50 protein-coding genes and 1 tRNA gene (2 of these 51 running past the window's edge) are annotated in these 56390 nt (G+C 70.7%); 32 read left to right on the top strand and 19 right to left on the bottom strand.

Annotation, left to right across the window (positions count from 1 at the left end; translation table 11 throughout):
* Together ACWC1K_RS01405 and ACWC1K_RS01410 are read right to left on the bottom strand one after the other, a co-directional pair.
* Window positions 1-657 carry the 5' portion of a hypothetical protein gene (locus ACWC1K_RS01405; RefSeq protein WP_450827792.1) on the bottom strand. The gene continues 6 nt to the left of window position 1, outside the view, so only the first 657 of its 663 coding nucleotides appear in the window; it begins with the start codon at window positions 655-657; the stop codon falls past the left edge of the window.
* A 231-nt stretch (window positions 658-888) separates the two neighbouring features.
* Window positions 889-1062 carry a hypothetical protein gene (locus ACWC1K_RS01410; protein WP_450827794.1) on the bottom strand — a complete coding sequence of 58 codons (174 nt, stop codon included), beginning with the start codon at window positions 1060-1062 and terminating at the stop codon, window positions 889-891.
* A gap of 515 nt (window positions 1063-1577) precedes the next feature.
* Here ACWC1K_RS01410 and ACWC1K_RS01415 point away from each other — a divergent pair.
* The 4 genes from ACWC1K_RS01415 (at window position 1578) to ACWC1K_RS01430 (ending at window position 5527) form a co-directional block, all read left to right on the top strand.
* Window positions 1578-2225 carry a hypothetical protein gene (locus tag ACWC1K_RS01415; protein WP_450827796.1) on the top strand — a complete coding sequence of 216 codons (648 nt, stop codon included), beginning with the start codon at window positions 1578-1580 and terminating at the stop codon, window positions 2223-2225.
* Between the two features lie 31 nt (window positions 2226-2256).
* Window positions 2257-2814 carry a SigE family RNA polymerase sigma factor gene (locus tag ACWC1K_RS01420; RefSeq protein ID WP_450827798.1) on the top strand — a complete coding sequence of 186 codons (558 nt, stop codon included), beginning with the start codon at window positions 2257-2259 and terminating at the stop codon, window positions 2812-2814.
* 284 nt (window positions 2815-3098) lie between these two features.
* A complete protein-coding gene (locus ACWC1K_RS01425; protein ID WP_450827800.1) occupies window positions 3099-3581 on the top strand; it encodes a hypothetical protein in 483 nt (160 codons plus the stop codon).
* 887 nt (window positions 3582-4468) lie between these two features.
* A complete protein-coding gene (locus ACWC1K_RS01430) occupies window positions 4469-5527 on the top strand; it encodes a hypothetical protein (RefSeq protein WP_450827802.1) in 1059 nt (352 codons plus the stop codon).
* Between the two features lie 186 nt (window positions 5528-5713).
* On the opposite strand, the gene ACWC1K_RS01435 is transcribed toward ACWC1K_RS01430, so the two are convergent.
* From ACWC1K_RS01435 to ACWC1K_RS01445, 3 genes are all read right to left on the bottom strand, one after another.
* Window positions 5714-5787 (bottom strand) — tRNA-Pro (locus tag ACWC1K_RS01435).
* Window positions 5788-5829: 42 nt separating this feature from the next.
* On the bottom strand, window positions 5830-6615 hold the full coding sequence (locus ACWC1K_RS01440; protein ID WP_450827804.1) for a Pr6Pr family membrane protein: 786 nt from the start codon (window positions 6613-6615) through the stop codon (window positions 5830-5832).
* Between the two features lie 54 nt (window positions 6616-6669).
* Entirely contained in the window at window positions 6670-7596 is a 927-nt protein-coding gene (locus ACWC1K_RS01445; RefSeq protein ID WP_450827806.1) for a metallophosphoesterase, read from the bottom strand.
* A gap of 119 nt (window positions 7597-7715) precedes the next feature.
* Between ACWC1K_RS01445 and ACWC1K_RS01450 the strand changes: the two genes are divergently transcribed.
* Window positions 7716-8183, top strand: a complete 468-nt coding sequence (locus tag ACWC1K_RS01450) for a GatB/YqeY domain-containing protein (protein WP_450827808.1) — start codon at window positions 7716-7718, stop codon at window positions 8181-8183.
* 66 nt (window positions 8184-8249) lie between these two features.
* Here ACWC1K_RS01450 and ACWC1K_RS01455 read toward each other — a convergent pair whose 3' ends face one another.
* Window positions 8250-10511, bottom strand: coding sequence for a transglycosylase domain-containing protein (locus ACWC1K_RS01455; RefSeq protein WP_450827810.1), 2262 nt, complete (start codon window positions 10509-10511; stop codon window positions 8250-8252).
* Between the two features lie 408 nt (window positions 10512-10919).
* On the opposite strand from ACWC1K_RS01455, the gene wblA reads away from it, so the two are divergent.
* Entirely contained in the window at window positions 10920-11258 is a 339-nt protein-coding gene (gene wblA / locus ACWC1K_RS01460; RefSeq protein WP_185124443.1) for a transcriptional regulator WblA, read from the top strand.
* A gap of 14 nt (window positions 11259-11272) precedes the next feature.
* Here the strand turns inward: wblA and ACWC1K_RS01465 are convergent, their stop codons facing one another.
* Complete coding sequence (locus tag ACWC1K_RS01465; protein WP_450827812.1) at window positions 11273-12640, bottom strand: ArsA family ATPase; 1368 nt, start codon at window positions 12638-12640, stop codon at window positions 11273-11275.
* A gap of 58 nt (window positions 12641-12698) precedes the next feature.
* Window positions 12699-13676, bottom strand: coding sequence for an ArsA family ATPase (locus ACWC1K_RS01470; protein ID WP_351472401.1), 978 nt, complete (start codon window positions 13674-13676; stop codon window positions 12699-12701).
* A gap of 95 nt (window positions 13677-13771) precedes the next feature.
* On the opposite strand from ACWC1K_RS01470, the gene ACWC1K_RS01475 reads away from it, so the two are divergent.
* From ACWC1K_RS01475 to ACWC1K_RS01490, 4 genes are all read left to right on the top strand, one after another.
* Window positions 13772-13930, top strand: coding sequence for a DUF4177 domain-containing protein (locus ACWC1K_RS01475; protein ID WP_003967454.1), 159 nt, complete (start codon window positions 13772-13774; stop codon window positions 13928-13930).
* Window positions 13927-14391 carry a RidA family protein gene (locus ACWC1K_RS01480; protein ID WP_450827814.1) on the top strand — a complete coding sequence of 155 codons (465 nt, stop codon included), beginning with the start codon at window positions 13927-13929 and terminating at the stop codon, window positions 14389-14391. The genes ACWC1K_RS01475 and ACWC1K_RS01480 overlap by 4 nt, the downstream gene beginning before the upstream one ends.
* Window positions 14392-14450: 59 nt before the next feature.
* Window positions 14451-15344 carry an NUDIX hydrolase gene (locus ACWC1K_RS01485; RefSeq protein ID WP_450827816.1) on the top strand — a complete coding sequence of 298 codons (894 nt, stop codon included), beginning with the start codon at window positions 14451-14453 and terminating at the stop codon, window positions 15342-15344.
* Between the two features lie 163 nt (window positions 15345-15507).
* The gene (locus tag ACWC1K_RS01490; protein ID WP_450827818.1) at window positions 15508-16338 is read left to right on the top strand and encodes an MBL fold metallo-hydrolase; all 831 of its coding nucleotides are present in this window, start codon (window positions 15508-15510) and stop codon (window positions 16336-16338) included.
* Here the strand turns inward: ACWC1K_RS01490 and ACWC1K_RS01495 are convergent.
* On the bottom strand, window positions 16335-17156 hold the full coding sequence (locus tag ACWC1K_RS01495) for a nucleotidyltransferase domain-containing protein (RefSeq protein WP_450827820.1): 822 nt from the start codon (window positions 17154-17156) through the stop codon (window positions 16335-16337). The genes ACWC1K_RS01490 and ACWC1K_RS01495 overlap by 4 nt on opposite strands.
* Before the next feature lie 88 nt (window positions 17157-17244).
* Window positions 17245-17919 (bottom strand): Crp/Fnr family transcriptional regulator, encoded by a 675-nt coding sequence (locus ACWC1K_RS01500; protein ID WP_115906767.1) that lies wholly within the window; start codon window positions 17917-17919, stop codon window positions 17245-17247.
* Between the two features lie 354 nt (window positions 17920-18273).
* Here ACWC1K_RS01500 and nth point away from each other — a divergent pair, with 354 nt between their 5' ends.
* From nth to ACWC1K_RS01515, 3 genes are all read left to right on the top strand, one after another.
* Complete coding sequence (nth, locus tag ACWC1K_RS01505) at window positions 18274-19218, top strand: endonuclease III (RefSeq protein ID WP_450828082.1); 945 nt, start codon at window positions 18274-18276, stop codon at window positions 19216-19218.
* 93 nt (window positions 19219-19311) lie between these two features.
* Window positions 19312-20007, top strand: a complete 696-nt coding sequence (locus ACWC1K_RS01510) for an NUDIX hydrolase (protein ID WP_351472382.1) — start codon at window positions 19312-19314, stop codon at window positions 20005-20007.
* Window positions 20008-20126: 119 nt separating this feature from the next.
* Window positions 20127-21326, top strand: coding sequence for a MarP family serine protease (locus ACWC1K_RS01515; RefSeq protein WP_450827822.1), 1200 nt, complete (start codon window positions 20127-20129; stop codon window positions 21324-21326).
* 26 nt (window positions 21327-21352) lie between these two features.
* Here ACWC1K_RS01515 and ACWC1K_RS01520 read toward each other — a convergent pair whose 3' ends face one another.
* The 5 genes from ACWC1K_RS01520 to acs form a co-directional block, all read right to left on the bottom strand.
* Window positions 21353-21535, bottom strand: a complete 183-nt coding sequence (locus ACWC1K_RS01520) for a hypothetical protein (protein WP_450827824.1) — start codon at window positions 21533-21535, stop codon at window positions 21353-21355.
* Window positions 21536-21662: 127 nt separating this feature from the next.
* Window positions 21663-22631, bottom strand: coding sequence for an alpha/beta fold hydrolase (locus tag ACWC1K_RS01525; protein ID WP_450827826.1), 969 nt, complete (start codon window positions 22629-22631; stop codon window positions 21663-21665).
* A complete protein-coding gene (locus tag ACWC1K_RS01530; RefSeq protein ID WP_450827828.1) occupies window positions 22628-23131 on the bottom strand; it encodes a phage holin family protein in 504 nt (167 codons plus the stop codon). Before ACWC1K_RS01530 ends, ACWC1K_RS01525 begins: the two co-directional genes overlap by 4 nt.
* Window positions 23132-23187: 56 nt before the next feature.
* Window positions 23188-24624 carry a Na+/H+ antiporter NhaA gene (gene nhaA / locus ACWC1K_RS01535; RefSeq protein WP_450827830.1) on the bottom strand — a complete coding sequence of 479 codons (1437 nt, stop codon included), beginning with the start codon at window positions 24622-24624 and terminating at the stop codon, window positions 23188-23190.
* A gap of 154 nt (window positions 24625-24778) precedes the next feature.
* The gene (gene acs / locus ACWC1K_RS01540) at window positions 24779-26779 is read right to left on the bottom strand and encodes an acetate--CoA ligase (RefSeq protein WP_450827832.1); all 2001 of its coding nucleotides are present in this window, start codon (window positions 26777-26779) and stop codon (window positions 24779-24781) included.
* A gap of 214 nt (window positions 26780-26993) precedes the next feature.
* On the opposite strand from acs, the gene ACWC1K_RS01545 reads away from it, so the two are divergent.
* Together ACWC1K_RS01545 and ACWC1K_RS01550 are read left to right on the top strand one after the other, a co-directional pair.
* Entirely contained in the window at window positions 26994-27599 is a 606-nt protein-coding gene (locus tag ACWC1K_RS01545; RefSeq protein ID WP_450827834.1) for an RNA polymerase sigma factor, read from the top strand.
* Window positions 27596-28177 carry a hypothetical protein gene (locus ACWC1K_RS01550; protein WP_450827836.1) on the top strand — a complete coding sequence of 194 codons (582 nt, stop codon included), beginning with the start codon at window positions 27596-27598 and terminating at the stop codon, window positions 28175-28177. The genes ACWC1K_RS01545 and ACWC1K_RS01550 overlap by 4 nt, the downstream gene beginning before the upstream one ends.
* 66 nt (window positions 28178-28243) lie before the next feature.
* On the opposite strand, the gene ACWC1K_RS01555 is transcribed toward ACWC1K_RS01550, so the two are convergent.
* Entirely contained in the window at window positions 28244-30661 is a 2418-nt protein-coding gene (locus ACWC1K_RS01555; protein ID WP_450827838.1) for a bifunctional SulP family inorganic anion transporter/carbonic anhydrase, read from the bottom strand.
* A 335-nt stretch (window positions 30662-30996) separates the two neighbouring features.
* On the opposite strand from ACWC1K_RS01555, the gene ACWC1K_RS01560 reads away from it, so the two are divergent.
* Window positions 30997-32268 carry a hypothetical protein gene (locus ACWC1K_RS01560; protein ID WP_450827840.1) on the top strand — a complete coding sequence of 424 codons (1272 nt, stop codon included), beginning with the start codon at window positions 30997-30999 and terminating at the stop codon, window positions 32266-32268.
* Between the two features lie 3 nt (window positions 32269-32271).
* Here ACWC1K_RS01560 and ACWC1K_RS01565 read toward each other — a convergent pair whose 3' ends face one another.
* Complete coding sequence (locus ACWC1K_RS01565; protein WP_450827842.1) at window positions 32272-33252, bottom strand: ATP-binding protein; 981 nt, start codon at window positions 33250-33252, stop codon at window positions 32272-32274.
* 101 nt (window positions 33253-33353) lie between these two features.
* Between ACWC1K_RS01565 and ACWC1K_RS01570 the strand changes: the two genes are divergently transcribed.
* Window positions 33354-34178, top strand: coding sequence for an oxidoreductase (locus tag ACWC1K_RS01570; protein ID WP_450827844.1), 825 nt, complete (start codon window positions 33354-33356; stop codon window positions 34176-34178).
* 379 nt (window positions 34179-34557) lie between these two features.
* Here ACWC1K_RS01570 and ACWC1K_RS01575 read toward each other — a convergent pair whose 3' ends face one another.
* Window positions 34558-35403: an HAD family hydrolase gene (locus ACWC1K_RS01575; RefSeq protein ID WP_351472350.1), complete on the bottom strand. Its 846-nt coding sequence runs from the start codon at window positions 35401-35403 to the stop codon at window positions 34558-34560.
* Window positions 35404-35984: 581 nt separating this feature from the next.
* Here ACWC1K_RS01575 and ssd point away from each other — a divergent pair.
* The 7 genes from ssd to ACWC1K_RS01610 all read left to right on the top strand — a co-directional run bounded on the left by ssd (window position 35985) and on the right by ACWC1K_RS01610 (window position 41348).
* Window positions 35985-37088: a septum site-determining protein Ssd gene (gene ssd / locus ACWC1K_RS01580; RefSeq protein WP_450827846.1), complete on the top strand. Its 1104-nt coding sequence runs from the start codon at window positions 35985-35987 to the stop codon at window positions 37086-37088.
* Window positions 37089-37438: 350 nt separating this feature from the next.
* Window positions 37439-38617: a TadA family conjugal transfer-associated ATPase gene (locus ACWC1K_RS01585; RefSeq protein WP_450828084.1), complete on the top strand. Its 1179-nt coding sequence runs from the start codon at window positions 37439-37441 to the stop codon at window positions 38615-38617.
* Window positions 38610-39470 carry a type II secretion system F family protein gene (locus tag ACWC1K_RS01590; RefSeq protein ID WP_450827848.1) on the top strand — a complete coding sequence of 287 codons (861 nt, stop codon included), beginning with the start codon at window positions 38610-38612 and terminating at the stop codon, window positions 39468-39470. Before ACWC1K_RS01585 ends, ACWC1K_RS01590 begins: the two co-directional genes overlap by 8 nt.
* A complete protein-coding gene (locus ACWC1K_RS01595) occupies window positions 39467-40255 on the top strand; it encodes a type II secretion system F family protein (RefSeq protein ID WP_450827850.1) in 789 nt (262 codons plus the stop codon). The genes ACWC1K_RS01590 and ACWC1K_RS01595 overlap by 4 nt, the downstream gene beginning before the upstream one ends.
* A 79-nt stretch (window positions 40256-40334) precedes the next feature.
* Window positions 40335-40544, top strand: coding sequence for a DUF4244 domain-containing protein (locus ACWC1K_RS01600; RefSeq protein WP_450827852.1), 210 nt, complete (start codon window positions 40335-40337; stop codon window positions 40542-40544).
* On the top strand, window positions 40531-40896 hold the full coding sequence (locus ACWC1K_RS01605; RefSeq protein ID WP_450827854.1) for a TadE family type IV pilus minor pilin: 366 nt from the start codon (window positions 40531-40533) through the stop codon (window positions 40894-40896). Before ACWC1K_RS01600 ends, ACWC1K_RS01605 begins: the two co-directional genes overlap by 14 nt.
* Window positions 40897-40994: 98 nt before the next feature.
* Window positions 40995-41348, top strand: a complete 354-nt coding sequence (locus ACWC1K_RS01610; protein ID WP_450828086.1) for an Rv3654c family TadE-like protein — start codon at window positions 40995-40997, stop codon at window positions 41346-41348.
* Here the strand turns inward: ACWC1K_RS01610 and ACWC1K_RS01615 are convergent.
* Window positions 41233-43686, bottom strand: a complete 2454-nt coding sequence (locus ACWC1K_RS01615; protein WP_450827856.1) for a DEAD/DEAH box helicase — start codon at window positions 43684-43686, stop codon at window positions 41233-41235. The genes ACWC1K_RS01610 and ACWC1K_RS01615 overlap by 116 nt on opposite strands.
* Before the next feature lie 161 nt (window positions 43687-43847).
* On the opposite strand from ACWC1K_RS01615, the gene bldG reads away from it, so the two are divergent.
* The 8 genes from bldG to tmk form a co-directional block, all read left to right on the top strand.
* Complete coding sequence (gene bldG / locus ACWC1K_RS01620) at window positions 43848-44189, top strand: anti-sigma factor antagonist BldG (protein ID WP_003975386.1); 342 nt, start codon at window positions 43848-43850, stop codon at window positions 44187-44189.
* Window positions 44190-44307: 118 nt separating this feature from the next.
* Window positions 44308-44742, top strand: a complete 435-nt coding sequence (locus tag ACWC1K_RS01625; protein WP_450827858.1) for an ATP-binding protein — start codon at window positions 44308-44310, stop codon at window positions 44740-44742.
* Window positions 44743-45038: 296 nt separating this feature from the next.
* Window positions 45039-47444, top strand: coding sequence for a sodium-translocating pyrophosphatase (locus ACWC1K_RS01630; protein WP_450827860.1), 2406 nt, complete (start codon window positions 45039-45041; stop codon window positions 47442-47444).
* Window positions 47445-47636: 192 nt separating this feature from the next.
* Window positions 47637-48230 (top strand): small secreted protein, encoded by a 594-nt coding sequence (locus ACWC1K_RS01635; protein WP_450827862.1) that lies wholly within the window; start codon window positions 47637-47639, stop codon window positions 48228-48230.
* A gap of 43 nt (window positions 48231-48273) precedes the next feature.
* Complete coding sequence (locus ACWC1K_RS01640) at window positions 48274-49809, top strand: DUF7059 domain-containing protein (protein ID WP_450827864.1); 1536 nt, start codon at window positions 48274-48276, stop codon at window positions 49807-49809.
* A gap of 409 nt (window positions 49810-50218) precedes the next feature.
* Complete coding sequence (locus tag ACWC1K_RS01645) at window positions 50219-50416, top strand: hypothetical protein (protein WP_450827866.1); 198 nt, start codon at window positions 50219-50221, stop codon at window positions 50414-50416.
* 249 nt (window positions 50417-50665) lie between these two features.
* Window positions 50666-53500: a type I DNA topoisomerase gene (gene topA / locus ACWC1K_RS01650; protein ID WP_450827868.1), complete on the top strand. Its 2835-nt coding sequence runs from the start codon at window positions 50666-50668 to the stop codon at window positions 53498-53500.
* Between the two features lie 138 nt (window positions 53501-53638).
* Window positions 53639-56390, top strand: the 5' portion of a protein-coding gene (gene tmk / locus ACWC1K_RS01655; protein ID WP_450827870.1) for a dTMP kinase. Its footprint extends 473 nt past the window's final position; 2752 of the gene's 3225 nt are visible here — the first part of the coding sequence; its start codon is at window positions 53639-53641; the stop codon falls past the right edge of the window.

A 56390-nucleotide genomic window follows, 5' to 3' on the forward strand; every position in this document is an offset into this window, starting at 1 on the left:
CTCGGCGGTGCCGTCCTCACCGTCAATCTCGTAGATGCGCTCTTGAAGCCGTTCACCGGCCCAGTCCAGCCCGACGCCCAGGTCAAACCAGTGCCGATCCTTACGGACTTGGGGCGGTGAGAGGTTCACCGCTGCCCAGGAGAACACCCCCAGGAGGATGGAACGCCCGTGCTGCGTTGTGCGCACGGACAACGCGAACGGCGCGGCGAGTGCCGCGCGGGTGACCAACATGACCTGTTCGTCCTCAGAATGTCGACGCCCACCGGTGAGAAACCGGGGCGTTTCAAGGACCTTGACCCACTCGACCACTGCGTCTGCCACCTGGGCGCGCAAGGACTCTTCGATGCCCTGCCGGATGGCGGTCGCAGGATCATCGCCGAGCCAGCCCAGCCAGTGATCAGGATCAGTGAGCTTGCTGAAGTCGTCCTGCGGCACCCCGTGACGGGGATTCTCCTGGTACTCACCGGTCAGCTTCCCGCTGCCGTCCACCAACCACGCGCCTCGGATTGCCTCGGGGGGTACGTAGCCGTTCGGGTCGTCGATGTACGTCGGGTCGATCTCGGCGACGCTGCCACCGGGATTCTCAGCAGCCGCAGCCAGTAGCGCCGGCTCGTTCGGTATGCCCTTACGCCGGTTTCGCGAGCCAAAGCGCCCCACGTTCCCCCCACCACCGTTGCCCGCCCAGTTGACCGCGATTGTGTCGCACCGGTCAGGATCGCAGGAGGGGGGTGACCCGGTGTTTCTCTGTCGGAGTGGCGGGATTTGAACGACACCCGGTCCCGGGCCGAGAGGTGGGCACGCCGCCGGGTGGACTGCGGGTGACCAGGGCTCCGGCGGCCGTTCGCCTACCGGTTGTCGGTGGTCGGTACGAAGACGACCGCCGCCGCTTTACTGCTGCGCCTCGGTGTGCTCGCGGATCGGGGCGGCGACGTCGAGCAGAGCGTAAGCGACAGCTGCCAAGCCCTCTCCGATGGCGTCGGTCTGGCTCTCCTCGCCCGTGCGTTCGGAAGCCCGGTCGGCCCTGCTCTCCGCGTAGTCGCCCCACACGCTCTTGGTGGGCACGCTCACCCCTCCAAAGCCGCCAGTCCGTCCGGTGGCCCTTGCGCCCTCCCCGCCAGAAGATCCAGCGAACCGCCGAAATCCTGGCCAGAGCGTTCGGCGCGGACACGGCCCAAGTGCGGCTCCGTTGCACGGTCCCCGGCAGATTTACAGACCGCTCGGCAGAGTGCGCATGGCCTGGCCATACGGCGGCACGGCGGCCGGACGCCCCATGGATGCCCCACCGCCCGGCAGGCGACCGCAAGGCTGCTTCCCTGGCCGGCCCTGGCACCCGATGGGTCCCAGGCACTGGCGAGCGGGGATGCCGCGAAGCGATGTCGCGCGGCGTGCAACCCGCTGTGAGTGTTTGGGAGTACCTACGGGTGGACGTCCAAGCAGCGGCCACCGCTCCCGGTGGTTGCCGCAGGTCGGCACGCGGGCCCAGCGCGCCGGCCGTCGAGGACCGCCCGGCGTGGCGCCGGGCGGCAGCTTTGAAGGAGAAATGCTCCGTGGCTCTCAGTTTTGCCAGGAAGGCAGCCATGGCGGCCGTCGCAGTCGCCGCGCTCGGAGGGATCTCGTTCGGTGCCTCCGCGAGCGAGGCGGCGTCGGGCCCGGCGGCACACCCGGCGTCAGCACCCGCATCCGTCGTTGCCAAGCGGCCTGCTTCCGCTCACCGGCAGGTGCCGCAGGTGGTCACGCAGGTGATCGGCAGCGGGCGAGTGGACGGCCACCGCTGGTCGGTGGCGCTGGAGTTCCACCGGACACTGCCCAAGGGCTACACCCTGCCCAGACTTCCCGACGGATCCTCGGCACAGGGCACATCCCTGCTGTGCCAGCGCATGTACATCGGCGGCGTCCGCATCGACCACCAAGGCGGCCCCTGGGCCGACTGCCAGCCCGTCACCGGCACGCAGGACCCCCACGCCTCAGGCGAGATGGGCCTGTGGGGCCTGCACGACAAGGGCCTCAGCGGCAGCCGGCTCATGGTCTCCAACCCCGAAGCCGACGTCGCCTACGGTGTCCTCTCCCTCTCCGACGGCACCCACGTCAAAGCCACCACCGTCACCGTCCCCGGCACCACCTACCGCGCCTGGGCCGCACCCATCCCCAACGGACAGACCATCACCGCAGTCGACCAGTACGACACCCACGACAACCGACTCACCCACGACACCAACTGGCGCTGACCAGTCAGACGAAGGACGGGCACCTCCTGCTGTGCAGCCAACTGACCGCAAGGCCGCGGACAGCGGACCGGACTCGGAGTTCACCCGGTTCGTCACCGCCCGTTGGCGGGCCCTGACCCACACCGCGTACCTGCTCACCGGCGACTTCCACGAAGCGGAAGACCTGGTGCAGACGACGCTGGCGAAGGTGTACCCGCACTGGCAGCGGCTGGAACCGGAGGGCGCCGAACACTACGTTCGCCGCGCACTGGTCAACACCAACCGCAGCCGGCACCGCCGCCGCAGGATCACCCACCTCCTTCTCCCATCGCTACCCGACACCGGCCCCGTCCACGACGAGGGGGCCGGTGCCGGAGGCGTGGACGTGTACGACACTCTGGCCCGCGAACTCGCCGACCTGCCCGAGCGGCAGCGAGCGGTCGTGGTGCTGCGCTACTGCGAGGATCTGTCCGTCGAGGAAGTGGCAGACGTCCTCGGCTGCTCGGTCGGCACCGTGAAGAGCCAGGCGTCCCGAGCCCTGGCCAAGCTGCGCAGCCGGTCGACCCTCGCCTGCAACTACCCGCACAGCCGCCCCGCAGAGGCACGATGATTCCAGACCACGGCCAAGAAGACTGGGCACGCGCGGCCTTCGCCCGGTCACGCGAGGCCTACCCCTCGTCCCAGGCCCCCGTCGGCCAGATCCTGACGGCAGCGCGGGCCCGCAGAACCCGACGCCGTGCCGCGGCTGCCGTGCTGAGTGCCGCCTGCGTCCTGGGCCTCGGGCTGATGGCTGCGTTCCTGAAGCCACCGCCTGGTGAAGTCGCACCCGCGCGCCGGCCCTCGCCCGTCGCGAGCTCACCCCGCACCCCGACTCCCGGTACGGTCCGTGCCCGGGTGGCCGAAGGAACGACAGACGGGCACCGCTGGTCGGTGGCGCTGGAGTTCCACCGGACACTGCCCAAGGGCTACACCCTGCCCACACTCCCCGACGGAACAAGAACACAGGCCACATCCTTGCTGTGCCAGCGCATGTACATCGGCGGCGTCCGCATCGACCACCAAGGCGGCCCCTGGGCCGACTGCCAGCCCGTCACCGGCACACAGGACCCCCACGCCTCAGTCGGAATGGGCCTGTGGAGCCTGCACGACAAAGGCCTCAGGGGCAGCCGGCTCATGGTCTCCAACCCCGAAGCCGACGTCGCCTACGGCGTGATCTCCCTCTCCGACGGCACCCAGCTCAAAGCCACCACCGTCACCGTCCCCGGCACCACCTACCGCGCCTGGGCCGCACCCATCCCCAACGGACAGACCATCACCGCAGTCGACCAGTACGACACCCACGACAAGCGACTCACCCACGACACCAATTGGCACTGACCAGCCACTGCCGACAGCTGAAAAGCTGCATTCCAGCGAGTGACGCCGCTGCACGAGGAGGCGCGCGAGGACCCACGCCCGCTACGGAGGCCCGCACAGCGGCGTCGACCAGGGGTTGGACGGTGCCGGTGGTGAACGCCAAGACCCCAGCCCGCCTGCGGCACACCGGGCGGCGGGCCGGAAATCCCGTCAACGCTCCGTCCACACACATCGAGACGGGGCGCTCGACCATGAGACGGCGCAAGGCAGTCCACCTGATCGACCATGAGCACGACGAGGGGCCCGTGTAGCGGCGCCAGGATCCGAACCTGGGAAGGCTGAGCCGGCAGATTTACAGCGGGCTCCGCCCACGCCCGCGACCTGCGCCTCCCAAGTTCGATCGGAGCTCGTTCCGACCGCTGTCGTCGGCTGTTGTGACGGCTGGACAGAGTCGCTTGCGTACTCCTTCGTGCGACGTCGTCGATGTCAGCCATGGATGTCAGTAGCCCTCTGATCCGTAGCTCTATAGCTCTATGCCGATCGGGCGTTGACGGTCATGGCCGTCGTTCCGAAGCCTCGGGGGGATGTTGCCGGTCGGGGACGGCAGCTGTGGTTGCTGGACCGCACCTCACGGTCGAGTGGGAAGCATCCCTGGATGCCCGGCTGGTCATGCCCGACGGCCCCGGTCGCTGTGCTCAACGCCCTCTTGCAGCAGCGTCTGCGAGCGCGTCAGGAGGCGTGACATCGAGATGGTGGATCGCGCTGGACTGCACGGGCCTGGGTACGCAACCGGCCTTTCTGGCTGCCGCTTTCGGTACTACGTGTGGAACAACGACACCGGGTCGGGCATCGTGGGCTTACCGGCATTTCTTACTCATACCGTCGGACTGGCTGGGTAGGGGGAGAGCATGGATGGTGAGGACCGGACGGGCCGCAGCGCCGAGGAACTGGACCGGTTGGCGCGTGGCGTGCTCAGGGCGGCGCGGGATGCGGCCCGTGAGCTGAGGAAGACCCCACCAGACGAGGCCCGGCGTACATGGGCTCTCGGCAAGTTGGCAGGGCGGACTCAGGAGATGCTGGGGCCCGACATGCCCGATGACCCGCCGGTCGGAGTCGAGGCGCAGGAGGAATTCGTCCGTACGGCCCTCGCGCTCGCCGTACACGTGCGAGCGCATAGTTGGGCGGAGGCGGATCTGGGGCTACTCGGCGTGCGGGGACACGCCGAACTACCGCACTCCGGAGAGAGCCTGATGAAGGACGCATTCGACGTCCTCGGGCGGCTGATGCTCCCGGATTCCTCGCCTGAGGGTTGGACCGCCACCCTCGTCACCGACCTGGCTGACGGGGACAAGGCGCTGGAAAATGCGGTCCACGTGGGCAAGTACATCCTGCACCCCACTTTCCTGACGTTCCTCAATGACGCGACCCGTATCACCGGTGAGGCCCTGCACAACATCAATGTCAGCCGCCTTCATGAGCTGACCGACTCCCTGCGGCACTGTGCGGGAGCCGAGGAACTTCTCCACACGCCGACACTTGCCCAGCCCGCAGATACGCCCGAGTCGACACCCAGCGCCCAACTGTCGCAAGAGTCGATGGAACCGTGGCGAGCGCCAATGCCGCTAGAGCATCCTCGTCCGCCGAGGGCGCAGTATCAACGTCGCACCTCGGACCGCGAGGAACGCGGTCTCGGGCCGGCACCTCCAGAGCCCTCGCCGCCCTCGCCCGATGACGAGCCGGAGCCACCGGAGGGCCCAGGACTCCGCTCCGCGCTCGCTGTCCTAGACGACCTCGTAGACGCCGGCGAAACGGTGTCACACGAACCACAAGTGCACTCTGCCCTGGCAGAGTCCGGGGTTTCCTGCGAGGAGGAGACCGACACACCCCGCGTGGCCCACCTGAAGCGCAGCGACGTCCCAGGGCGGCGTCTATCCGGCCGCCAGGGCCCCCACCGGTTCCGCCTCTGATCGACGCTGTCGGCACGTTTCCGAATGGCACCCGTCGCCCCGCGGAGCGTCGGAGAGCCATCCTGTCTCGCGCTGAGAGGGGGAGAATTTCAAGATCTTCTCCCAGGTTTCTCCCAGGAGAACTCAGAAACCACTCAGGGGCCTGACCCGCACTGCGGATCAGGCCCCTGACCTGGTACTTCACTGTCGGGGTGGCGGGATTTGAACCCACGACCTCTTCGTCCCGAACGAAGCGCGCTGCCAAGCTGCGCTACACCCCGATGTCGTCGCATGTCCTGCTTGTCGCGGCGACGTCGTTTACTTTAGCCCACTGGTGGCTGGAGACGAAATCCGGTTTTCGCGCGGTGGCGGACGGGGTTCGGGCGGATGTGGTCGAGGGCGACCATGAGGACGGCGAGGCCGTAGAAGGTGAGGCCGAGGAGGAGGGCGTTGCCGAGGACGCTCTTGTAGCCGTGCAGGCCGACGTCCAGGAACGGGTAGAGATAGCGGCCGGGTGCGCCGGGGATGATCAGTTCGCCCCGGCCGAGGGAGAACGCCAGGTAGGCCAGGGGGTAGAGCAGCCACGTCGGAGCCTGGCGGAGGTGGAGGCGGCCGGGGGTCGTCAGGAGCAGCCAGTCCAGCAATGCGGCGGCGGGGACGGCGGTGTGCAGGATCTGGTTGCTGATCCACTGCAGGCCGGCCGGGGGCGTGGTGCCGCCCGTCATGGAGAACGGGGGCGAGGCCCCTTTCAGGAGCAGGTGGTACACCAGCCCCGTGATGGTGATGTACAGCAGCGTCGCACCCGTCAGGGCGGAGGGGAGCGGGCGGCGGGCCGTCCAGGCGCGGCGGGCTGCGAGCGTGAAGACCAGGGCCAGCAGGATGTTGCTCTGGATCGCGAAGTAGCTCAGGACGTGGACCGGGCTGCCGAGGAGCAGTTCGATCGTCACGGCCGCCGCTGCCGCCAGGGCGACCAGCAGGCGGTACACGGCGGCGAGGGGGCGGTGTACCGGGGCCAGCACCGCGGAGGCGGGGACGTAGGAGCGCGTAAACAGGGACCCGCCGGGCAGTGCCGGGAGGTCCGGTATGTCCCTGGGTATGGGTGCGGTCATGCCCCCAAGCTAGGCAAAGGGGGCATATGCCGCGATGTGGGTGAGGCGACCGGGTTACTCCCTGGGCGCCAGCGTCAGCAGAGTCGCCTCCGGCGGGCAGGCGAACCGTACCGGCGTGTAGCGGTTGGTGCCGCAGCCCGCGGAGACGTGCAGATAGGACGTACGGCCTTCCGCCGTATGCGTGGACAGGCCCTTCACCCGCGCCGGGTCCAGGTCGCAGTTGGTGACCAGGGCGCCGTAGAAGGGGATGCAGAGTTGGCCGCCGTGGGTGTGGCCGGCCAGGATCAGGGGGTAGTCGTCCGCCGCGAAGGCGTCCAGTACCCGCAGGTACGGGGCGTGCACGACGCCCATCGAGAAGTCCGCGGTGGCGGACGGGCCGCCGGAGACCTGTGTGTAGCGGTCGCGCTTGATGTGCGGGTCGTCCAGGCCCGTCAGCTCCAGGGTGACGCCCTCGATCTTCAGGGTGCCGCGCGTGTTGGTGAGATTCAGCCAGCCCGCCGCGTCGAAACCGTCCCGCAGGTCCTCCCACGGGTTGTGGATCGCGCCGACCACCGGAGGGTTGCCGTTGAGACCGTGGCGGCCCTGGACCTTCTCCAGCAGGTAGCGGGCGGGGTTGCGGGGCCTGGGGCCGTAGTAGTCGTTGGAGCCGAAGACATACGCGCCCGGGAAGTCCATCAGGGGGCCGAGGGCGTCCAGGACCTCGGGCACGCCCTCCGGGTCGGACAGGTTGTCGCCCGTGTTGATCACCAGGTCGGGGCGCAGGCCCGCCAGCGAACGCAGCCAGCGCTGCTTCTTGCGCTGGCCGCCGACCATGTGGATGTCGGAGACCTGGAGAACCCGCAGGGGACGCATGCCGGCGGGCAGGACGGGAACCGTGACCCGTCGCAGCCGGAAGGAGCGGGCCTCGAATCCCGCCGCGTACACCACACCGGCGGCACCGGCCGCCGCGATCCCCAGAGGTACTCCGTATCGAGCGCGCATACGTCCATCGTGTCAGACCCGCGGGACCCCTCGAGCCGCGCTGCCCCTGGGAGGCCCGAGCCTCACCGCCCTTTAAATGAACGGGCGTCGGACGTTGCGCACCTGCGACAATCGGATCCATGACCACCACGCTCAAGTCGAAGCTGCAGGAAGACCTCAACGCCGCGATCAAGGAGCGCAACGAGCTCCGCTCCTCGACGCTCCGGCTGACGCTCACCGCGATCACCAAGGAGGAGGTCGCGGGCAAGGAGAAGCGCGAGCTCTCCGACGACGAGGTGCTCAAGGTGATCACCAAGGAGGCGAAGAAGCGCCGGGAGGCGGCCGAGGCCTTCGCGCAGGGTGGCCGGGCCGAGAGCGCCGAGCGGGAGAAGGCGGAGGGCGAGGTGCTCGCCGAGTACCTGCCCAAGCAGCTCAGCGACGAGGAGCTGGACGACATCGTCGCCCAGGCGGTCGGCGAGGCCAGGGCCGCCGGCGCCGAGGGCCCGCGTGCCATGGGCGCCGTCATGAAGATCGTGAACCCGAAGGTCGCGGGCCTGGCCGAGGGCGGCCGGGTCGCCGCCGCGGTGAAGAAGCTGCTCGCGGGCTGAGCGGCGCGGGACACACCGCCGGGAAACGCGTGTCAGGCCCGGGCCGTCATGGCCCGGGCCTGAGCGTCAGCCGTGCCGCCCCCCGTTGCCGTTGCCGTTGCTCTGGCCCTGGAACAGGTTGTCAGGGAAGGAGTAGGTGGGCGTCGGGAAGGTGGTGCCCCCGTCCGTGGCGCCGCCGGTCAGGCCGCCGATGAGGCCGCCGTCCGTGGTGCCGCCGTTGTCACCGTTGTGCCCGTCGTCGTGGCCCTTCCCCTTGCCCTTGTTGCCGTCGGGGATGTTGACGAGGTTGAAGTCCTCCACCGGCGTGCCGTCCAGGGCGCCGGTCATCATGTCGCGCCAGATCGGGCCGGGGACCTTGCCGCCGTAGACCTTCTCGTTCCAGACGCCGCCGATGCTGATGTTCTTCATCTGGCGCTTGTGGGTCGGGTCGCCGACCCAGACCGCGCCCGCCATGTTCGGGGTGAAGCCCACGAACCAGGCCGCGTACCGGTTGTCCGTCGTACCGGTCTTGCCGGCGCTCGGGCGGTTGTCGAGGCCCGCCTCCTGGCCCGTACCGTCCTCGACCACGCCCTTGAGGAGGGTGGTCACGGTGTCGGCGGTCTTCTGCGACATCGCGCGCGTGCAGGTCGTCTTCGGCACCGCGAGGGACTTCTTCTGGCTGCCGACGGTCTGGGTGATGGACTCGATGGCGACCGGCGTGCAGTACATGCCCCGGGAGGCGAAGGTGGCGTACGCGTTCGCCATCGTCAGCGGCGACATCTCCTGCGTGCCGAGCGCGATGGACGGGGCCTGCTGGATCTTCTTGCCGTCGGCCCGCTCGACGCCCATCTTCTGCGCCATCGTCGTCACCGGGCAGATGCCGATGTCGCTGATCAGCTGCACGTAGTAGGTGTTGACCGACTTGGCGGTCGCCTCCTTCATCGAGTACGGGCCGTGCTCCTCGATGTTCTCGTTGGTGAGCTTGACGCCCTTCTCGTCCCAGGTCCTGCCGTCGCAGGCCTGGACCGGGGCCGGGTAGTCCATCTCGTACGGCGAGGAGTACGTCTGTGTCGCCGGCGTGCCGCCCTCTATGGCGGCCGCGGCCACGATCGGCTTGAACGTCGAACCGGGCTGGTAGCCCGCGCCGCCGCCCATGTCCTGGTTCACCGACAGGTCGATCTGCGTCTCGTGCTTGCCGAAGCCGTACGGGCGGGACTGGCCCATGGCGAGGATCTTGCCGGTGCCGGGCTCGACGATGGTGGCGGCGGTGGCCACGTCGTCGGTCTTGTAGACGTGCTCCTTGATGGACGCCTGGACCGAGGACTGGGCCTGCGGGTCGAGCGTCGTACGGATCGTCAGACCGCCCTGGTTCCAGACCTTCGCCCGGGCCTCCTTGGTCTTGCCGAACATCGGGTTGGTGAGGAACACCTCGCGGACGTAGTCGCAGTAGAAGCCGGCGCCCCTGACCGCGGTGATGCAGCCGTTCTTCGGCTGGCTGGGGTTGAGGCCCAGCGGCGTCTTCTTGGCCTTGTCGGCCTCCGCCTGCGAGATGTCGCCCATGTCGGCCATGCGCTGCAGGACGACGTTGCGGCGCCTGGTGGCCTCCGTCGAGTCGTTGACCGGGTCGTACCGGCTGGGCGACTGGACGATGCCGGCCAGCAGCGCGGCCTCCTGCACGTTCAGGTCCTTGGCGTGCTTGGAGAAGTAGCGCTGGGCCGCGGCCTCGACGCCGTAGGCCTGCTCACCGAAGAACGTGATGTTCAGGTAGTTCTCGAGGATCTTCTTCTTGCCGAGCTCCTCCTCCACCTGGATCGCGTACTTCAGCTCCTTTATCTTGCGGCCGAGGGTCTGCTGGGTGGCCTGCGCGACCTTCGTCGGGTCGTCGCCCGCCTCCTCCACGAAGACGTTCTTCACGTACTGCTGGGTGAGCGTGGAGGCGCCCTGGGCGACCCCGCTGCTCTGCACGTTCTTGTTCAGCGCGCGCAGGATGCCCTTCAGGTCGACCGCGCCGTGCTGGTAGTAGCGCGAGTCCTCGATCGCGACGATCGCCTTTTGCATGTACGGCGAGATGTCCTTGAGGCCGACCACCGTGCGGTCGCGCGAGTAGACCGTGGCGATCTGGCCGCCGTCGGCGTCGAGGATCGTGGTGCGCTGGCTCAGGGGCGGCGTCTTGAGGTTGGCGGGCAGCTCGTCGAAACTCTCCACCGAACCCTTGGCGGCAAGTCCCAGCGCGCCGAAGGCAGGCAGCGCGATACCGGCCAGGACGGCCCCCGCGAGCACACTGACACCGAGGAACTTGGCGGCCTGCTGCGTGGGGGACAGGCCACCGCCCGAGCGCTTCTTTGGCATGAGGGCAGCCTACGTTCTCATTCGCCGGACACGCGTATATGCCTTGGCCTAAGCTGCTCTCAACTGTCACAGCAGTAGAGCCACGTATCAATACGTCCGGCGACCCCGAATCGTTCCGGAGGTTCCCCAACTTTTTTGGTGGGGGCGTGTCCGAATCCGCCTTGTGTGTCACCTGGCGTCCGTTGTGACTCAACTGAACTGTCCCGTTTTGCGGGGAAGGTCACCTATGTCGCCAGCTCACTCCCCCGGGTGATCTGCCGCTTACGCATAGTCCGTTCGGGCCATTCAAGATTGGGCCCGAAGGGGGTGTTGCGCTGTGCCCACCTTCCGTAACGTCCTCAACTGGCGGCGGTGAATATGCCGCTGCCGCCGTGGGGGAGCCTCGATTCGGGAGAGGACGGCGCCGGTATGGGCTGGGTAACCGACTGGAGTGCGCAGGCCGCCTGCCGCACTACCGATCCGGATGAACTGTTCGTTCAGGGAGCAGCGCAGAACAGGGCCAAGGCGGTGTGCACCGGATGTCCGGTACGCACGGAGTGCCTGGCTGACGCGCTCGACAACCGCGTCGAGTTCGGCGTGTGGGGAGGCATGACGGAGCGGGAGCGCCGCGCACTGCTGCGCAGGCGACCCACCGTCACCTCCTGGCGCCGGCTTCTTGAGACGGCTCGTCTGGAGTACGAACGCGGCGTGGGGATCCTGCCGCTCGACGACGACGAGGTGTACGAGAACTACGCGGCGGTGAGCTGAGGGCACCCCTCGGCTCACTCGACGGCAGCCTCGGGCAGCTCCGGCCGGTTGGCCGCGAGCCGGTCCCCGATGTCCCTGAGCCCTGCGAGGTCGTGCACATCGCCGGGCAGCGCGGCCACTTCGGCCACCGCCACCTCGGGGTGCAGCGCCGTGAAGCGGTCGCGTGTGCGCTGCTCGCGGGAGAGCAGCTGCATACGTTCGGCGTGCAACCGGAGCAGGCCGGCGGTGAGCCGCTCGACGCTCTGTTCACCCTCGTCCTCGTGGTCCGGACCGGGGGAGTGGTTCTCGGACGCGAGAGGCTCGGCGGACCCGTCGGCAGGGGATTCGGAAGCGGGGGAGCCTGAACTGCCGTACGTGTCGGGAGAGTTACGAAGTCCAGCTTTCCCGCCGTCCTGATCGACAATGCGGGGCTCCACAAGATTTTCCGCGGCGGCGAGCGCACGCTCGGCCGACAGCCGGGCGGCGCCGCTGCCGTGGACGCGGTTGAGCACCAGACCGGCCAGCGGCATGTCCTCGGCCGCCAGCCGCTCCACGAAGTACGCGGCCTCCCGCAGTGCGTCCCGCTCCGGGGCCGCCACCACGAGGAACGCCGTCCCGGGGGCCTGCAGCAGCCGGTATGTCGCATCGGCGCGGGTGCGGAACCCGCCGAAGGTCGTGTCCATCGCGGCCACGAACGTCTGGACGTCCTTGAGGAGTTGACCGCCCAGCAGCTTGCCGAGCGTGCCGGTCATCATCGACATCCCGACGTTCAGGAACTTCATGCCCGCCCGCCCGCCCAGCTTGGCCGGGGCGGTCAGCAGCCGGATCAGCCGGCCGTCCAGGAACGAGCCGAGCCGCTTGGGCGCGTCCAGGAAGTCCAGCGCCGAGCGCGAGGGCGGGGTGTCGACGACGATCAGGTCCCACTCGTCCCGCGCGCGCAGCTGCCCCAGCTTCTCCATCGCCATGTACTCCTGCGTGCCCGCGAAGCCCGCAGAGAGCGACTGGTAGAAGGGGTTGTTCAGGATCGCGGCGGCCCGCTCGCCGTCCGCGTGCGCCTCGACGATCTCGTCGAAGGTGCGCTTCATGTCGAGCATCATGGCGTGCAGTTCACCGTCGCCGTCGACGCCCTTCACCCGGCGCGGGGTGTTGTCCAGCGAGTCGATGCCCATGGACTGGGCGAGCCGGCGCGCCGGGTCGATGGTCAGCACGACCACCTTCCGCCCGCGCTCGGCGGCCCTGAGGCCGAGAGCGGCCGCGGTCGTGGTCTTTCCCACCCCGCCCGAGCCGCAGCACACCACGATCCGCGTCTGGGGATCGTCGAGCAGCGGGTCGACGTCCAGCACCCGCGCGGGGGTCAGGTGGTGACGGGCGGTGTCCTGTGTGTGGGACGGCTCCGGACTCATGACATCCCCTGCTTCTGCTGCTTGTGCTGCTGACGGCTCGTGCTCCGCGTGCCCCGGCTCATGACAGGCCCTGCTCCCGCAGCTCGGTGGCCAGCTCGTACAGCCCCGCCAGGTCCATGCCCTCGGCGAGCAGCGGCAGTTCGTGCAGCGGCAGGCCCTGCTCGGCCAGCACCGCCCGCTGCTCGTGCTCCAGCGCATACCGCTCGGCGTACTCGTCGGCCTGCTGCAGCAGCGGGTCCACCAGCTTCTCCGCGTTCCCGCCGCGGCGCGCACCGCCCAGTCCTGCCGCCGACAGCGACCTGGCAACAGAAGAACGCGGCACGCTGCGTACGAGTTCCAGATCCTCCGCGTCCAACACCTCGGGCCGCACCATGTTCACGATGACCCGGCCCACCGGCAGCCTCGCGGCGCGCAGTTCGGCGATCCCGTCCGCGGTCTCCTGGACGGGCATCTCCTCCAGCAGCGTCACCAGGTGCACGGCCGTCTCCGGGGACTTCAGCACCCGCATCACGGCCTGCGCCTGATTGTGTATCGGGCCGATCTTGGCGAGGCCCGCCACCTCGTCGTTCACATTCAGGAAGCGGGTGATGCGGCCGGTGGGCGGCGCGTCCATGACGACGTAGTCGTAGGCGAACCGCCCGGCCTTGTCCTTGCGCCGCACCGCCTCGCACGCCTTGCCGGTCAGGAGCACGTCCCTGAGGCCCGGCGCGATGGTGGTGGCGAAGTCGATCGCACCGAGCTTCTTCAGGGCTCTGCCGGCGCCCCCCAGCTTGTAGAACATCTGGAGGTAGTCCAGAAGGGCCAGTTCGGGGTCGATGGCGAGGGCATACACCTCCCCGCCCCCCGGAGCGACGGCGATCTTCCGCTCCTCGTAGGGCAGCGCTTCCGTCTCGAAGAGCTGCGCGATGCCCTGGCGCCCCTCGACCTCGACGAGAAGCGTCCGCTTCCCCTCGGTCGCGAGGGCCAGCGCGAGAGCGGCGGCGACCGTGGTCTTTCCGGTCCCGCCCTTGCCGCTGACGACCTGGAGCCTGCTCACGTCTTCGAGCCTAACCAGTCTGTGTGCCGACCACGCGTCGGCCTGTGGACAACGCGACAGCGGGCGGTGGGCGGGCAGCGGCTAAAGTCGGCCACATGACCAAGTGGGAATACGCGACTGTGCCACTGCTCGTCCACGCAACGAAGCAGATTCTGGACACCTGGGGCGAGGACGGCTGGGAGCTCGTCCAGGTCGTGCCCGGGCCGAACAACCCCGAGCAGCTGGTGGCCTACCTGAAGCGGGAGAAGGCATGAGCGCCGTCGAGGCGAAGCTGGCCGAGCTCGGTCTGACCCTGCCCGAGGTCGTACCGCCGCTGGCCGCGTACCAGCCGGCCGTGCTCTCCGGCGCCTACGTGTACACGGCCGGACAGCTCCCGATGGTGGAGGGCAAGCTGCCCGTCACCGGCAAGGTCGGCGCGGAGGTCACGCCCGAGGAGGCCAAGGAGCTCGCCCGCACCTGCGCGCTGAACGCCCTGGCCGCCGTGAAGTCCGTCACCGGTGACCTGGACCGCATCGCGCGCGTGGTGAAGGTCGTGGGCTTCGTCGCCTCGGCCTCGGACTTCACCGGGCAGCCCGGCGTGGTCAACGGTGCCAGCGAACTGCTCGGCGAGGTTCTCGGCGACAAGGGCGTGCACGCGCGCAGCGCGGTCGGTGTGGCGGTGCTGCCGCTGGACGCACCGGTCGAGGTCGAGATCCAGGTCGAGCTCGTCCCGTAGCGGCGCTCTGACCTCGGGGACCTCTCGAACATTCGCGCACCACGGGATAGCCTCCGCCCATGGCGAATGGGCAGTGGTTCCCGCAGGACTGGCCGGAACGCATCCGCGGGCTCGCGGACGGCACGCTCACCCCGGTCGTCCCGAAGCGCGCGGCCACCGTCATGCTCCTGAAGGACACCGACCGCGGGCCCGCCGTGCACATGCTGCGCAGACGCGCCTCCATGGCCTTCGCCGGAGGCGCGTACGCATATCCGGGCGGCGGCGTCGACCCCCGCGACGACGAGCACCACGTCCGCTGGGCGGGCCCCACGCGCGCGTGGTGGGCGACGCGGCTCGGCGTCGACGAGAGGGCGGCCCAGGCGATCGTCTGCGCGGCCGTGCGCGAGACGTACGAGGAGGCGGGCGTCCTGCTCGCCGGACCGTCCGCGGACTCCGTGGTCGATGACACCACGGGCGAGGACTGGGAGGCCGACCGTGCGGCCGTGGCCGCCCGCGAGTACTCCTTCGCCGAGTTCCTGGACCGCCGCGGCCTGGTCCTGCGCTCGGATCTGCTCGGTGCCTGGACCCGCTGGATCACCCCGGAGTTCGAGTCCCGGCGCTACGACACCTGGTTCTTCGTGGCCGCCCTCCCGCACGGCCAGCGCACCCGCAACGCCTCCACGGAGGCCGACCGCACGGTGTGGATCCGCCCCGCGGACGCGGCAGCCTCGTACGACAAGGGCGAGCTGACGATGATGCCGCCCACCATCGCGACCCTGCGCCAGCTGGCCTCCTGCGCCACGGCCGCCGACGCAGTCGCCGCGGCCCCCGACCGCGACCTCACGCCCGTCCTCGCGCGGGCACGGCTGAAGGACGGCGAGATCGTGCTGTCCTGGCCGGGCCACGACGAGTTCACGAAGCACATCCCGACCGCCCGTCCGACCGACCTTCCCACCGGTGGAGCCTCCACATGACGGACACAGCAGCCCTTCCGGGCGGGGGCCGGGTTCCTGGTGTGTTCCTGGCTCCGGGGCGCGGGCAGGCGGTGGGAGGGGCGGATCGGGCGCGGCGGGGTGCTGCGCCGGGGTGCGGCCGACGACCTGACGGACCGACGACGCCGACGGAAGAGACCACCGTATGACCGACGCAGCAGCCCTTCCCGGCCAGCCGCGGGGCGGGGTTCTCACCGGCCCTGCCACCGCCCGGGCCGTCAACGTCCTGGCCCCGAATGCCTCGGCGATGACCCTGGACGGCACGAACACCTGGATCGTCTCCGAGCCCGACTCCGACCTGGCCGTCGTCGTCGACCCCGGCCCCCTCGACGACGGCCACCTGCGCAACGTCGTGGACACCGCCGAGAAGGCCGGCAAGCGCATCGCCCTGACCCTGCTGACCCACGGCCACCCGGACCACGCGGAGGGCGCCGCCCGCTTCGCCGGGCTGACCGGCACGAAGGTGCGGGCCCTGGACCCGGCGCTGCGGCTGGGCGACGAGGGGCTCGGCGCCGGGAACGTGGTCACGGTCGGCGGCCTGGAGCTGAGGGTGGTGCCGACCCCCGGTCACACCTCGGACTCCCTCTGCTTCCATCTCCCGGCCGACCGGGCCGTCCTGACGGGCGACACCGTCCTGGGCCGCGGTACGACCGTCGTCGCGCACCCCGACGGCCGTCTGGGCGACTATCTGGACTCGCTGCGGCGGCTGCGGTCGCTGACGGTCGACGACGGCGTCCACACGGTGCTGCCGGGCCACGGCCCCGTCCTGGAGGACGCCCAGGGAGCCGTCGAGTTCTACCTCGCCCACCGCGCCCACCGCCTCGCCCAGGTCGAGACGGCGGTCGAGGACGGCTACCGCACACCGCGAGAGGTCGTCGCGCACGTGTACGCGGACGTGGACCGTTCCCTGTGGCCGGCGGCCGAGCTCTCGGTGCGGGCGCAGCTGGACTACCTGGAGGAGCACGGGCTCATCTAGTCCGGCCGCGGCGCCTTGATGCCGTGCACGCGCGCGTACTCCTCGGCGAGCCACGGGCCGAGGTCGTCGACGTACGACCGCAGTACTGCGGGATCGCCGTTCGGCTGGTACCCGAGGACGGCCGCCACGCGCATCTGCTCGGCCCGCTCCGGGTAGTACGTGCCGAAGACCTCGGCCATCTCCGCGAGGTCGCTGGTCCAGCCGTTCCAGCGGGGCATCACGAGCGTGAATCCGGTGCGGACGAGATGCCGGGACATGAACCGCACGAGGGGGCGCCGGGCCTCCTCGGTGTCCTCGGCGGCCGCGATCCGCTGCCGCCAGCGGGGCAGCAGCAGGGCCAGGTCCCCGTTGGTCTCGCGGGCCAGCAGGGAGTCGGGGCGGTAGCGCGGGAGGTACTCGGCGAGGTCCTCACTGAGTAGCGGCGTGCACAGACAGGCGACAAACCAGCCCAGGTCGTAGGTCTCCAGCTCGCTCAGCAGCCGCGAGCGGCCGTACAGCAGTGTGCCGACCCCGTCGATCTGCGGGAACTCCTTGTCGAGGGCCTCACCGAGTGTCCGGGTGGCCTCCCGGTCCGCGTCCGTGGGCTCCTCCCGCAGCGCGACCAGCAGATCCAGATCACTGCGCCCCACGCGCGCGTTGCCGCGCGGAACGGACCCGTAGAGGTACGCGCTGTCCAGCCGCGCCCCGAACACTTCGAGCAGCCCGTCGCGCGCGGCGGCCACGACGGGCCGGAAGGCGTGCGGCACGCGCGCGAGGGAGCCTTCGCGCTCGATGCAGCCCTGGGCGTCGAGGCCTCTGGAGGTCGCGTTCTCGGACATGGGGTCACTACACCAGCCCGCCCGGCGTTCGAGGACGAGGCCGTTCAGGCCGAAGCGGGGGTCTGGGGGCGGCAGCCCCCAGCCACGGTCACCGCGAGCGCTTCGCCAGCCGCTCGACGTCGAGCAGGATCACGGCCCGTGCCTCCAGGCGGAGCCACCCGCGCTGCGCGAAGTCGGCCAGCGCCTTGTTGACCGTCTCGCGCGAGGCGCCGACCAGCTGGGCCAGCTCCTCCTGCGTCAGGTCGTGGACGACGTGGATGCCCTCCTCGGACTGCACGCCGAAGCGGCGCGAGAGGTCCAGCAGGGCGCGGGCGACGCGTCCGGGGACGTCGGAGAAGACCAGGTCGGACATGGCGTCGTTGGTCTTGCGCAGTCGGCGGGCGACGGCGCGCAGCAGGGCGCCGGCCACCTCGGGGCGGGCGCTCAGCCAGGGCTGCAGATCGCCGTGGCCGAGACCGAGGAGCTTGACCTCGGTCAGGGCGGTGGCCGTGGCGGTGCGCGGGCCCGGGTCGAAGAGCGACAGCTCGCCGATCAGCTCGCTGGGGCCGACGACGGCGAGCATGTTCTCGCGGCCGTCGGGGGAGGTGCGGTGGAGCTTCACCTTGCCCTCGGTGACGACGTACAGCCGGTCACCGGGGTCGCCCTCGTGGAAGAGCGAGTCACCGCGCGCGAGGGTGACCTCACTCATGGAGGCGCGGAGCTCCGCGGCCTGCTCGTCGTCGAGCGCCGCGAAGAGCGGGTTCCGCCGCAGAACGTCGTCCACGAGTTCTCTCCTTGTCGACCTGCTCAGGGGATCTTGCTCCCCCTTGGTACCAGGGGACCGTGTTCCCCATTTTGCCGGACGGTCCAAACAGTGTGATCTGTCACAAGGATGCCGCACACCTGTCCCGAGGTAAGCGGCAGGGGTCCAATTGGGGGCCGATCTCCCGGGTCCGGGGCGGATGTCAGTGCCGGGCTTTAGGCTGGCCGGGTGTCCAAATCGCCGGTGAGAGCACAGGCCAAGGGGGCTGGGCGGGTGGTTGTACGTCGTGATTCCGCTGTGGGCGAACAGAACTCCGGTGGCGGAAAGAAACCGGCAAAAGTGACGAAAAGCGCTGCGGTGAAGAAGGCGGCCCCAGTGAAGAAGGCCGCCGCGAAGAAGCCCGCGGTGAAAAAGACGGCCGCGAAAAGAACGGCGGCCGTCAAGAAAGCTGCCGTCGCGCCCAAGAAGGCCACTGTCGCGCCCAAGAAGGCCACTGCCGCCGTCGAGGGTGCCCCTCCCGCGAAGTCCGTCGCCAGGCCGCCGAAGAACGAGTCGCGCACCGCCCTGGTCCGCCGCGCCCGCCGCATCGACCGCGAACTCGCCGAGGTGTATCCGTACGCCCACCCCGAGCTGGACTTCGAGAACCCCTTCCAGCTCGTGGTCGCCACCGTCCTGTCCGCCCAGACCACCGACCTCAGGGTCAACCAGACGACGCCCGCGCTGTTCGCGAAGTACCCGACCCCGGAGGACCTGGCTTCCGCGAACCCCGAGGAGGTCGAGGAGATCCTCCGTCCGACCGGCTTCTTCCGGGCCAAGACCAAGTCGGTCATGGGCTTGTCGAAGGCGCTGGTGGAGCAGTTCGGCGGGGAAGTCCCCGGCCGTCTGGAAGACCTGGTCAAGCTGCCGGGTGTGGGCCGCAAGACCGCCTTCGTCGTGCTCGGCAACGCCTTCGGGCGGCCCGGCATCACCGTGGACACACACTTCCAGCGGCTGGTGCGGCGCTGGCAGTGGACGGACGAGACCGACCCGGACAAGATCGAGGCCGCCGTCGGCGGGCTCTTCCCGAAGAGCGACTGGACGATGCTCTCGCACCACGTGATCTTCCACGGCCGCCGCATCTGCCACGCCCGCAAGCCCGCCTGCGGCGCCTGCCCCATCGCCCCGCTCTGCCCGGCGTACGGCGAGGGCGAGACGGATCCGGAGAAGGCGAAGAAGCTGCTCAAGTACGAGAAGGGCGGCTTCCCCGGCCAGCGCCTCAAGCCCCCGCAGTCGTACCTGGACGCCGGCGGCAAACCGGCGCCGCCGCTGGGGGCCGGATGACGGGCGGCACAGCACGGGCCCGGGCCGGACGGCGCGGGTTCAGGAACGATCTCGCGCCTTCGGGGCGTTGGACTCGGCAGGACGGGGGTGGCGATGACGCGCGCGAGTAATACGCAGGGTGGACCGGTCGTGCTCAGCAAGGAGGGGCTGCCCGAGTGGCTGGACCCGGTGGTGCGGGCCGTGGAGACGGTGCAGCCGCTGCAACTGAGCCGCTTCCTGCCGCCGGAGAACGGGGCGGGGCGGCAGTCCGCCGTACTGATCCTGTTCGGGGAGGGTGAGCGCGGCCCCGAGCTGCTGCTGATGGAGCGGGCGAGCTCGCTCAGGTCGCACGCCGGGCAGCCGTCCTTCCCCGGCGGCGCCCTCGACCCCGAGGACGGCGACCCGAAGGCCGACGGGCCGCTGCGGGCCGCTCTCCGCGAGGCCGAGGAGGAGACCGGGCTCGACCCCTCCGGTGTGCAGCTCTTCGGTGTGCTGCCCAGGCTGTACATCCCGGTCAGCGGCTTCGTGGTGACGCCCGTGATGGGCTGGTGGCGAGAGCCGAGCCCGGTAGGGGTCGTCGATCCGAACGAGACGGCCCGGGTGTTCACCGTCCCCGTGGCGGATCTCACGGACCCGGCCAACCGGGCCACCACCGTCCACCCCAGCGGTCACCGAGGTCCGGCATTTCTGGTCGAATCGGCCCTGGTCTGGGGCTTCACGGCCGGGATCATCGACCGTCTGTTCCACTACGCGGGCTGGGAGCGGCCCTGGGACCGGGAGAAGCAGGTCCCGCTCGACTGGCGGTCATGACAGGGTGTCTGCCGTGCTGTGTCTTCCCGGGGGACACTGTGATCGGTCGCCGCTGCGCAGCGGGCCGGCCCCCGGCCGACCTGAGGTGACCGCAGAGTGATGAGGCGAGGCTCGAACCGGTGAACGTGCTGGACATCCTGTTGCTGGTCGCCGCAGTGTGGTTCGCGATCGTGGGTTACCGCCAGGGGTTCGTCGTCGGCATCCTGTCGGTGATCGGCTTCCTGGGCGGCGGTCTCGTCGCCGTCTACGTCCTGCCGGTCATCTGGGACGCGCTGACCGACAACGCCGAGGTGAGCACGACGGCCGCCGTCGTCGCCGTGGTCGTCGTCATCGTCTGCGCCTCGGTCGGCCAGGCCCTGACCACCCATCTCGGCAACAAGCTGCGCCGCTACATCACCTGGTCCCCGGCCCGCGCCCTGGACGCGACCGGCGGCGCCCTCGTCAACGTCGTGGCGATGCTCCTCGTGGCCTGGCTGATCGGCTCGGCCCTGGCCGGTACGACGCTGCCGACCCTCGGCAAGGAGGTCCGCGGCTCCAAGGTGCTCCTCGGCGTCGCCCGGGCCCTTCCCGACCAGGCCGACACCTGGTTCGCGGACTTCTCCTCGGTCCTCGCGCAGAACGGCTTCCCGCAGGTCTTCAGCCCGTTCTCGAACGAGCCGATCAACGACGTCCGTCCCCCTGACCCGGCCCTCGCGAACAGCCCCGTGGTCACACGCGCGAAGCGCTCCATCGTCAAGGTCATGGGCACCGCGCAGAGCTGCGGCAAGGTCCTGGAAGGCAGCGGCTTCGTCTTCGGCGACCGCCGCGTCATGACCAACGCGCACGTGGTCGGAGGCGTCGACGAGCCCACCGTCCAGATCGGCGGCGAGGGCAGGAAGTACGACGCGACGGTCGTCCTCTACGACTGGCACCGCGACATCGCGGTACTCGACGTACCCGATCTCAAGGCGCCCGCCCTGAAGTTCACGACCACGGACGCCCGCAGCGGCGACGACGCGATCATCGCGGGCTTCCCGGAGAACGGGTCGTACGACGTCCGTGCCGCACGCGTGCGTGGCCGCCTCCCGGCCAACGGCCCGGACATCTACCACCGCGGTACCGTCCGCCGGGACGTCTACTCGCTGTACACGACCGTCCGTCAGGGAAACTCCGGCGGCCCGCTGCTCACGCCCAAGGGCAATGTGTACGGGGTGGTGTTCGCCAAGTCCCTCGACGACGCCGACACGGGGTACGCCCTCACCGCGGACGAGATCCAGGAGGACATCGCCAAGGGGCGTACCGCGAACCAGCAGGTGGACAGCGACAGCTGCGCGCTGTGAGCCGCGTTCGGGGAACGTGAGGCGGGTCAGCCTCGGGGATGGCGCAGGCGTACCGAGACCCAGCGGGCCCGGCGGCGCAGAATGCGCGGAATGCCCACCTTGAGGTCTGTGCCCGCCATCTGCGGTGCACCGCCTCGCTGGTGGGGGCTCAGGCCACTGGCCGAGCGGCGATTGCGTGCTGCGTCACTGTAGTCGTGCGTCCAGCCCATACCCCGACGTCTGCCCCCGCCCCAAGGTCGATAACCGCCCCCTGCGCCCCCAATTGGCCTATGCGCCAGGCAATTGGCTGTTCGTAGGACACACGTTCAGATCCGGATACCGGGCGCATCGGCTCGGTCACCGATCGGGCTCGGGGTCTTTCAGCCAATTGACCAGTTCTGTCGAGAAAACGACCGGATCCTCCTCGTGCGGGAAGTGCCCCAGTCCGTCGAACAGCCGCCAGCGGTACGGCGCTTCGACGTACTCACCGGATCCGGCCGCGCTGCGGGTGCGCATCACCGGGTCGAGTGAGCCGTGCAGATGGAGGGTCGGCACCCGCAGGGGGCGCTTCATACGCCGGTTGAACTGGATGCCGTCCGGGCGGGCCATGGAGCGGACCATCCAGCGGTACGGCTCGACCGAGCAGTGCGCCGTCGACGGGATGCACATCGCGCGGCGGTATGTGTCCAGAGCCTCCTCGTCCGGCAGGTTCGGCCCGGACCACTCCCGGATCAGCTCGGCGACGAGCGCGCCGTCGTCCGCGGTGAGCTGCCGCTCGGGGATCCAGGGGCGCTGGAACCCCCAGATGTAGGAGCCGGCGCGGGTCTGCTTGACGTCCGAGAGCATCGCGGAGCGCCAGCGCCGGGGATGCGGCATCGAGGCGACCGCGAGCCGCCGGACCAGCTTCGGGCGCATCACGGCCGCCGTCCACGCCAGATATCCGCCCAGGTCGTGCCCGACCAGCGCGGCGTCCGGCTCGCCCAGGGAGCGGATCACGCCGGTGATGTCGAGGGCGAGGTTCGCGGGGTCGTAGCCGCGCGGGGTGCGGTCGCTGCCGCCGACGCCGCGCAGGTCCATGGCGACGGCCCTGAAGCCCGCGTCGGCCAGCGCGGTCAGCTGGTGCCGCCAGGTCCACCAGAACTGCGGGAAGCCGTGCAGCAGCAGCACCAGCGGCCCGTCGCCGGCCTCGGTGATGTGGAAGCGGGCGCCGTTGGCGGCCACGTCCCGATGGGTCACCTTCGTCCCGTCGGGCAGGGCGTCCGGCCGTACGACCGAGGTGGATTGCGCCGAAGGTGATTGCCCCGCGGAGGGGGAGGAGCCCGTCATGAGGACGAGCGTGCCACAGCCTCGATGGCCGCGGGGGCCCGGTCCTCGAGCGCCGGGGTCTCGGACTGCTCCGGGCGAGGGTGCGGCTTGGCCTTCTGCAGGACCCCCGCCGTCTCCTTCATCGACGCCGCGACCTTCTGCGGGCCCTTGCCCTTCTTCGCCTTCTTCGCGAAGAGCACGCCGATCAGCGCGAGGAAGCCGGCGACCAGCACGTTCGCCGCGAAGGACAGCAGGAAGCAGACGGCGAGGTTCCAGCCGCTCCAGGTCCGGATGCCGTACGCCAGCGCGAAGTTGAGCATCGGCAGGGAGAACACGAGCACCAGGGCGGCCACCGTGAACGCGCCGCCGCTCGTCGCGCCGCGCTTGACGTCCTGCTTGAGCTGCGCCTTGGCCAGCGCGATCTCGTCATGCACCAGTGCCGACATCTCGGTCGTCGCCGAGGCGAACAGCTGGCCGATGCTGCGTTCGGCGCCGACCGGGCTGCCGTCGGGTGCGCTCATCGCGGTCTCCCTCGTCCTACTGCTTGTGTACGGTCCTTTTGTACCGTCCCGTCAGATCATGCCGGACGGTCGTCGTCCTCGCCTGCCCCGCCCGGCACTTCGGCAAGCGCGCGTCGTTCGGCGGCCTTCCGTTCGGCGGTCCGGCGGTGCTCGGCGGCCTTCTTCTCGTAGATCGCGGCCATCCGCAGGTGGTACGCCGGATCGTCCTCCTCGTAGATGTCCGGGATGCCGTCGAGGTCCTCGTCGCGCTCCTCGACCTCGCACAGTCTGCGGTACTTGGCGTTCCGTATCTTCAGCAGCACCGTCGCCACGGCCGCGGCGATGAGGGAGCCCGTCAGTACGGCGGCCTTGACCTCGTCGGTCAGTACGGCGTCCCCGTCGAAGGCGAGTTCGCCGATCAGCAGCGACACGGTGAAGCCGATGCCGGCCAGCGTCGCCACCGCGAACACGTCGGCCCAGGCGAGGTCCTCGCTGAGCGAGGCCCGGGTGAAACGGGCCGTGAGCCACGTACCGCCGAAGATCCCGACCGCCTTGCCGACGACGAGCCCGAGGACGACACCCAGCGTCTCCGGCATGGTGAACACGTCGCCCAGCGCGCCGCCCGAGATGGCGACACCGGCGCTGAACAGGGCGAAGAGGGGGACGGCGAGGCCTGCCGACAGGGGCCGTACGAGATGCTCGATGCGCTCGCCCGGGGACAGCGCCTCGCCCTCCTGGGGGTGGCAGCGCAGCATCAGGCCCATCGCCACGCCCGCGATCGTCGCGTGGACGCCGCTGTTGTACATCAGCGCCCAGATGACGAGCGCGAGCGGGATGTACACGTACCACCCGCGCACGCCCTTCCTCAGCAGCAGCCAGAAGACGGCGAGGCCCACGACCGCGCCGCCCAGCGCGGCGAAATTGATGGTGCTCGTGAAGAAGACCGCGATGATCAGGATCGCGAAGAGGTCGTCGACGACCGCGAGGGTGAGCAGGAAGGCGCGCAGGGCGCTGGGCAGCGACGTACCGATGACGGCGAGCACCGCCAGCGCGAACGCGATGTCGGTGGCGGTGGGCACCGCCCAGCCCTGCAGCGAGCCGCCGCCGCTCAGATTGGTGAGGGTGTAGACGAGCGCCGGTACGGCCATCCCGCACAGGGCCGCGACGACCGGCAGCGCGGCCGCCCTGGGGTCGCGGAGATCACCGGCGACCAGCTCGCGCTTGAGCTCGATGCCGGCGACGAAGAAGAACACCGCGAGGAGCCCGTCTGCGGCCCAGTGCGCGACCGACAGATGCAGGCCGAGGGCGCCGGGGCCGAAGTGGAAGTGGCTGACGCTCTCGTAGCTGTCGTGCAGCGCGGGTATGTTCGCCCAGATCAGAGCGGTGATCGCGGCTATGAGCAGGAGTACCCCGCCGACGGTCTCGGTGCGCAGCGCATCCGCGACGAAGGTCCGCTCGGGCAGCGACAGACGTCCGAGAACCTTGCGGGGGGCGGTGGTGCGGGGCGCGGTCACGGGGAGGCCTCCGGTCGGTGGCAGGGGAGTGCTGCTTGCCGACCAGACTTCCCGGCACACCTTGAGGGTCACGCAGTTTTGCTTAGTTTACCTAAAAGGGGCGCCCGGCGCTCTCTCGTGCCGGGCGCCCCTTCGGGACCGAGGGGCTACGGGGTCAGTCCTCGCTGGGCGCCGCCGGGAGCTTCGCCTGGATGAGGTCCATGACCGTCGAGTCGGTCAGCGTCGTCACATCGCCGAGCTGGCGGTTCTCGGCGACGTCCCGCAGCAGTCGCCGCATGATCTTGCCGGAGCGGGTCTTCGGCAGCTCCGCCACCGGCAGGATCCGCTTCGGCTTGGCGATCGGGCCGAGGGTGGCGCCGACGTGGCCCCGCAGCTCGGCGACGAGGTTCTCGTCCTCGGCGTTCGCCGTGCCGCGCAGGATCACGAAGGCGACGATCGCCTGGCCCGTCGTCTCGTCCGCCGCGCCGACGACGGCCGCCTCGGCGACCGAGGGGTGGGACACCAGCGCGGACTCGACCTCGGTGGTGGAGATGTTGTGCCCGGAGACGAGCATGACGTCGTCCACGCGGCCCAGCAGCCAGATGTCGCCGTCGTCGTCCTTCTTCGCCCCGTCACCGGCGAAGTACTTGCCCTCGAACCGCGACCAGTACGTGTCGAGGAAGCGCTGGTCGTCGCCCCAGATGGTGCGCAGCATCGACGGCCACGGCTCGGTGAGGACCAGGTAGCCACCGCCGCCGTTGGGCACCTCGTTCGCCTCGTCGTCCACGACGGTCGCGGAGATACCGGGCAGCGGTGTCTGCGCGGAGCCCGGCTTGGTCGCGGTGACACCCGGCAGCGGCGAGATCATCATCGCGCCGGTCTCGGTCTGCCACCAGGTGTCCACGATCGGCGTCCGGTCCGCGCCGATGTTCTTGCGGTACCAGATCCAGGCCTCGGGGTTGATCGGCTCACCCACCGAGCCGAGGACACGGAGGGAGGAGAGGTCGAACTTGGCGGGGATGTCGTCGCCCCACTTCATGAACGTGCGGATCGCCGTGGGCGCCGTGTACAGGATCGTCACCCCGTACTTCTGCACGATCTCCCAGAACCGGCCCTGGTGCGGGGTGTCCGGAGTGCCCTCGTACATGACCTGCGTCGCGCCGTTCGCGAGCGGGCCGTAGACGATGTACGAGTGCCCGGTGACCCAGCCGACGTCGGCCGTGCACCAGTACACGTCGGTCTCCGGCTTGAGGTCGAAGACGGCGTGGTGGGTGTACGCGGTCTGCGTGAGGTAACCGCCGGAGGTGTGCAGGATGCCCTTCGGCTTACCCGTGGTGCCGGAGGTGTACAGGATGAACAGCGGGTGCTCGGCCTCGAACGCCTCCGGCGTGTGCTCGGCCGACTGCCGCTCGACGATCTCGTCCCACCACACGTCGCGGCCCTCGGTCCAGGCGACCTCCTGGCCGGTACGGCGCACAACGAGCACATGGCTCACGTTGTCCACCTTGCCGATCGCCTCGTCGACGGCCGGCTTGAGCGCGGACGGCTTGCCGCGCCGGTAGCCGCCGTCGGAGGTGATGACGACCTTGGCGTCGGCGTCCTGGATGCGCGTGGCGAGCGCGTCGGCCGAGAAACCGCCGAAGACGACGGAGTGCGCGGCACCGATCCGTGCGCAGGCCAGCATCGCGATCGCCGTCTCCGGGATCATCGGCATGTAGACGGCGACCCGGTCGCCCGCCTGAACGCCCAGCTCCAGCAGCGCGTTCGCCGCCTTGCTCACCTCGTCCTTGAGCTCGGCATAGGTGATCGCACGGCTGTCGCCGGGCTCGCCCTCGAAGTGGATGGCGACCCGGTCGCCGTTGCCCGCCTCGACATGCCGGTCCACGCAGTTGTACGCGACGTTGAGTTCGCCGTCCTTGAACCACTTGGCGAACGGCGGGTTCGACCAGTCCAGCGTCTCCGTCGGTTCCTTGGCCCAGGTCAGCCGCCGGGCCTGCTCGGCCCAGAAGCCGAGCCTGTCAGCCTTGGCCTGTTCGTACGCCTCCGCCGTGACGTTGGCGTTCGCTGCCAGGTCTGCGGGCGGCGCGAACCTGCGCTCTTCCTTGAGCAGGTTGGCCAAGGATTCGTTGCTCACGACATCTCCCTTTCCCAGGGTGTCCGTTGTGTCCCAGGCCACAGCTCATCAGACCGAAGCCCCTGCTGACAAGGGTCGACGGAATATTGGTTTAGACCTCTGAGACTGGTGTTCGTGCGTCTCTCGCGGCGGCCGACGTCATTCGTACCCACGGACGCCGACCAGGCAGAGTTCAGTCCCTGTAACGCCTTTCACACTCCGGTCCAAGTACGGGTGAAGCGTCACCGACAAGTCGCCACTGACAGAGGAGGTATGTGTGGAAGGGATACGGGGCAGGCCGCAGGCGGCGGTCCGCGACCCAGAGCTCTTCGAGGAGTTCTACCGGCGTCACGTCGACGCGATGACATCTTTCGTGGCCCGGCGTGTCGCCGACCCGCACACGGTCGCCGACCTGACCGCCGAGATCTTCCTCGCGGTCCTGGACTCCGCCCACACCTACCGCCCGGGCCGGGGCAGCGAGACGGCCTGGCTCTACGGCATCGCCCGCAACGTCGTCGCGGGGGAGCACCGCCGAGTGGCCCGCGAGACGGCCCGCGACCGCCGCATCTCGGGACGGCGGCTGCTGGAGCCGGACGACATCGCCCGCCTGGAGGACAAGCTCGACGCCGAGTCCCCGGGCCGGCGCGCCCTCGCCGCCCTGGAACGGCTCCCCGCGGGGGAGCGAGCCGTTCTGGAGCTGATCGTGGTCGACCAGCTGACGGTCCCCGAGACCGCCGCCGCCCTGGGCATCACCCAGGTCACGGCCCGCGTACGGCTGCACCGGGCCCGCAAGTCGCTGCGCCGCGCGGCGGACGAACCCGCCGACGGACCACGCGCCACATCCCTGTCGTACGTCACCGGAGGAACCGGGGGAGAGGCATGACCACCAGGACGACATTCGAGGACCGGCTGCTGGCGGAACTGCGCCGCGAGATCGCCCTGCGCACGGACGACGGTACGACGGAGGCGGCGCCGATGTCCTCCGGGCGCCGCCGACTCGGGGCCCGGGGCGCTCTCACGGCGCCGAGGCTCGGGCTGGTCGCCCTGGCCTGCGCCGCCGTCGCGGGCGCCTTGGTGCTGATGCCGGGCTCCCCGGCCGAGAGCCCGGCCTACGCGGTGGTCTCGCACGCGGACGGGAGCGTGACGGTCACCCTGAACGACATCGGCCTCGGCGGCACCCTGCCGGACGAATTCGTCGACCGGCTGGAAGCGAACGGCATCCACGTGGTCGTGGACAAGCTGCCGAATGGCTACGAGTGTGCCGAGGACCGGGGGAAGGGGGTCCCGGGCCGCCCCGATGCCGGTGAGGGCCCCAGCGAGGTGTTCGATCTGCGGCGCGGGGACTCCTTGGCCGTCGTGAAGATGGGGCAGCGTCAGCCCGACGGGGGTTTCATGCCGGTCACCGGCTTCTCCTTCATCCGCGGTGAGGTCGCCCCGTGCAATCCGGTCCCCGCTCCATAGGCCCGCCCGGCGGAGACGGCCGGTCTCCGCCGAGCGGGGCGTCCGGGTGAGGTGTGACTGCGACGGTTACGCCGGGCTGCGCAGGCCCTCCGTGTCGACCATGTGATCCGTCACGTGGTCGAACACCCCCGCGTCCGCCGCCTCGGTGAGCAGATACGCCTGCGCCTCGCCCACGTGGAAGTACATCCCGTGCAGCTCCAACTCCCGTCGGCGCAGCGCCCGGGCCACCGAGTCGTGTGCCCGCAGATGCTCCAACTGCTGGACCACGTTGGTCAGACAGAGCTGCTCCAACGCATCCGCGGGCGCCCGGCCGGCGAGTCTGGCCCACGGCCTGCTGTCGTCGGCCATGCGCTCAAGGCTCGGCAGCCCGTGCCGCAGCCACCGCTTCAGCGGCGTCCGGGCCCCTCCGGGCTCCGCGTCGAGCAGGGCCTGCATGGCCCCGCACCCGGAGTGCCCGCACACCGTGATGGACCGCACCTGCAACACGTCCACCGCGTACTCGATCGCGGCCGCCACCGAGTCGTCACCGCTCTCCTCACCGGGGAGGGGAACGAGGTTGCCCACGTTGCGCACCACGAACAGGTCCCCCGGTCCGCTGGAGGTGATCATGGACGTGACGAGCCGCGAGTCGGCACAGGTGAGGAAGAGCTGGGACGGCCGCTGCCCCTCCCTCGCGAGCCGGGCCAGCTCACCGCGCACGAGCGGTGCGGTGTTGCGCTGGAACGCGCTGATGCCGCGCGCCAGTTGGTGCCCGCTCCGGCCGCCGGGACCGGACCCGTCCGGCCCACTCCGGTCGCCGGGCGCGCCGTGGTGACCGGTGTCCGGTGCGGACTGCGGGCGCTCGCACTGGTGGTTGCGCCACGGCGTCCAGGGACGGCAGCGGCAGCCGACGGAGGACTCCCCGTGCTCCTCGCCGTGCGGCATGGGTTCGGTGAGGGGCCGGGTTCCGGTCCGGCGGCCGGTCACCTCGGCGGAGCCGCCCTGCGCGGTGTGCGTGTTCTGCCAGTCCTGCAGTGACTCGTACGCCGCGTGGTCCATGAACGAACCGTCCAACTCCACCACGGCGGGCGCGCCTTGGGGTACGAGATGCAGGGCGCGGCTGAGGCGTGGCACCGCGAGGAACGTCAACTGCCCTCGGACATGTACGTGGTGGACTCCCTCCTTCTCTTCGTGCGTGATGCGGGTGCGGGCGAGGCGGTGCAGGGCGACGGCGACGGCCACGGCGATCCCGAGGCTCACGCCCTCCAGGACGCCGAGGAACACCACGCCGAGTGTGGTGACGGCGTACACCAGCACTTCTCGGTGGCGGGTCACCGTGCGGATGTGGTGCAGGGACACCATCTGGATGCCGACGGCCATCACCAGGGCGGCGAGCGAGGCGAGCGGGATGAGCTCCAGAAGCGGGACCATCAGCAGCGCGGCGATCACTACGAGAACGCCGTGCAGCATCGTGGAGTTCCGGCTCACCGCCCCCGCGTTCACATTCGCCGAACTTCTCACCGCGACACCGGCGACCGGCAGTCCGCCGAGCGCGCCGGAGACGATGTTGGCGGCGCCCTGCCCGAGCAGTTCGCGGTCCAGGTCGGCGCGTTTGACGCGGGCGGTCAGGCCGGGTCTTGCGGCCACCAGCTTGTCCACGGCGACCGCGCCGAGCAGGGACTGCACGCTGCACACCAGCGTGGTGGTCAGCACGGCCGTGGCCAGGCCGAGCGCGGGGCCCTCGGGAAGACCGGCCAGGGCGTGGCTGCTCCACGACGGCAGGTCGACCTTGGGCACGCCGACCCCCGAGAGCGAGGCGGCCGTGGTGGCGCCGGCCACGGCGACGAGCGCGGCCGGGATCCTGCGCAGCAGGCGTCCCGCCCGGCCGGGGATCCGCGGCCAGAGCAGCAGCAGGGTCAGGGTCAGCACGCTGACGGTCGCGGCGGCGGGGTGCAGGTTCGCCAGCTGGGCGGGCAGGGCCCGGAGGTTGGCGAGGACGGAGCTCTGCGGGGTGCCGCCGAGGACGATGTGCAGCTGAGCGACGGCGATGGTGACGCCGATTCCGGCGAGCATGCCGTGCACGATGGCGGGGCTGACGGCGAGCGCGGAGCGGGCCACGCGCAGGCAGCCGAGGCCCAGTTGGGCCAGGCCGGCGAGGACCGTAATGGCGCAGGTCGTACGCCAGCCGTAGCGGTGGATGAGGTCGGCGGTGACGACGGTGAGTCCCGCGGCCGGGCCGCTGACCTGCAGCGGACAGCCGCCGATCCGGCCGGCGACGAGCCCGCCGACCCCGGCGGCCACCAGGCCGGCCTGGAGCGGGGCGCCGGTGGCGAGGGCGATGCCCAGCGACAGCGGGAGCGCGATCAGGAAGACCGCGACCGCGGCCGACACGTCGGCGCCCGCGATGCGGAAGCGGCGGCGCGGGCCCGGCGGTGGGCTGTGGGGTCGGTGGTCGGACCGGGTCCGACTCGGGTCGGTGGCGCGGGTGGGGGCGCAGGCTGACATGTTCCCGTCTCCTCCGGGCAGCGCGGTCGCGGATCAGGTCGTCCCCGTTGATGGGCGGGGGTCAGGACGCGGCCATGGGTCACGGCGTGCAGCGGCGGGATGAATCAACGCTCGGTAAATGGATCGTAATTCAGAGTAAAGGCCAGGCATAGACTTTCCTGGCAAATGGGGTAATTGCTCACTCTAATGAGTGAAGCGGTCATTTCATCGGCTTGTCGTACTAATTCCTTCTCGGCCCCGTGCGACCTTGGCGGCGCTGTCGGGCTGGCCCGGCATACCACCAGAAAACGCCCTCATCGGCGTTGGCCTGAGAGAAGGAAGAAGGTGAGCGGAACATGACCGCCACCCAGAGGATCGCCGTGGGCGTCGTGATCACCGCGTCCTGTGCCGCATGGGTCGCCGGCTGTGCGATCGGCTCCAACGGTCCCAAGGCAGGTGCTCTCGGTCCGCAGAAGGTCCGTCCGGTCCATGCGAAGGGGAGCGTGGTCCGCCTGATCGGCGACGGCTCCACCGCGTACACCGGAGCCCAGCCGCACCTGCCCAGACCCGAGCGTCTGCGGCCCGGCCAGAAGCCCCCGCAGTTCGTCGTCTTCTCCTGGGACGGCGCCGGCGAGGACAGCCAGAAGCTGTTCTCCCACTTCCGCAAGCTCTCCAAGGCCAACCACGCGACCATGACGTACTTTCTCAGCGGCGTGTACATGCTGCCGGAGGAGAAACGCGACCTCTACAAGCCCCCGGAGCACTCGCCGGGCAGCTCGGACATCGGCTTCAACGACGAGCAGGGCATCGCCGACACCGTGAAGCAGCTGCGCCTGGCGTGGCTGGAGGGCAACGAGATCGGCACCCACTTCAACGGCCACTTCTGCGGGAGGAACGGCGGCGTCGGCGAGTGGTCGGTCGCGCAGTGGATGAGCGAGATCGCACAGGCCAAGAAGTTCGTGCAGAGCTGGAAGACCAACTCCGGCATGGAGAAGGCGGCGCCGCTGCCCTTCGACTACGACAAGGAGCTCATCGGCGCGCGCACGCCCTGTCTGGAGGGCCAGAAGAACTTCGTGAAGGCCGCGAGCCGCCTCGGCTTCCGCTACGACACCAGCGGGGTCAACGACCAGGTCTGGCCGAAGAAGAGGGAAGGGCTGTGGGACCTGTCGATGCAGCTCGTGCCCTTCCCCGGGCACTCCTACGAGCAGCTCACCATGGACTACAACTTCATGGTCAACCAGTCCGGCACGCAGACCCAGGGCGACCCCGACAAGTTCGACTACTGGGGCGACCAGATGCGCGACGGCCTGCTCAAGGGCTTCCGCCGCGCCTATAAGGGCAACCGCGCGCCCCTGGTCATCGGCAACCACTTCGAGTCCTGGAACGGCGGCACCTACATGAGGGCTGTCGACGAGGTCGTCGAGAAGGTCTGCAACAAGCCCGACGTGCGCTGTGTGTCCTTCCATCAGCTGGCCGACTGGCTGGACGCCCAGGACCCGCACACGCTGGCGAAACTGCGCACCCTGAAGGTGGGCCAGGCGCCCAAGGAGGGCTGGGCGGCCTTCCTGTCGGGCCACCCGGCCCCGGCCCCGAAGGGCGTTCCCGGGGCGCCGGCCGCCGAGCAGTAGCCGTCAGGCGGAGGCGGCGACACCCTCACCGAGCACGAACCCGGGGTCGACCTGCGCGGCCAGGTCGGCCCCGGTGCGGGCATCACCCCACGAGGCCGCGTTCTTCAGGTGGAAGTGCACCATCTGCCGCGTGTAGCGCTCCCAGTCGCGCAGCTCGTACGTCGCGTCGGTGGCGACCTGGAGGGCGCGCAGGGCACGGCGGTTGGCGTCCTCCAGGAACTCGAACCTGAGCGGCTGGCCCTTCTCCATGGCGCGCACCCAGTCCGAGTGCCCGACGGTCATCAGCAGGTCGTCCCCGACCTCGGCGCGGAGGAAGTCGAGGTCGTCCGGCCCCTGCACCTTGTTGCCGACGACTTTCAGGACGACGCCGTAGTCACGGGCGTACTCCTTGTACTGGCGATAGACGGAGACCCCCTTCCGGGTCGGCTCGGCGACGAGGAACGTGATGTCGAAGCGGGTGAACATGCCGGAGGCGAAGGAGTCCGAGCCCGCCGTCATGTCCACCACGACGTACTCGCCCTGCCCGTCCACCAGGTGGTTCAGGCACAGCTCCACCGCTCCCGTCTTGGAGTGGTAGCAGGCGACCCCCAGGTCGGCGTCGGTGAAGGGGCCGGTGACCATCAAACGGACGGCGCCGCCCTCGAGTTCCACCGGCCGGGCACAGGCCTCGTAGACCGGGTTGTCCTCGCACACCCGCAGCAGCCGCGAGCCCTCGCCGGGCGGGGTGGTCTTGATCATCGTCTCGGCGGAGGTGATACGCGGGTTGCAGCCGCGCAGATGGTCCTTGATCAGCGACAGCCTCTCGCCCATCGCCGGCAGCGCGGCGGCCTCCGCCTCGTCGAGGCCCAGCGCGGCGCCCAGGTGCTGGTTGATGTCCGCGTCCACGGCGAGGACCGGCGCTCCGGTTGCCGCGAGATGGCGGATGAACAGGGAGGACAGGGTCGTCTTGCCGCTGCCGCCCTTCCCGACGAAAGCAATTTTCATGTTCACCAAGGGTAATGGGGTGATAGCTGTATGTGGCAGACGGGCGTGAAGAAGACCACTCAATCGTGGGGCGCGCCCCGGGGGTGGCTAGTGTCGTACTCATGAGTACGACAGGCGCGAACGCCGATCCGCTCGCGGCCCTGGGCTCGCTGCCCGGGGTGGCCGAGTCCGTGGAATCCGTGCGCAAGGCCGTGGACCGGGTCTACGGGCACCGGGTCATGCGGCGCCGCAGCAACGAGATCACCTCCGAGGCGGCGCTGCGCGGTGCCCGCGGTTCCGCCGCGCTGTCCGGCGCCGACTGGGCGCTGGAAGAGGTACGCCGGCGCACCGACTTCAGCGGTGACGACGACGCGCGCGTGATGGGCGCGGCCCTGAGGCTGACCGCGGAGGCGGGCCAACTGCTCTCCGTGTGGCGGCAGTCGCCCCTGAGGGTGCTCGCCCGGCTGCACCTGGTGGCCGCCGCCACCAACGGGGACGAGGTCGGGCGGCCGCGGCTGGCGGGCGAGCCGGTCGACGAGCCGCTGATCGAGCTGCCGCTGCCGGGCGCCGACGAGGTGCACGGCCGACTGGAGGGCCTCGCGGAGCTGATCATCACCGGCAGCTCCGCGCCCGCCCTGGTGACGGCCGCCGTCGTCCACGGCGAACTCCTGGCGCTGCGCCCCTTCGCGTCCCACAACGGCCTGGTCGCGCGCACCGCCGAGCGCATCGTCCTGGTGGGCAGCGGCCTCGACCCGAAGTCCGTCTGCCCGGCCGAGGTCGGGCACGCCGAGCTGGGGCGCGCCGCCTATCTGGCCGCGCTGGAGGGGTACGTCTCCGGTACGCCGGACGGCATGGCCGCCTGGATCGCCCACTGCGGCAGGGCGGTGGAGCTGGGGGCGCGCGAGTCGACGGCCGTGTGCGAGGCGCTGCAGCGCGGGGCGGCGTAGGAAGCTCGGCAGGTCCGGAAAAGGGTTGCGGCGGTACGAGGATTCGTACCGCCGCTGGCATGCTCACCGAGTTACCAAGCGTCCTCGATATGTTGCCCATCAGGCCGGGAACTTTGCCCGTGACCTGGTGTGGCTGGCCCGTAATCGACGGGTCGACGTCGCGTGGGTGCCCGGTGTTCATGCTTCGGTCCGTGGGGCCAAATGCGTTATTAAGGTGATCCTTTCGGATGTCCTTGGTCTCGCGGGCCGTTAACCCCTTTGTACTCCAGGTCCGAAGCAAGCGGAAGCCCTGGCTGTACTTCTTTACTTTTGGTCTCAAATAGGCTGTAAACGGGCGCCGGGATGTCGAACAGATTCCTGCTGCCGGCGAACCGCCAGGTCAGACGATCGCTGCCCGCCGCCGACTGGCGTACCAGACAAGGCCCGCGGTGGCCGCCGCGGCGCCAATTGCAGCGGCCGCGACGAGGGCCGGGCGCGGCGGTACGGAGAATGCGGGGATCCGCTGCTTGAGCCGGACCGGCCGGTGGAAATCGAGAATCGGCCACCCGCGCGCGAGTGCCTCGCGGCGCAGCGCGCGGTCCGGGTTCACGGCGTGCGGAAGGCCGACCTCCCGCAGCATCGGCAGGTCGGTCACCGAGTCGCTGTAGGCGTAGCAGCGGTCGAGGTCGTACCCCTCGGACCGGGCCAGTTCCTTGATCGCCTCGGCCTTCGTCGGGCCGTACGCGTAGTACTCCACCTCGCCGGTGTAGCAGCCGTCCTCGCCCACGACCATGCGCGTCGCCACCACGCGGTCCGCCCCGAGCAGCTCGCCGATCGGCTCCACCACCTCCGCCCCCGACGTCGACACGATGACGACGTCGCGGCCGGCGGTGTGGTGCTCCTCGATGAGGGACGCGGCCTCGTCGTAGATGATCGGGTCGATCAGGTCGTGCAGGGTCTCGGCGACTATCTCCTTGACCTGCTGGACGTTCCAGCCGCGGACGAGCGAGGACAGGTACTCGCGCGTCCGCTCCATCTGGTCGTGGTCCATGCCGCCGATGAGGAAGACGAACTGGGCATATGCGGTACGCAAGGCGGCCCGGCGGTTGATCAGGCCGCCTTGGTAGAACGACTTGCTGAACGTGAGCGTGCTCGACTTCGCAATGACCGTCTTGTCCAGGTCAAAGAAGGCCGCTGTGCGGGGCAAGGAGTGGTTTTCCACGCCCCGAGCATAGGCGCAGCCCATTCGGCGTAAGGTGGGGCGCGTGGGTTTGCCTGAGAAGGGTCTCGGGTACACCATGGAAGTCACGGATCGTTCGCGACCGTGCTAACCCGGTCCGGCTCCTCCCCCCCCGAGTCGGCCGTGGAGACGACCCCCACTCTCCCCCCCGGTGGGGGTCGTCGCATGTCCGGGCGGGTTTTTCCGCTCTCTTCACCTCCTGGCGCGGCTGTACGGCCGTGATGAGGCGGCTGCGGCCGCCACTTCTGCATGCCCATGATCCGTCACTGTGTGTAGCCGTCGGGCTGCTCTGTGGAAGGCACGCACGGGTGGGCGCAGGGGTCACCGGTATGGGTGATGGCTTTATTCACAACCACCGACTTGTCCACAGTTATCGAGCATGATCCGCAAGATTTCCGGGATCGCTGCACCGTGATTCAAACGCGTCCCGCTCGCGCCGAGTTCAAGACCGGTTCCGGTTTGTCGGGCGGGTTTGGCCGGTTCGTATCGGCCGCTCATATGGAGACCGGTTGCCGGTTCTTCACACGTTTGGGAATCGCGGGGCCGCAGGGGCTGCGCGAGAGATGCAGCGAAGGGGGAGTCGGACCGTGGCCGGAGCCGTCACACATGAACCGCCGCCCGCCGCCTCGGGGCGGCAGGCAGGACCACTGATCGTCACGGAGGACGTCGAACTCCTCGACGACCTGCTGCGCCTGTGCGCCGCGGCAGGAGCGACACCCGAGGTCCACCACTCGGTGCCGGAGCGCGCGGGCGGCTGGGAGGCCGCACCGCTCGTCCTGGTCGGCGACGACGCCGCGCGGCGGCTGCGCGGAGCCGCCCGCAGACGAGGAGTGGTGCTGGTCGGCCGCGACCAGGACGACTCCGGGGTCTGGCGCCGGGCCGTGGAGATCGGCGCCGACCACGTGCTGGTGCTGCCGGACGGCGAACAGTGGCTGGTCGACCGCATCGCCGATGTGGCCGAGGGCGTGGGCCGGCCCGCGCTCACCGTCGGCGTCATCGGGGGCCGCGGCGGGGCCGGGGCGTCCACGCTCGCGTGCGCCCTCGCCGTCACCTCCGCCCGCGAGGGGCTGCGCACCCTGCTCGTGGACGCCGATCCGCTGGGCGGCGGACTCGACGTACTGCTCGGCGGCGAGAGCGCCGAGGGACTGCGCTGGCCCGCCTTCGCCGCCTCCCGCGGCCGGGTCGGCGGCGGGGCCCTGGAGGAGTCGCTGCCGCAGCTCCACTCCCTGCGGGTGCTCAGCTGGGACCGCGGCGACCGCATCGCCGTCCCGGCCCAGGCCGTACGGGCCGTACTCGCGGCGGCCAGGCGGCGGGGCGGCACCGTCGTCGTCGATCTGCCGCGCCGCATCGACGACGGGGTCGCCGAGGCGCTCGCCCAGCTCGATCTCGGGCTCCTGGTCGCGCCCGGCGAACTGCGTGCCGTCGCTGCGGCCGGGCGGGTGGCGTCCGCCGTCGGCATGGTGGTGCGCGATCTGCGGGTCGCGGTACGAGGGCCGTATGCGCCGGGACTGGACGACCGCGAGGTGGCCCGGCTGCTCGGACTGCCCCTGGCCGGCGAGCTGCCCGTGGAGTCGGGGCTGCTGCGCCCGGGGGAGGGCAGGAGGCCGCCCGCCGCGGACGGCCGCGGGCCCCTGGCGCGCTTCTGCAAGGAGTTCTGGGAGCGGGCGCTGACGGAGGCGGGGAGCGCATGAGCACGTATACGGGAGGCGAAGGGACGGCCGGCGCGGGGATCGCTCCGGCGCGAGGGGCTTCCGGAGCGGTGCGGCGGCCGCGCGACAGACCGCGTGTGCCGTCGTGGGCCGCGACGCGTGTGTCGCCGGAGACGGCTCGGCGGCTGGATGAGGGGTCGGGTCCGGGTGATGTGCCGGGGCCTGGCATGGCGGGGCAGCCGCGGCCGGGCGCCGACACGCCGCGCGTGCCGCCGCGGGCTGGGGCGCGTGTGTCCTCCCAGACGGCTGAGCGGCTGGATGTGCCGCGCCCCGGCTCGACGGGGCTGTGGCGAGCGGGCGGCGGTTCGGCATCCGCGGCCGTGGCCGCGCAGATGCCCTCCGGTCTCCTGGACGGCGTACGGCAGTGGCTGGTGGAGAGCGGGGCCGAGCCGACCCCCGCGCGCGTGGCGCAGGCCCTGCGGGAGCAGGGGCGGGTCCTCGGAGATGCCGAAATCCTCGGCGCGGCCGAGCAGTTGCGGTCCGAACTGGTCGGCAGCGGACCTCTGGAACCACTGCTCGTCGATCCGTCGGTCACCGATGTGCTGGTGTCCGCCCCGGACCGGGTCTGGGTCGACCGGGGCGGCGGACTGGAGCTGACGTCGGTGTCCTTCCCGGACGCGGCCGCCGTACGACGTCTCGCGCAGCGCCTGGCCGCGGTGGCCGGGCGGCGGCTCGACGACGCACGGCCGTGGGCCGACGCGCGGCTGCCCGACGGGACGCGGCTGCATGCGGTGCTGCCGCCGGTGGCCGTCGGCTGCACCTGTCTGTCGCTGCGCGTCGTACGGCCCCGGGCGTTCACGCTCGACGAGCTGGTCGCGGCGGGCACGGTGCCGCCGGGCGGTGGCCGCGTGCTGCGGGCACTGCTCGACGCACGGCTGTCCTTCCTCGTCAGCGGCGGGACGGGCAGCGGCAAGACGACTCTGCTGAGCGCGCTGCTGGGACTGGTCGGACGCGGCGAGCGGATCGTGCTCGCCGAGGACTCCGCGGAGCTGCGACCGGACCATCCGCACGTCGTACGGCTGGAGACCAGACCCGCCAACCAGGAGGGCGCGGGCCTCGTCACGCTCCAGGACCTGGTACGGCAGGCACTGCGGATGCGGCCGGACCGGCTGGTCGTGGGCGAGGTGCGCGGCCCCGAAGTGGTGCATCTGCTGGCCGCGTTGAACACCGGCCACGAGGGCGGCTGCGGCACCGTCCACGCGAATGCCGCCTCCGGCGTACCGGCCCGGCTGGAGGCACTCGGTACGGCGGCCGGGCTCGACCGGGCCGCGCTGCACAGCCAGTTGGCGGCGGCGTTGTCGGTGGTCCTGCATCTCGTGCGGGACCGGACCGGACGGCGGCGCATCGCCGAGGTGCACGTACTGGAGCGGGAACCGTCGGGGCTGGTGCGGACGGTGCCGGCGCTGCGGTGGGGGGCGGAGGCGTTCGTGCACGAGCGGGGCTGGGAGCGGCTGCGGGAGCTGCTCCACAGCGGGTCCGGCAAGACCTTCGAAGGGGGACGTCATGGGTGAGACGGCGATGGGAGCGGGCGTGCTGTGCGTCGGCGCGGCGGCCCTGCTGATGGGCGGGTGGCACTCCGGGGCGCGGCGGGCGCAGCTGCTGCTCGCGGGCGGCGGGGTGGTGAGCACCGGGCCGCCGGCCTGGCGGGAGGTCGCCGGAGGGCTGCGGCGGATCCGCGGGCGGCTGCGGCCCGAGTGGTGGGCGGCGGCCGTCGGGGCGGTGCTCGCGGTGCTGGGTGCGTCGGTGCTGCCGGTCGTCGCGGGGGCGGCCGGGGTGCCGTTGCTGCGGCGTATGCGGCTGGCCGGGGAGGCCCGGCGGGACCGGGAGCTCCGCGGGGACGGGGTGATCGCGCTGTGCGGGGCGCTGGCCGGGGAGGTGCGGGCCGGGCGGCAGCCGGGAGATGCGCTGCCGCGTGCCGCGCGGGACTCCGGCGGGCTCGGGGACGCGCAGGCTGCCGTGCTGGCGGCTGCGCGGTTCGGCGGCGACGTCCCGGACGCGCTCGCGGCGGCGGCACGGCAGCCGGGCGCCGAGGGACTGCTGGGCCTCGCCGCGTGCTGGCGGGTGGCCGTGGACCAGGGCGCGGGCCTCGCCGCCGGGCTCGACCGGCTCGAAGGGGCGTTGCGGGCCGAACGGGACCAACGCGCGGATCTGCGCGCCCAGTTGGCGGGGGCGAAGTCCACGGCGGTGATGCTGGCGGGACTGCCGGCCTTGGGTCTCGCCCTGGGGACCGCCCTCGGGGCCGACCCCCTGCACGTGCTGCTGCACACCGGGGCGGGGCTCGGCTGCCTGCTGGTCGGCGGTCTGCTGGAGGGCCTCGGGATGTGGTGGGCGATGTGGATCGTGCGAGGAGCGGAGGCGGCGTGAGCACGGAAGTTGTCCACAGGCTGGGGGCGGCCGTGGGGATGTTGCTCGTCCTCGGGTGGCTGCTGCGCCGGCTGGAGGCCGTACGGCGTGAGCGGAGAGTGCGCAGGCGGCTGGCCGGGCTGGTGGACGGTGCCGGGGTGACGCGGGGCCGGCCGCGTTTCGAGGCACGGAATGCGGCGCGGCGGTGGCTGCCCGCGGTGGGCGTGGTGGGTGCCGGATGGGTCCTGGTCGGCGACCTTGCAGGAGTCGTGGTGGGGCTGGCCGTCGCGGGCGGGCTGTGGTGGTGGCGTGGCCGGCAGCCGGCCGGGAGCGACGCGGAGGCCTGCGACCCGGCGGAGGCGGCTCGTCAACTCCCGCTCTCGGCCGATCTGGTGGCCGCGTGCATCGCCGCCGGTGCGGGGCCCGTGGTCGCGGCGCAGGCCGTGGGCGAAGCCCTGGGCGGTCCTGTCGGGGAGGCGTTGGCGCGGGGCGCGGCCGAGGTGCGGCTCGGCGGCGAACCGGCAGAGGCCTGGCGGCGGCTGGCCGCGCTGCCGGGTGCCGAGGCCCTGGCCCGGCTGCTGGAACGGGCCGACGTGTCCGGTCTCCCCGCCGCCGCACCGGTCGCACGGCTCGCGGCGGACGTCCGCGCCGACCGGTCCCGCACCGCGACGGCACGCGCCCGGCGGGCGGCCGTCATGGTCACCGCACCGGTGGGCCTGTGTTTCCTGCCCGCCTTCATCACGGTCGGCGTACTGCCCGTGGTGATCGGGCTCGCGGGTGGGGTGCTGGGAGGGGGTGGTGGATGACGGGACGGAGCGGACGGCGCCCCGGGCGCCGGCATCGAGCAGTGAATGGTCAACAGGACTGAACCTCACGGGGGTTGAGATGTGCAAAGCGGTACGGGCGCGGCTGCGTGCCCTGGTGTGCAGGGCGCGTGCGGCGCGCAGGGACGCGGGGATGGTCACCTCGGAGTACGCGATGGGGATCGTGGCGGCGGTGGCGTTCGCGGTGGTCCTCTACAAGGTGGTGACCAGCGGAGAGGTCGGCGCGGAGCTGCAGGGCATCGTGAAGCGGGCACTCGATGCGCAGATGTGAGCGGGGCGGGGACGGGGGGTTCGTGACGGCGGAGTCGGCCATGGTGCTGCCCGTGCTGGTGATGTTCGCGATGGCCCTGGTGTGGGCGCTGCTCGTCGTGGCCGCACAGATCCGGTGCGTGGACGCGGCGCGCACCGGGGCGCGTGCGGCGGCCCGCCAGGACCCGGGCGACAAGGTCGTCCAAGTGGCCCGTCAGGCGGCCCCGCGCGGCGCGAAGGTCACGGTCGACCGGGAGGGGGACCAGGTCCGCGTGGTCGTGGCGGCCAGGCCGCCGCTGCTGCGCGGTCTGCCCTTCGACGTGCGGGAGGAGGCCGTGGCCGCGGCGGAGGAGACCGTGGGGGTGGGGCCGTGACCGGCGGCTTCTTCACCCGCCGGTGGGCCGTCGTCCGGGGCGGGGACCGCGGTTCCGCCACCGTCTGGAGCCTCGGTGCGATCACCGTGCTGTGCGTGGTGTTCGGGGTCGTGCTCGCCCTGGGGCAGGCCGTCGTGGTCCGGCACCGTGCGGCCGGCGGTGCGGACCTCGCGGCACTCGCGGCGGCGGACCACTGGGCGGACGGCACCGCGACGGCCTGCGCCCGGGCCGAACGGGTGGCCCGGGCGCAGGGCATCCGGCTGGTGCGGTGCGTGATCGTCGGTGAGGTCTCGGACGTGACGGCGGCCTCGGGGCGGGGACCGTTCGCGGCGGAGGTCAGGGCGCGGGCGGGACCTGCGGGGCCGCCGACGCCGACGGTGCCTCCGGACCGGGCTCCGCCACCGGGTCCTCCCCGGCCTTCTCCTCCGGCGCCCCCCGCAACAGCACCGTGAGCAGCCGCACCGCCCCCCTCTTGTGCAGCGGATCGTTGCCGTTGCCGCACTTGGGGGACTGGATGCAGGACGGGCAGCCGGCCTCGCACTCGCAGGACCCGATGGCCTGGCGGGTCGCGGTGAGCCAGGCGCGGGCGGTGTGGAAGGCGCGCTCGGCGAATCCCGCGCCGCCCGGGTGGCCGTCGTAGACGAAGACCGTCGGGAGGAGGGTGTCGGGGTGCAGCGGGACGGAGACCCCGCCGATGTCCCAGCGGTCGCAGGTCGCGAAGAGGGGCAGCATGCCGATCGACGCGTGCTCGGCGGCGTGCAGGGCGCCGCCGAGGATCTCCGGGCCGATCCGGGCCTCGTCCAGCTGGTCCTCGGTGACCGTCCACCACACCGCCCGCGTGCGCAGCGTACGGGGAGGGAGGTCGAGTTTCGTCTCGCCGAGCACTTCCCCGGTGATGAGCCGACGACGCAGGAAGGAGACCACTTGGTTGGTGACCTCGACGGATCCGTAGCACAGCCGCCCGTCGCCCCAGGGGATCTCGGTGTCCGTCTCCAGGACGGTGATGGACGTCGTGTCCCGGGCGACCGTCGAATACGAGGGGCTCGCCTCCGTGACCAGGGCCACCGAGTCCTCCAGGTCCAGGGAACGCACGAGGTAGGTACGTCCCTGGTGGAGGTGGACCGCTCCCTCGTGGACGGTGGTGTGGGCGGCGCCCGCGTCGACCGTGCCGAGCAGACGGCCCGTGCCGGACTCGACGACCTGGACCGGCCGGCCGCCCTCGCCGCGGATGTCGGTGAGGTCGGCGGCACGCTCCCGGCGGGTCCAGTGCCAGGCCTTCGTACGGCGACGGAGCAGCTTCGCGGCCTCCAGCTGCGGCAGCAGCTCCTCACAGGCGGGGCCGAAGAGCTCGAAGTCCTCGTCCGTCAGCGGCAGTTCCGCGGCGGCCGCGCACAGGTGCGGGGCCAGGACGTAGGGGTTGTCGGGGTCGAGGACCGTGGACTCCACGGGCTGGTCGAAGAGGGCCTCGGGGTGGTGGACGAGGAACGTGTCCAGCGGGTCGTCGCGGGCGACCAGGACGGCCAGGGCCCCCTGCCCGGCGCGTCCGGCGCGGCCCGCCTGCTGCCACAGGGACGCGCGCGTGCCCGGATATCCGGCGATCACCACGGCGTCCAGCCCCGAGACGTCGATGCCGAGTTCGAGCGCGGTGGTCGCGGCGAGGCCGAGGAGTTCGCCGGAGTGCAGGGCCTGTTCGAGGGCGCGGCGCTCCTCGGGGAGATAGCCGCCTCGGTATGCCGCGACACGCCGGGCGAGGGAGCGGTCGACCTCGGCGAGACGTTCCTGTGCGATCACCGAGATCAGCTCGGCGCCGCGCCGGGAGCGCACGAAGGCGACCGAGCGGACACCCTGCACCGTGAGGTCGGTCAGCAGGTCGGCCGTCTCGGCGGTGGCGGTACGCCGGACGGGTGCACCCTTCTCGCCCTGCATCTCGGTGAGCGGGGGCTCCCAGAGGGCGAACACCAGTTCACCGCGCGGTGAGGCGTCGTCGGCCACCTCGACCACCGGGAGGCCGGTCAGGCGCCGGGCGGCGACCGAGGGCTCCGCGGCGGTCGCGGAGGCGAGCAGGAAGACCGGGGAGGCGCCGTAGCGGGCGCAGAGGCGGCGCAGGCGGCGCAGCACCTGGGCGACGTGCGAGCCGAAGACGCCGCGGTAGGTGTGGACCTCGTCGATGATCACGTACTTCAGCGACTTCAGGAAGGAGGACCAGCGGGGGTGGGACGGGAGGATGCCGCGGTGCAACATGTCCGGGTTGGTCAGGACGTAGTTGGCGTACTGGCGGACCCATTCGCGTTCCTCGAAGGGCGTGTCCCCGTCGTACACCGCAGGACGTACGGCATTTCCCAGAGGTTGTGAAAGTTCCTTCACGGAACGCCACTGGTCCGCCGCAAGAGCCTTGGTGGGAGCCAGGTAGAGCGCGGTGCTCCCGCGGCCGTTCGGGGCCTGTGAACCGTCCAGGAGCGTCGAGAGCACCGGGACGAGGTAGGCCAGGGACTTGCCGGACGCCGTGCCCGTGGCGACGACCACCGAGTCGCCGTCCAGCGCGTGCTCGGCGGCGCGTGCCTGGTGGGCCCAGGGGTGCTCGATGCCGCAGGCCTGCACCGCCGCGATGACCTCCGGGCGAATCCGGTCAGGCCAGACGGCATGGCGGCCCTCGCGCGGGGGCAAGTGCTCCGTATGAGTGATGCGCGAAGCCCGGCTCGGCCCGGAGGCGAGCCGGCCCAGGATCGTGCCCGGTGCGAGCCGGGACACGGGGTCCGACGGGGATCGATCGGATCGGTGATTCTTGGCCATCGGCACCGAGTGTGTCACCGGCGTGACGGACAATGGGACCAAGGCGTCGTGCACGTCTGCCGTAAGTGATTGAATGCCATCGCGGCTGGCGAACCGTTCCGGGGGCTCTGCCGAGGTGTCCCGAGGGGCGACCGCTCGAGTAGCAAGGTGCTGGAGGATCCGTGGACCTGTCCCTGTCGACCCGTACCGTCGGCGATCGTACGGTCGTCGAGGTCGGTGGAGAAATCGACGTATATACCGCGCCCAAGCTGCGCGAGCAGCTGGTCGAGCTGGTGAACGACGGGAGTTTCCACCTCGTCGTCGACATGGAGGGCGTGGACTTCCTCGACTCCACCGGGCTCGGCGTGCTGGTCGGCGGCCTGAAGCGGGTACGTGCCCATGAGGGCTCGCTGCGCCTGGTCTGCAACCAGGAGCGCATTCTGAAGATCTTCCGTATCACCGGCCTCACCAAGGTGTTCCCGATCCACACCTCGGTCGAGGAAGCGGTGGCGGCCACCGACTGACCACCGCCCCAGGGAGCGGGAAAGGACCGCTCCCAAGGCGGAAGAAGTTCAATGAGGGGGTCCGGGCTTTCGGCAGCCCGGTCCCCCGACCGCACGCCCGTAGTTCCGAGGGGGATGCATGGCCACCGTTGAACTCCGCTTCAGCGCGCTGCCCGAGCACGTCAGGACCGCACGGCTGGTGGCGGCAGCGGTGGCGCGCAGGGCCGGAGTGGACGAGGCCGTCCTCGACGAGGTCAGACTCGCCGTCGGCGAGGCCTGCAGCCGTGCCGTCGGACTGCACCAGAGCGCCGGGATCACGGCGCCGGTAAAGGTGCAGCTGGTCGAGGAGGAGAAACAGTTCTCCATCGAGGTCGGCGACGAGGCACCACGCTCGTCCCCCGGAGACGGGGCGCCGGGCTCGGCGGGTGAGGACGTGGATACCGAGGAGGACGAAATGGGCCTCGCGGTCATCAGCGGACTCGTCGACGACGTGGAGGTGTCCGCCGGCGCGCACGGCGGGCTGATCCGCATGACCTGGCCGACCACGCCACCGCCCACTGCGGTGCTCGCCTGACTCACCCTCGCAAGACGTCCAAGGGCCCTGCTGAGCAGGGCCCTTGGTGTTTTTCCGGCCGTTCCCGGGAATTCGTGAAGGAATTCACGATCAATCACCCGATAATTTGATCAAGCGTCAATGCAGGCGTCAATGCCTTTGAGGCATTACCTCTTTCGGGTTCTGTGGCTTGACGTCGATCATTTGCTGAAGAGCATGTGAAGGCTAATTCCGTTTACCGCGGACTGTTTTGATCAGGTCGCGGTACCTACAATCCGTCCACATCTTGAGCTCAGCCCAAGCGTCAAGGAGGACGAATGGCGGGGCTTTCTACCCCTCATCAGTTTGACCACCCCACGACCCTCGCAGCCGCAGTACTGACAGACGACAACCGGATCATCGTGACGGTCATCGGGGTCGTCGCGCTGGCCGCACTCGTGGTCGCAGGCATCCTGGTCCGCCAGGTGCTGGCGGCGGACGAGGGCACCGACAGCATGAAGGAGATCGCAGGAGCGGTCCAGGAAGGTGCGAATGCCTATCTGGCCCGGCAGCTGCGCACGCTCGGCGTATTCGCCGTCGTCGTGTTCTTCCTGCTCATGCTGCTGCCCGCGGACGACTGGAATCAGCGCGCCGGACGATCGATCTTCTTTCTGATCGGCGCGGCGTTCTCGGCAGCCACCGGCTATATCGGTATGTGGCTCGCCGTGCGCAGCAATGTCCGTGTCGCCGCGGCGGCCCGGGAAGCGACCCCGGCGGAGGGTGAGCCGGAAAAGGATCTCACCGCCGTCTCGCACAAAGCCATGAAGATCGCTTTCCGTACGGGCGGCGTCGTCGGCATGTTCACAGTGGGGCTCGGTCTGCTGGGCGCCTCCTGCGTGGTGCTGGTGTACGCGGCCGACGCGCCGAAAGTGCTCGAAGGCTTCGGCCTCGGGGCCGCCCTGATCGCCATGTTCATGCGTGTCGGCGGCGGCATCTTCACCAAGGCCGCCGACGTCGGCGCCGACCTGGTCGGCAAGGTCGAGCAGGGCATTCCGGAGGACGACCCGCGCAATGCCGCGACCATCGCCGACAATGTGGGCGACAACGTCGGCGACTGCGCGGGCATGGCGGCCGACCTGTTCGAGTCGTACGCCGTGACCCTGGTCGCCGCGCTGATCCTCGGCAAGGTGGCCTTCGGCGACTCCGGACTGGCCTTCCCGCTGATCGTGCCCGCGATCGGTGTCGTCACCGCCATGATCGGCATCTTCGCGGTCGCCCCGCGCCGGGCCGACCGCAGTGGCATGACTGCGATCAACCGGGGCTTCTTCATCTCCGCGGCGATCTCGCTCGTGCTGGTGGCGGCGGCCGTCTTCATCTATCTCCCGTCCAAGTACTCGGACCTCGACGGCGTCACCGATGCCGCCATCAAGGCCAAGGACGGCGACCCGCGGATCCTCGCGGTCGTCGCGGTGGCGATCGGCATCGTGCTGGCCGCTGTGATCCAGCAGCTGACCGGCTACTTCACCGAGACCAACCGCCGCCCTGTCATGGACATCGGCAAGACCTCGCTGACCGGCCCGGCCACCGTCGTCCTCGCCGGTATCTCGGTGGGTCTGGAATCGGCCGTGTACACCGCCCTGCTGATCGGTCTCGGCGTCTACGGGGCCTTCCTGCTCGGCGGCACGTCGATCATGCTTGCGCTGTTCGCTGTGGCGCTGGCCGGCACCGGCCTGCTCACCACGGTCGGCGTGATCGTCGCGATGGACACCTTCGGCCCGGTCTCCGACAACGCGCAGGGCATCGCCGAGATGTCCGGCGACGTCACAGGCGCCGGCGCCCAGGTGCTCACCAACCTGGACGCGGTCGGCAACACCACCAAGGCCATCACCAAGGGCATCGCCATCGCCACCGCGGTCCTCGCGGCATCGGCGCTCTTCGGGTCGTACCGTGACGCGATCACGACCGGCGCGCAGGACGTCGGCGAGAAGCTCTCCGGAGCGGGCGCCCCGATGAGCCTGATGATGGACATCTCGCAGCCCAACAACCTCGTCGGCCTGATCGCGGGCGCGGCGGTCGTCTTCCTCTTCTCGGGGCTGGCGATCAACGCGGTGTCGCGGTCGGCGGGGTCCGTGGTCTACGAGGTGCGGCGGCAGTTCCGCGAGCATCCCGGGATCATGGACTACACCGAGAAGCCCGAGTACGGGCGCGTCGTCGACATCTGCACCAAGGACGCGCTGAGGGAACTCGCCACGCCTGGTCTGCTCGCCGTGATGGCGCCCATCTTCATCGGGTTCACGCTCGGTGTCGGCGCGCTCGGCGCCTATCTGGCCGGCGCGATCGGCACGGGCACGCTGATGGCGGTGTTCCTCGCCAACTCCGGCGGGGCCTGGGACAACGCCAAGAAACTCGTCGAGGACGGTCACCACGGCGGCAAGGGCAGCGAGGCCCACGCCGCGACGGTGATCGGCGACACGGTCGGCGACCCCTTCAAGGACACCGCGGGTCCCGCGATCAACCCGCTGCTGAAGGTGATGAACCTGGTGTCGCTGCTCATCGCACCCGCGGTGATCAAGTTCAGCTACGGCGACGACAAGAACCTCGGGGTACGGATCGCCATCGCGGTTCTCGCCCTGCTTGTCATCGTCGGGGCGGTCTACGTCTCCAAGCGGCGCGGGATCGCCGTGGGCGACGAGGGTGGCGCCGAACGGGTGGCCAAGTCGGCCGATCCTGCGGTGGTTTCGTAGGCGGCCCCACGAGGTCCTTCTCAAGAGGCGGGCGGGCGGCGCGTGTTGACGCGTCGCCCGCCCGTCCGCTGTTTTCACACCCTCGCCGTGAGCCTTCTCTCGCCTGGTGTAATTGGTCACAAAAGGTGTCATAGTCGTCGTTCGGCATGCGGCTGTCACCCGTCCGGCGTGTATGTTCCGGGGCCGAGAGCCATGGAAGGGACCAATCCGGTGAACAAGAAGCTCGCGGCCGCACTGTCCGGCGGTGCGGTACTGGTACTGGCGCTGTCCGGATGCACCAGCAGCAGCAAAGGCAACGACAAGCTGGATGCCTGGGCCAAGCAGGTCTGCGACGCGGTGCAGCCGCAGGCGAAGAAGATCGAGGCCGCCAATGCCGCGATCCAGAAGCAGACCTCGGACAACAGCACGCCGGACGCCGTCCGCAAGACCGACGCCCAGGCCTTCCAGGACATGTCGGACGCCTACAAGGCGATCGGCGACGCGGTCCGCAAGGCCGGGGCCCCCGATGTCGACAACGGTGCGAAGAAGCAGACGGACGCGGTCAAGGAGCTCGACGACATCGCCGCGTCGTACGCCGCTCTGAAGAAGCAGGTCGACGGGCTCGACGTCAAGGACCAGGCCAAGTTCGCCGACGGCCTCAAGGGCATCGCGACCTCGCTGGACAAGCTGAGCACGAGCGGCAACGACGCCCTGAAGAACCTCGAGGCGGGCGACGTCGGCAAGTCGATGGCCAAGCAGTCCAGCTGCAAGAGCGCTTCCACCGCCCCCTCGCCGGCGGCGAGCTGAGCCAAAGCTGCAGCCGACCCCTCGGCCCCGCCACAATGGGGGCGTGAGTACCTCAGGTCTGCCCGCCCTGCCCGCTGCCCCCGCTCCCGGCCGTACCGACGTCGCCGCCCGGCTGCGGGACGCCCTGCTCGGGGCGTCTTTCACCGCCGACGGCCTGCTCGAACTGCTCGGCGCCCCCGCGTACGCGGCGCTGGCGCGCAGCGAGACCGTGCCCGCACTCCGGGCGACCCGTGGGGACACGCCGCTGGAGCTGCTCGTACGGCTGTTCCTGCTGCAGCAGCCCGTGCCGCACGCGCGCGTGGCCGGCGTTCTGCCCGTCGAGGAGTGTCTGGAGGACGGCTGGCTGGTGCGCGTGGGTGGAGCCTCCAAGGACGACGTGGCCGCCACCGTTGATGTACGGCCGTACGGCGGGCCCGGCGGCGAGGACTGGTTCATCGTGTCCGACCTCGGGTGTGCGGTCGGTGGAGCGGGCGGGATCGGCAGCCGCGAGGAGGGCGTCGTCCTCGGCGTCGGCGGCGCGTCCACGACCCTTGCGGGCATCACCGTCCGTACGCCCGTCTCCGCCGCCCTCGACCTCGGCACCGGCTCCGGTATCCAGGCGCTGCACGCCGCACAGCACGCCACGCGCGTGACGGCGACCGATCTCAACCCGCGCGCGCTGCACATCACCGCGCTCACGCTGGCGCTCTCCGGCGCACCGGCGGCCGAGCTGCGCGAGGGCTCGCTGTTCGAGCCGGTGCGTGAGGACGAGACGTACGACCTGATCGTGTCGAACCCTCCCTTCGTGATCTCGCCCGGCGCACGGCTGACCTACCGGGACGGCGGGATGAGCGGGGACGATCTGTGCCGCACGCTCGTTCAAGGTGCGGGCGACCGCCTGAACGAGGGCGGGTTCGCGCAGTTTCTCGCCAACTGGCAGCACGTGGAGGGGGAGGACTGGCAGGACAGGATCAGGTCGTGGGTGCCGCGCGGCTGCGACGCCTGGATCGTGCAGCGCGAGGTCCAGGACGTCACGCAGTACGCCGAGTTGTGGCTCAGGGACGCCGGTGACCACCGGGGCGACCCGGCCGAGTACCAGGCGCGCTACGACGCCTGGCTGGACGAGTTCGAGGCGCGCAAGGTGAAGGCCGTCGGGTTCGGCTGGATCACCCTGCGCAGGACGACGGCCGCCGTGCCCTCGATCACCGTGGAGGAGTGGCCGCACCCGGTCGAGCAGCCGCTCGGCGACACGGTACGGGCGCACTTCGACCGCCTCGACTTTCTGCGGGCGCACGACGACGCGGCCCTGCTCGAAGGGCACTTCAAGCTCGTCTCCGAGGTCGTCCAGGAGCAGGTCGGGCTGCCCGGCGCCGAGGACCCGGAGCACGTCGTGCTGCGCCAGCACCGGGGCATGCGGCGGGCCACCAAGGTGGACACCGTCGGCGCGGGCTTCGCGGGCGTGTGCGACGGTTCGCTGAGCGCCGGCCGCATCCTGGACGCGATCGCCCAACTGGTCGGCGAGGACCCGGTGTTGCTGCGCGACCGTACGCCGGCGCAGATCAGACTGCTGGTGGAGCAGGGATTCCTCGAGCCGGCGTAGGGGCGCGACGGCGAAGGGGGCCGTTTTAGGGACGCGGGCACGGATTGCGGGTCTGTGGCGGCGGAAGTTCACGCGCCCTGGCGAATTGACCGGTGAGAAGGTCATCGGCAAAGCGAACGAGTTGTGCCGGAACAAGCAGGGACCAGCTGTGCCGGAACAAGCAGAAACAAGCTGTGCAGCAACTAATTCGAGTCGACCTGCGCGCCGCGGCCCGAGCACATCGGGTACGGCTGCGTGGCGGGAGGGAACCACTGGGGCGCGTGTGAAGGCCGGGCGAGGTCCCGGTCCCGGGTGAGTCTCCGGGTCCGTCGGCTCCGCGTTCACCCCGGGTTCGCCTGTGCGCCGCCCGCGCGTGTCAGTCTCGCCGGGCGGGGCACTCGCGAACGGGAGAAAAGGGGCACGGCAAGCCATGGAGAGCGGACCGGCGATCTTCGCGGGAGTGGTGTTCGCCCTGTTCGGAGGGGCGCTGCTGGCATGGACCGTGGCCCGGGTGGGGCGCCGCGAGCCGGTCGCCCACGGTGTGAACCCCGTCGCATCGGCGACCGTCGCGAGCCTTGCCTCGGTGATCATGCTGGCCCTCGGGGCATGGTGCCTGACCCGGGTCTGAAAGCAGCCCCGGAGCTGCGGCTTGGTTAATTGAGAGGTGATCCTCCGGACTGGCTCGAAAAGGCCGGTGGGTACTCCGGGCGGCAGGAATGGCGGTAGTCGGGTTACCGTTCGAGTGGCCGTTGCGGGCTTTTCCCGTTTGACACGGGGGCGGGATGTACCGTCACACTCCGCAGCGTCACCACGACCCGCCCCCGGGACCGAGAACCATCCGGGGAGGCCCCAGCGTCGACCGGAGAGAAGAGCGAAGTTGTCCCCGACCAGCGAGACCGCACACGGCGGCCGCCGACTCGTCATCGTCGAGTCGCCTGCCAAGGCGAAGACGATCAAGGGCTACCTCGGCCCCGGCTACACCGTCGAGGCGAGCGTCGGGCACATCCGCGACCTTCCCAACGGCGCCGCGGAGGTGCCGGAGAAGTACACCGGCGAGGTCCGCCGCCTCGGTGTGGACGTCGAGCACGACTTCCAGCCCGTCTATGTGGTCAACGCTGACAAGAGGGCCCAGGTCAAGAAGCTCAAGGACCTGCTCGCCGACTCCGACGAGCTCTTCCTCGCCACCGATGAGGACCGCGAGGGCGAGGCCATCGCGTGGCACCTCCTGGAGGTGCTGAAGCCCAAGGTCCCGGTCAAGCGCATGGTGTTCCACGAGATCACCAAGGACGCGATCCGCGAGGCCGTCGCCAACCCGCGCGACCTCAACAAGCGCATGGTCGACGCCCAGGAGACCCGCCGCATCCTCGACCGTCTCTACGGCTACGAGGTCTCGCCGGTCCTGTGGAAGAAGGTCATGCCGCGGCTGTCGGCCGGCCGTGTCCAGTCCGTGGCGACACGACTCGTGGTGGAGCGGGAACGCGAGCGCATCGCTTTTCGTTCTGCCGAGTACTGGGACCTGACGGGCACCTTCGCGACCGGCCGCGCGGGGGACGCGTCGGACCCGTCGTCGCTGGTCGCCCGCCTGCAGACCGTCGACGGCAGGCGGGTCGCGCAGGGCCGCGACTTCGACTCCCTGGGACAACTCAAGAGCGCGAACACCCTCCACCTCGACGAGGCGAACGCCCGCGCCCTCGCCGCCGCCCTGGAGAGCACGCAGTTCTCGGTGCGCTCGGTCGAGTCCAAGCCGTACCGCCGCTCGCCGTACGCCCCGTTCCGTACGACGACGCTGCAGCAGGAGGCGAGCCGCAAGCTGGGCTTCGGCGCGAAGGCCACCATGCAGGTCGCGCAGAAGCTGTACGAGAACGGCTACATCACCTACATGCGTACGGACTCCACGACGCTGAGCGACACCGCCGTGGCCGCCGCCCGCGCCCAGGTGACGCAGCTGTACGGCGCCGACTACCTGCCGTCGGCCCCGCGGACGTACGCCGGCAAGGTCAAGAACGCGCAGGAGGCGCACGAGGCGATCCGGCCCTCGGGTGATCGTTTCCGCACTCCCGCCGAGACCGGCCTGACCGGCGACCAGTTCAAGCTGTACGAGCTGATCTGGAAGCGGACCGTCGCCTCCCAGATGAAGGACGCGACCGGCAACTCCGTCACGGTGAAGATCGGCGGCACGGCCGCCGACGGCCGGGACGTCGAGTTCAGCGCGTCCGGCAAGACCATCACCTTCCACGGCTTCCTGAAGGCCTACGTCGAGGGTGCCGACGACCCGAACGCCGAGCTGGACGACCGCGAGCGCCGGCTGCCGCAGGTCGCCGAGGGCGACCGGCTCAGCGCCGAGGAGATCACGGTCGACGGGCACGCCACCAAGCCCCCGGCCCGCTACACCGAGGCCAGCCTGGTCAAGGAGCTCGAAGAGCGCGAGATCGGCCGTCCGTCGACGTATGCGTCGATCATCGGCACGATCCTCGATCGCGGCTATGTCTTCAAGAAGGGCACGGCGCTCGTCCCGTCCTTCCTGTCCTTCGCCGTGGTCAACCTCCTGGAGAAGCACTTCGGGCGGCTCGTGGACTACGACTTCACCGCCAGGATGGAGGACGACCTCGACCGCATCGCGCGCGGCGAGGCGCAGGCCGTGCCGTGGCTGAAGCGGTTCTACTTCGGCGAGGGCGTCACCAACGGCAGCGCGGCCGACGCCGGCAACGGCGACGGGGACCACCTCGGCGGCCTCAAGGAGCTGGTGACCGACCTGGGTGCGATCGACGCGCGCGAGGTGTCGTCGTTCCCGGTGGGCAACGACATCGTGCTGCGCGTCGGGCGCTACGGCCCGTACATCGAGCGCGGCGAGAAGGACGCCGAGGGCCACCAGCGGGCCGACGTGCCCGAGGACCTCGCGCCGGACGAGCTGAGCGTCGAGCTCGCGGAGGAACTGCTTGCCAAGCCGAGCGGTGACTTCGAGCTCGGTGCCGACCCGCAGACGGGCCATCAGATCATCGCCCGCGACGGCCGCTACGGCCCGTACGTCACCGAGGTGCTCCCCGAGGGCACCCCGAAGACCGGCAAGAACGCCGTGAAGCCGCGTACGGCCTCGCTGTTCAAGTCGATGTCGCTGGACACGGTGACGCTCGAGGACGCGCTCAAGCTGATGTCGCTGCCGCGGGTCGTCGGTACGGACGCCGAGGGCCAGGAGATCACCGCGCAGAACGGGCGGTACGGGCCGTACCTGAAGAAGGGCACGGATTCGCGTTCGCTGCAGTCCGAGGAGCAGCTCTTCACGATCACGCTCGAAGAGGCCCTGCAGATCTACTCGCAGCCCAAGCAGCGTGGCCGTGCGGCCGCCAAGCCGCCGCTGAAGGAGCTGGGCACCGACCCGGTCAGTGAGAAGCCGGTGGTCGTCAAGGACGGCCGCTTCGGGCCGTACGTCACCGACGGGGAGACCAACGCGACCCTGCGCTCCGGCGACAGCGTCGAGGAGATCACCCCCGAGCGCGGCTTCGAACTGCTCGCCGAGAAGCGGGCGAAAGCGCCCGCCAAGAAGACGGCGAAGAAGGCGCCCGCGAAGAAGGCCCCGGCCAAGAAGGCGACGGCCGCCAAGAAGACGGCGGCGAAGAAGACGACGGCTGCGAAGAAGACGGCTGCCAAGACGACCACCGCCAAGAAGACCGCCGCGAAGAAGGCGACGGCTTCGAAGACGACGTCGGACGACTGAGTCAAGGCGACTGAGCCGGGGCACCTTCCTCCACGGACGCTTCGCAAAACGAACGCCCCGATATCGCTTTGGTGTCGGGGCGTGCGCACGTCCGCACGCGCGCCCCGGGCTGTCAGTCGGTCCCGATAGGCTGAATGCATGACGCGAGCCGAGCAGCCAACGGGCCACCACCCGGCCCCCGACGACGCCCTTGTCGCGGACTCCCGCGAGCGTGCCGTCCGCGCCCTGCTGCGCCGACCGCAGTTGCGACGGCTGTGGAGCGCACAACTCGTGGGCGGAGTCGGCGACACCCTCGCCCTCCTCGTGCTGGTGCTCCTCGCCCTCCAGGCGGCGATCGGCGAGGGCTCGTTCGGCGGTGGGTACCGGGGCGTGGCGTTCGCAGTGGCGACCGTTTTCGGAGTGCGCATCCTGGCGACGCTGCTCTTCGGAGCCGTCCTGCTGGGGCCGCTGACCTCCCTGACGTCCCAGGAGGGCCCGCTCGACCGCCGCTGGACCATGGTCGGCGCGGACGGCGTCCGGGTCGCCGCGCTGATCGTCGCGCCCCTGTGGATCGACTGGACTCCCGGCAATGCGCTCGCCGCGCTGCTGGTCACGGCCTTCGTCACCGCGGTTGCCGAGCGCTTCTGGACGGTGTGCCGCGAGAGCGCGGCGCCCGCCCTGCTGCCGGCCCCGCCCCCGGAGGGCGCGACGGTACGACCGCTGCCGGACCACATGGACGCTCTGCGCCGCCTCTCGCTGCGTACGAGTTTCGTGGCGATCCCGCTGGCGGCCGCCGCGCTCGTCGTCGCGGGGCTGCTCAACAACCTTCTCGGCACCGGGCTCGACTGGTTCGACCAGCACCAGGCGGCCCTCGCCTCGTATGTGGCGGCCGGCCTGTTCGCCGCGTCGCTGTCCGTGGTGACCTTCCTGGAGCTGCCCGACACGCGCACCCCGCGCGCGCGTTCGCCGCTGGAGGGGCTGCGCCGCCCCAGGACGGGCACGGGCGTGGACAAGGGCCGCACCGGCGCCATCCCGCTGCTCGTGCTCGCGGCCGCCGCTGTCGCGGGGGCGGTCTCCGCGGCCGTCGCCGTCTGCGTGCTGCACGCCACGGACCTGCACGGCGGCCCGGTGACGTACGGGCTGCTGGTGCTCGCGCTGACGGGCGGTGTCGTCGTCGGCATCCGTACGGCGCCTTCCGTGCTGCCGACCCTGTCGCGGCGCCGGCTGCTCGCGCTGGCGATCGCCTTCACCGGCGTGGCGCTGCTGGCCGCCGGGCTCGTCCCGGACGTCACCACGGTCATGCTGATCGTCGCCCTGGCCGGCATCGGCGCGGGTGTGGCCGCCAACACCGGCCACACGCTGCTCGACCAGGAGGCCGAGGACTACCGGCGGGCGCGTACGACGGAGCACCTGCACGCGGTGGTACGTGTGTGCGTGGCGCTCGGCGCCGTGATCGCGCCCGTGGTGGCGACGGGGATCGGGCCGCACCGGCTGGAGAACGGCAAGTTCGTGTTCGCACACGGCGGCGCCGCGTTCACCCTGATGCTGGTGGGGGCGCTGCTGCTGCCGGTGGCCGCCCTGGTGCTGGCCAAGGTCGACGACCGCTCGGGCGTGCCGCTGCGGCACGACCTGCGGGACGCGCTGCTGGGCGGCGACGACCCGGTGACGGTACCGGCCTCGAACGGTTTCTTCATCGCTCTGGAGGGCGGCGACGGGGCCGGCAAGTCCACGCAGGCCGAGGCCCTCGCCGAGTGGATCCGCGGCAAGGGCCACGAGGTCGTGCTGACCCGTGAGCCGGGGGCGACACCGGTGGGCAAGCGCCTGCGGTCGATCCTGCTGGACGTGTCGAGCGCGGGGCTGTCCCACCGAGCGGAGGCCCTGCTGTACGCGGCGGACCGCGCGGAACACGTGGACACCGTGGTCAGGCCCGCGCTGGAGCGGGGCGCGGTGGTCATCTCCGACCGCTACATCGACTCCTCGGTGGCCTACCAGGGGGCGGGCCGTGATCTGTCCCCGACCGAGATCGCCCGTATCAACCGCTGGGCGACGAACGGCCTCGTGCCGCATCTGACCGTCCTCCTCGACGTCGCGCCGGACATCGCGCGCGAGCGGTTCACGGAGGCGCCGGACCGGCTGGAGTCGGAGCCGGCCGAGTTCCACGCGCGCGTGCGGTCCGGTTTCCTCACGCTGGCCGCGGCCGACCCCGGGCGCTACCTGGTGGTGGACGCGGGCCAGGAGCCCGAGGCCGTCACCACCGTCGTACGGCACCGGCTCGACCAGATGCTGCCGCTGTCCGAGGCCGAGGTGAAGGCCCAGGAGGAGGCGCGCAAGAAGGCCGAGGAGGAGGCCCGCCGCAGGGCCGAGGAGGAGGCCGCGCGCAAGGCCGAGGAGGAGCGGCTGGAGCGCGAGCGCCAGGAGCAGCTCGAGCGCCTGCGCGCCGAGGAGGAGGAGCGCAAGCGGCGCGAGCTGGAGGAGGCCCAGCGCCGCGAGGCCGAACGGCAGGCGGAGGAGGCCCGGCTGCGTGCCGAGGAGGCGCGCCGCCGTGCCGAGGAGGAGCAGGCCCGTCTGCTCGCGGAGGAGAAGGCCCGCGCCGAGGAGGAGGCCCGCCGCAAGGCCGAGGAGGAGCGGCGGCGCAAGCAGGCCGAGGAAGAGGCCCGGCTGCACGCCGAGGCCGAGGCCCGGCGCCTGGAGAAGCAGCGCAAGGCCGAGGAGGCGCTGCTGCGCGCCGAGGAGGCAAGGCGGCTCGCCGAGCAGGCCGCGGCCGCCGCTGAGGCGGGCCCCAGGCGGCCTGCGGCACCCGCGGCACCCGCGGTGCCGCCGGAGGCGTCGACGGTGCCGACACCGGTGGTGACGCCGACGAACGCGTCGGGCGGTCCGGTCGAGGAGACCGCGGTGCTGCGGCCGGTGCGGG

This window comes from Streptomyces sp. NPDC001492 (assembly GCF_053597275.1).

What these genes read in the sequence shown, in the direction of transcription:
- ACWC1K_RS01415 (WP_450827796.1), top strand. Translation starts at nt 1,578, where the DNA reads ATGGCGGCCGTCGCAGTCGCCGCGCTCGGAGGGATCTCGTTCGGTGCC.
- ACWC1K_RS01430 (WP_450827802.1), top strand. Translation starts at nt 4,469, where the DNA reads ATGGATGGTGAGGACCGGACGGGCCGCAGCGCCGAGGAACTGGACCGG.
- ACWC1K_RS01440 (WP_450827804.1), bottom strand. Translation starts at nt 6,615, where the DNA reads ATGACCGCACCCATACCCAGGGACATACCGGACCTCCCGGCACTGCCC.
- ACWC1K_RS01445 (WP_450827806.1), bottom strand. Translation starts at nt 7,596, where the DNA reads ATGCGCGCTCGATACGGAGTACCTCTGGGGATCGCGGCGGCCGGTGCC.
- ACWC1K_RS01450 (WP_450827808.1), top strand. Translation starts at nt 7,716, where the DNA reads ATGACCACCACGCTCAAGTCGAAGCTGCAGGAAGACCTCAACGCCGCG.
- ACWC1K_RS01455 (WP_450827810.1), bottom strand. Translation starts at nt 10,511, where the DNA reads ATGCCAAAGAAGCGCTCGGGCGGTGGCCTGTCCCCCACGCAGCAGGCC.
- wblA (WP_185124443.1), top strand. Translation starts at nt 10,920, where the DNA reads ATGGGCTGGGTAACCGACTGGAGTGCGCAGGCCGCCTGCCGCACTACC.
- ACWC1K_RS01465 (WP_450827812.1), bottom strand. Translation starts at nt 12,640, where the DNA reads ATGAGTCCGGAGCCGTCCCACACACAGGACACCGCCCGTCACCACCTG.
- ACWC1K_RS01475 (WP_003967454.1), top strand. Translation starts at nt 13,772, where the DNA reads ATGACCAAGTGGGAATACGCGACTGTGCCACTGCTCGTCCACGCAACG.
- ACWC1K_RS01480 (WP_450827814.1), top strand. Translation starts at nt 13,927, where the DNA reads ATGAGCGCCGTCGAGGCGAAGCTGGCCGAGCTCGGTCTGACCCTGCCC.
- ACWC1K_RS01485 (WP_450827816.1), top strand. Translation starts at nt 14,451, where the DNA reads ATGGCGAATGGGCAGTGGTTCCCGCAGGACTGGCCGGAACGCATCCGC.
- ACWC1K_RS01490 (WP_450827818.1), top strand. Translation starts at nt 15,508, where the DNA reads ATGACCGACGCAGCAGCCCTTCCCGGCCAGCCGCGGGGCGGGGTTCTC.
- ACWC1K_RS01495 (WP_450827820.1), bottom strand. Translation starts at nt 17,156, where the DNA reads ATGTCCGAGAACGCGACCTCCAGAGGCCTCGACGCCCAGGGCTGCATC.
- ACWC1K_RS01510 (WP_351472382.1), top strand. Translation starts at nt 19,312, where the DNA reads ATGACGCGCGCGAGTAATACGCAGGGTGGACCGGTCGTGCTCAGCAAG.
- ACWC1K_RS01520 (WP_450827824.1), bottom strand. Translation starts at nt 21,535, where the DNA reads ATGGGCTGGACGCACGACTACAGTGACGCAGCACGCAATCGCCGCTCG.
- ACWC1K_RS01525 (WP_450827826.1), bottom strand. Translation starts at nt 22,631, where the DNA reads ATGACGGGCTCCTCCCCCTCCGCGGGGCAATCACCTTCGGCGCAATCC.
- ACWC1K_RS01530 (WP_450827828.1), bottom strand. Translation starts at nt 23,131, where the DNA reads ATGAGCGCACCCGACGGCAGCCCGGTCGGCGCCGAACGCAGCATCGGC.
- ACWC1K_RS01550 (WP_450827836.1), top strand. Translation starts at nt 27,596, where the DNA reads ATGACCACCAGGACGACATTCGAGGACCGGCTGCTGGCGGAACTGCGC.
- ACWC1K_RS01555 (WP_450827838.1), bottom strand. Translation starts at nt 30,661, where the DNA reads ATGTCAGCCTGCGCCCCCACCCGCGCCACCGACCCGAGTCGGACCCGG.
- ACWC1K_RS01560 (WP_450827840.1), top strand. Translation starts at nt 30,997, where the DNA reads ATGACCGCCACCCAGAGGATCGCCGTGGGCGTCGTGATCACCGCGTCC.
- ACWC1K_RS01565 (WP_450827842.1), bottom strand. Translation starts at nt 33,252, where the DNA reads ATGAAAATTGCTTTCGTCGGGAAGGGCGGCAGCGGCAAGACGACCCTG.
- ACWC1K_RS01570 (WP_450827844.1), top strand. Translation starts at nt 33,354, where the DNA reads ATGAGTACGACAGGCGCGAACGCCGATCCGCTCGCGGCCCTGGGCTCG.
- ACWC1K_RS01575 (WP_351472350.1), bottom strand. Translation starts at nt 35,403, where the DNA reads ATGGGCTGCGCCTATGCTCGGGGCGTGGAAAACCACTCCTTGCCCCGC.
- ACWC1K_RS01585 (WP_450828084.1), top strand. Translation starts at nt 37,439, where the DNA reads ATGCCCTCCGGTCTCCTGGACGGCGTACGGCAGTGGCTGGTGGAGAGC.
- ACWC1K_RS01590 (WP_450827848.1), top strand. Translation starts at nt 38,610, where the DNA reads ATGGGTGAGACGGCGATGGGAGCGGGCGTGCTGTGCGTCGGCGCGGCG.
- ACWC1K_RS01600 (WP_450827852.1), top strand. Translation starts at nt 40,335, where the DNA reads ATGTGCAAAGCGGTACGGGCGCGGCTGCGTGCCCTGGTGTGCAGGGCG.
- ACWC1K_RS01605 (WP_450827854.1), top strand. Translation starts at nt 40,531, where the DNA reads ATGCGCAGATGTGAGCGGGGCGGGGACGGGGGGTTCGTGACGGCGGAG.
- ACWC1K_RS01615 (WP_450827856.1), bottom strand. Translation starts at nt 43,686, where the DNA reads ATGGCCAAGAATCACCGATCCGATCGATCCCCGTCGGACCCCGTGTCC.
- ACWC1K_RS01625 (WP_450827858.1), top strand. Translation starts at nt 44,308, where the DNA reads ATGGCCACCGTTGAACTCCGCTTCAGCGCGCTGCCCGAGCACGTCAGG.
- ACWC1K_RS01630 (WP_450827860.1), top strand. Translation starts at nt 45,039, where the DNA reads ATGGCGGGGCTTTCTACCCCTCATCAGTTTGACCACCCCACGACCCTC.
- ACWC1K_RS01635 (WP_450827862.1), top strand. Translation starts at nt 47,637, where the DNA reads ATGGAAGGGACCAATCCGGTGAACAAGAAGCTCGCGGCCGCACTGTCC.
- ACWC1K_RS01645 (WP_450827866.1), top strand. Translation starts at nt 50,219, where the DNA reads ATGGAGAGCGGACCGGCGATCTTCGCGGGAGTGGTGTTCGCCCTGTTC.